We start from the raw sequence: 57,671 nt of genomic DNA, 5'->3' as shown, positions 1-57,671 counted from the left end.
GCGCATTTCGGCGGGTAAAGCCGGATAAAATGCCAGGTAGACACTGAAAAAGACCAGCAGACCACTTCCCCAGCCGATCAACAGCATACGCCGCATGCGCAATTCATGCCAAAACAGGCTGAGCATGGTTTTCTCCTTGTCCACCGTAGTAGGCCAGAAAGACCTCTTCCAGCGTAAGCGGGATCGTCTCCAGTTCGATCACTGCTTGTTCGGCGGCGATCCGTAGCACATCCGCCAACCCTGATCGTACTTCAATCGTGATGTCGTTGCCGCTGTGCGCCAGTACCGTGACACCGGGCAAGGAAAACACGGTAGATGGCAATTGATGGGCAAAGCGCAGCCGCATGCGATGCACCTGTTGCCGTTGCAGCAGCGTGTCAATGCGTTCTACCGTCACCAATCGACCCTCACAAATAATCCCTACCCGGTCACACACCGCCTGGACTTCAGGCAACACATGCGAAGAAAAGAAGACGGTGCGTCTCTCACTCCGTGCAACCTGTACCAGCTCAAGCACTGCCTGCTGCGCCAGCGGATCAAGGCCACCGGTTGGTTCATCGAGGATCAGTAAACGTGGACGGAACATAAAAGCGGCAATCAGCCCCACTTTCTGTTTATTTCCACGCGAATAGGTACGCAGCGGGCGATCCAGCTCTATTTCGAGTTGATCACACAGTTGTTTCAGATAGGCCGGTTCAACGACCCGTCCACGCACTTCATCGAGCATTGTCAGATACTGGCGAGCAGTCTGCTGAGGCGGCAGATTCAGCTCGCCAGGGAGATACCCCACCTGCCGGCGAATGGCCGGCCCGTGCCGCCGACAATCCTGACCAAAGATAAGCGCCCGACCGCGTACCGGTCTGATGAGATCGAGGAGCACCCGCAGAGTAGTCGTCTTACCGGCCCCATTCGGGCCAAGAAAGCCGAACACCTCACCTGCCTCAACAGCCAGATCAAGCCCTTCAATACCACGCCGCCGCCCATAGTAGACCGTAAGGTCATGGAGTTCAATAACCGGCACTGTCATGCATGTTCTCCTTGTTTTGTATCAGGGCAGTTTACAGCACCACAGTGAGGAAATAAGAGGGGGCAGCAAATGTTTACACCCCGACCACATAGTTACGCCCTTGCCGTTTCGCAGCGTACAATGCCTGATCGGCGCGATCAATCAATCGCTCAATCGTTGTATCAGTTGACTGGCGTTCAGCTACGCCAACACTGATCGTTGCGGTAACAATACCCCTATCGGTGTGAACCTGTAAATCGGCAATCGTTACCCGCAATCGTTCGGCCAGCGTAAGTGCAGAAGGGAGATTCGTGTTCGGCAATAACAGAATAAATTCCTCCCCCCAAAACGACCGATGCTATCGGCAGTGCGTATCTGATGCGCTACAGTTTGGGCAACCGCCCGTAAGACCTGATCACCAACCAGATGACCATAGCGATCATTAATCTGCTTAAAGTGATCAACATCGAACATACACATCGTCAGTGGTCGTTCATAACGGGTAGCAATCGCAAATTCGTGGCGGGCCAGCTCGTAGAAATGGCTCCGATTATACACACCGGTAAGCCAGTCAATCCGGGCCAGCTCAGCTTCACGGGCCAATGCTCGTTGGAGTTCGCGATTGGCAGCTTCGAGAGCTTTGCGCACCTGGGCCAGCGCCAGGTGGGTACGCACCCGTGCCAGTACTTCGAGAGGTTGAAACGGCTTCGCAATATAATCCACTCCGCCACACTCAAATGCCCGCACTTTATCTTCAACGTCATCCAGTGCGCTAATGAAGATCACCGGTATCTGTGCTGTTTCCTCATCGGCTTTCAATTTCTGGCAAACCTCGTAACCATCCATATCCGGCATCCGAATATCAAGCAAGACAAGGTCAGGGCGAATGGTACGAATAGCCGTTAAGGCCGCTGTCCCCTGAGTAACCGGGCGCACATCGTAGGACTGTGCACTCAGAACCTGGGTGAGCAACAGCAGATTTGCCGGAGTGTCGTCAACGACGAGAATGACAGGTGAACGGTTTGTGGTCATGGATAACAGAGTATATACATTTTTAACCTGCATACACTATACAATACGATTCTCGGTTTGAGAAGGAACCAACTGATCAAGCCACTGTATCATGGCCTCATAGTTAAATGTCTCAATCCAGTGCCGAAGCTGCCGTGCATCATCAGGGCGTTCGACCTCAATCATCGCCACTAATTCCTGCAAGCGTTGAAAATGTGCGACCTGGGCAGCCTGACGCAACGCCTGACACCACCCCAGGTGATACCCCTGTTCTGCCGTTTCCGGCACCTCAAGTATCGCTGCACTGGCGTACTCAAACTGCACATGCAGATGTTGTTCGATCAGTCGAACAACCTCGTGCTCAGGAAACGGCTTCGCCAGAAATCCATCACAACCGGCAGCCAGCACACTCGCTGCCATGTCACCCATCACATGAGCCGACAGTGCAATAATTACCGGCTGCAATAATCCTGGTTCAGTCGCACAGATTGCGCGAATCTGCCGCGCCACCGTCAATCCATCCACCCGCGGCATCCGTAGATCAAGCCAGATCATATGTGGTTGCCACTCACGCCAGACTGCCAGCGTCTGCTCACCATCGGTGACCGATTGCACAGCAAAACCCAGTCGCCGTAATAACGAAATTAACAGTAAGGCATGAGCTGGTTGATCATCAGCTACCAGCATGCGGTACACTGGCTGGTCGGTACGAACCTGAATTACTCGCTGCTTTATCGGTTCTGCAGGCAAGGCAAATGATGAGGTGATTGGGGTACGCAATGGCAATGTGAGCGTAAATCGAGCACCATGCCCCTCACCTGCACTGTACACCGAGAGATCACCGCCGATCAAGCGGGCAAACTCATAACTGATACTCAACCCCAAACCAACCCCGGTATCTGAGACCGCATCGACCGTCTGTTTTCCTTGAAAGAATGGCCGGAAGAGGTACGGTTGCTCAAGGGGGGAAATGCCAACACCGGTATCTTCGACAACAAAGTACATCTGTTGTTTGTCGGTATCAGCTCGTAGACGAACACTGCCACAATGAGTAAATTTGATCGCATTTCCCAGTAAATTGATCAAAATATGGCGAATCTTGGCTTCGTCGCTCACGATCATCGGCGGAACCTGCTCTTCACAGGTAACGATGAGTTGCAGTTGTTTCGCTTCGGCTTGTGGCCCAAACAACGCCTGAAGATCGGCAAGTAATCGACGGACATCGAGCGGATTTGGCGTATAGGTGTAGCGTCCTGATTCAATCTTCACCAGATCAAGCACCTCGTTGATCAGATGCAAGAGGTGCTCGCTGTTCCGATTGATAATCGCCAGATATTCATGCTGAGTCGCCGTTAAATTATCATCACGGCTCATCAACTGGGCAAAACCAAGCACAGCATGTAGTGGTGTTCGCAATTCATGACTGACATTCGCCAGAAATGCACTCTTGGCCCGATTGGCCGCTTCGGCCTGCTGGCGAGCCAGGCGCAACTCTATCTCAGTCTGCTTGCGTGCAGTTATATCCCGCGCTACACCCAGTACCATCAATTGACCTTCTTCATCGCGCACAAATGAGGTTACAATTTCGGCCTGTACTACCCGCCCATCACGGTGAATCAGCTCGATTTCGGCTGTCCAGGGTGGTGCGTTCATTAGCTCCCCTTCCCACTCGTGAAGCATGTAATCGAGCGCTGTCTTGACATGCTGTATCGAATCTGGCTTCAGAAAAGCTGACAATGGCAGATCAAGCGTTTCGGCTGCCGAATAGCCGATCAGTTTTTCTATCGATGGGCTGAAAAAGGTGAACTGCGATTTGAATGGATCGTACAACCAGATCACATCGGTTGTGTTCTCGGCAATCAGACGGTAGCGAGCATCACTCCGCCGCAATGCTTCCTCCATCTGCTTCCGTTCGCTGATGTCATGGACAATGCTTATCGCGTGCGGTACACCTCTGATCGTAACCACTTGTGATGAGAGAAGACAGGTGCGAAAGGTGCCGTCACGACGACGAAAATCAAATTCCAAACTGGTACAGGAGCCCTCACGACGCATGATCCCAGCCCATCGCTGACGATCCTCTGGTGAACGCCAGATATTGAGCGTGAGCGCATCTTTGCCGATTGCCTCATCCGCACTGTACCCACTAATCGTCGTAAAGCCGTGATTGACCTTCACAAATACGCCATCCGTCAACCGCGACAAGAGCACAGCATCGGGCTGCGCCGCAAAAATCTGCTCAAGTTGCTGTACTACTTCACGTTGTTTGTTAACCAGTTCCTGGTTGACCAGCAAAATCAGACCGAAGGTCCATAGTGTGGTCGTTGCGATTGAAACCAGATAGGTAGCAGTTTGCCATGGCGGTGAAACCGTTAACCAGTCTGCTTCCGTCACCGAGGCAACTGCACGTAATGCAAAAAAGGTACTGTTAACGAGAAAGACTATCGCCAGAAACAGTACGACCGGTTTTACATCGGTTTGTAATGCGCGCAGGAGACGCTGGGCAATCAGCATCGAGACCAGGGAAACCACAACTGAAAACAGGATGCGGCGGAGCGGCGGCGCATCATCGGTAAACACCAGCATCAGATTGGCGGTAACGATCAATCCACCGGCCAGCCAGAACCACTGCCGACCGCCACTATCACCGAAGAAGCGGCACACGCCGTAGTGGAGTAAGATCATGCCGATCCCTATCAACGCATTGCTGATCGCGTGCAGACCCAAAGGTAGCAAAGCCACATCACGCAACGTGGTTAGGATCAGACCTGCTGCCAGTACTCCCATACCGGCCGCCCACCAGACCGGCCCGACTCTGTCTCGGTTTGCCAGCGCCAGTCCGATAAGCGCAGCGCTTTGCAGAAGGTTGGCAAGATTCAGGGCAATGGATAAGGTAAGGAGGTCAACGGACATGCGCCACTCCACCCGATTAGCTAAGAGTTATTATTGCATTATGTCATTGTATGACAGAATCCAATCGGCTGCATGCCCTTTCCACTCTTATCCTCGCCCGCCCGCCAACCGCACCGCTGCTGGCGAACGCCGCAGCGTCGCCATTGCCCAAATCCCGATTGCCGGGCCAACTACCAGCCCGGCAAAGGCCCACCGCCAGCCAACCAGATTGACCAGTGGCGGGATGAACCAGATGGTGATCAGGGTCAGCAAAAACCCCAGACTGGTCTGCAACGTCAGCGCCGTACCGGTGCGGCCCGGCGGCGAGAGTTCACTCACTGCTGCCGAGAATTGGGCCGAGTCGGCAACAATCGTCAGGCCCCATACCATCGCCAGGACAGCAACCACCCATGGCTCACCACCAAAGGTGAAGCCGATCGCGAGTGCGCAACTGCCACTCACCGCCATTGCTACTATCGTGACGGTCGTTCGCCCGATCCGGTCGGCAAGCAGCCCGGCCAGTACACTCCCCAGCCCGCCCATTGCAATCGCGGCAAAGGCCACCAGACCCGCCCACGACGCCGTGATACCACGCTCCTCGAAACTGGCTAGCAGGAAAAGCGGTAACCATGCCCACGCTGCATACAGCTCCCACATATGACCAAGATACGCCAGATTCGCCAGCAACACCGGACGTTCACGCGCTACTTCCACCACCTGCGACCAACTGAAGCGTGGGGCCGTTGTGCGTAGCGGTCCTTCACGTACCATGAGCGCAACGATCAGGCCACCCACAACCGCTAAACCAGCAGCCATCAACAACGTCCGCCGCCAGTCATCAATACCACCCATGACATTCAGCAGGTGTGGCGAGGCTGAACCGACAGTCAGTGCTCCGACCAACACCCCGATTGCCAGTCCACGCCCCCGCTGTGTCCATGTTGCCATGATCTTCATCCCAACCGGATATACTCCAGCCAGTGCCACGCCCGTCAAAAAACGCAATGGTAACGCCAGCAGAGGGCCATTAGCCCACCACGCAATCAACGCCGTACACAATGCCGCCAGCAAGGCTGAACCGGCAAAAAACCAGTGGGTCGGCCAGCGATCAGCCAATCCCAGGACTGCTGAGATAAACGCGCCAAAGGCGAAGCCCAACTGCACCGACATCGTGAGCCAGGCCCGAACCGTATCGTTCAAGGCCCATTCGGCAGTCAATGCCGGAATGACTGCTGAAGCGGAAAACCACGTCCCTTTCGCCAGCAGCACTGCTACTGCCAGCACTATTACCACAAACCCTGCGCGACGAGGTGGAATGGGAATTGTTGTCATCTGTTCACTCCGTGAAGACAACGACAATGCACGGTTAGCAAAGAATGACCCTATCTTACCACTCGCAACAATTGCGAGTGCTATACTGACTTCTGTACATCCCCCACAACGCTCAACCCTGACACTGACGTTCACTCCCCGCATGGGCAATGCCGGGCGAGTGAAGCAATGAATACAAGGGAGGGTTGCGATGACTCAGCACGAGCCGACCCGACAAGCACCGCCAACGTTACGCGCTCGCATTGAAGCCCTGCGCCAGTATCGGCAGCGCCTGGAACAGGGCGGTGGCCCAGACCGTATCGCACGTCAGCATCAAGCCGGTAAACTGACCGCTCGCGAGCGTATCAACCTGTTGATTGAACCGGAAACGTTTCAGGAATTCTTCCTCTTTGCCCGTCACCGCTGTACGGCCTTCGGCATGGCCGATAAGGAGATGCCGGCTGAAGGTGTCATCACCGGTTGTGGCAGTGTTGATGGCCGTCAGGTCTTCGTTGCCGCTCAGGACTTCACCGTTGCCGGCGGCTCGGTCGGCGAGATGCACGCCGATAAGATCTGTCAGACGATGGATCTCGCTTTCAAATGCGGTTCACCGTTCATCACCATCAACGATAGCGGCGGGGCTCGCATCCAGGAGGGCATCGATGCCCTCAGTGGCTATGGTCGCATCTTCTACCGCAACGTCCTTCTCTCCGGAGTAGTGCCCCAAATTGCCATTATCGCCGGGCCATGTGCGGGTGGTGCCGCCTATTCGCCAGCCTTGATGGACTTCATCATCATGGTGCGGGGCAGCGAGATGTTCATCACCGGCCCGGAAGTACTCAAACAAGTGACCGGCGAACACGTCACCGGTGACGAACTCGGTGGCCCTGAAGCTCAAGTACGCAGCGGTGTTGCCCATTTCATTGCTGAAAACGATGTGGAAGCGATTGCGATCTGCAAGCGACTGCTGAGCTTCTTACCGGCGAACAACCTCGAAGACCCACCAGATCGTGGTGACGGCGAATTGCGCCTGTTCAACGATCCGGTACTCGACACCATTATCCCCGATGATCCGCGTGAACCATACGATGTCATTCCCATCATCAAGCGGATCGTTGATGATGGTGATTTCCTCGAAGTCCAGCGCGGCTTCGCCGATAACGCCGTGATCGGGTTTGCCCGCATCGACGGCAGTACCGTCGGGATTGTTGCCAATCAACCGATGGTGATGGCGGGAGTACTCGACATAGACGCTTCGGATAAGATAGCGCGCTTTGTCCGTTTTTGCAACGCCTTCAACATTCCGCTCATCACCTTTATTGATGTTCCAGGCTTCCTTCCCGGCGTTGCCCAGGAACGCGGCGGCATCATTCGACACGGGGCGAAGATGCTCTTTGCCTACTCCGCAGCAACCACACCGAAAATATCGATCATCCTGCGCAAAGCCTACGGCGGCGCCTACCTGGCCATGTGCGGCAAAGACCTGGGGGCGGATCGGGTAGCCGCCTGGCCGAGCGCCGAGATCGCGGTCATGGGGCCAGAGGGAGCAGTCAACATCATCTACCGCGACCAGATTAAGCAAGCGGATGATCCGGCTGCGGCACGCGCCGAATTTGTACGCCAGTACCGAGCTGAGTTTGCCTCACCCTACGTCGGTGCCGGTCGTAACCTGATCGATAGCATCATTGCCCCTAGCGAAACTCGCCGCTACCTTAGCCTGGCCCTGGCCTCACTGCGCACCAAACGCGAGTTCCGTCCGCAGAAGAAGCATGGCCTGGTTCCGCTGTAAATCCCAAAGGAGAGCCTATGATCGATCCTGGCACCAATCCCCTCCTGACCGGTTTGCAGATTGCGATTACCGGCATAAGCATCGTCTTCATTGTGTTGATAATTGTGGCTCTGGTCTTAGGCGCACTCAATGCCACGCAACGTCTCTTTCGCTCAACCACGCCAGATGCTATCACACCGCCATCCATATCCGAGAGGAATCCTGTCGCTGCCGATCAACTCGATCCCCAACTCATTGCCATCCTGACCGCAGCAGCGGTGACGGCACTTGACCGGCCGGTACGTATCTTGCGAGTACGCTACTACCGCCAGCTATCGGTGAACTGGGTACGACTGGGGCGCATCAGCGTGATGGCTAATCGCCAGTTACGCCGATAAGATCGCATCAGTCGTTGCAGGACTGTCGCTTATCGGTTGTTGAGATCAAGAAGTACGAACCTGCATTACGGAGAGCATATGAAGCGCTTACGCATCACTGTCAACGGTATCACCTACGAAGTCGAAGTCGAGGTATTGGCCGACGATGACGAGCCAGCGTTGCATGCTCCAACCAGTGTGAATGCCGTACCTCCGCCCAAATCGCCAATGCGCACTGACTCTGCACCGACTCCAACCGCACCAAACCCAACCGGTCCAGGCGTGCTGGTATCACCTATTGCCGGCATTGTGGCTGAAATCAAAGTGAGTGTTGGCGATCAGGTGAAGGAAAATGATCCACTGGTTGTGATCGAAGCAATGAAGATGAATTCTAACGTTAGCTCACCGATTGCCGGCACCATCCGTGCCATCAATGTGAAAGTCGGTGACTCGGTGCGTCAGGGTCAACCACTGCTGGAGTTTGCCTGATGGAATGGCTGATTGAATTTTTTGAAGCGAGCGGGATTGCCCATCTGGCGTGGGGCAATCTATTGATGATTGTCGTCGGCTGTGTATTCGTCTATCTGGCGATTGCCCGCAACTTCGAGCCACTCCTCCTGGTACCGATTGGATTCGGCATCATTCTCGGCAATATGCCATTTGAACCAGGCATGGGGCAGGGCGTCTACGACCAGGGCAGCGTCTTGAACTACATCTACTTTGGGGTCATCACTGGCCTCTTCCCACCCCTGATCTTTCTTGGCATCGGGGCAATGACCGACTTCTCGGCCCTGATTGCCCAGCCGCGCCTGATCTTGCTCGGTGCTGCTGCTCAGCTCGGCATCTTCTTCACGCTCTTAATGGCAATCTTCCTGGGACAGTATCTCCCGTTCCTCGATCTGGCCGATGCTACCGATCCTCTTCGTTTGCTGCGGTCTGCGGCGGCAATTGGGATCATCGGCGGGGCCGATGGGCCAACGGCTATTTTTATCGCCTCACGGCTTGCACCTGATCTCCTCGGCGCGATCGCTGTCTCTGCCTACTCATATATGGCCCTGGTGCCGGTCATTCAACCACCGATCATGCGCCTGCTCACCACCCGCGAAGAGCGCCTGATCCGCATGCCACCACCCGCCGAGGTTAGTCGCACACAGCGTATCCTGTTCCCGATCATTGGTCTGATCGTCTGCGTGCTCATCGTCCCGGATACATTACCGCTGCTTGGGATGCTCTTCTTCGGCAATCTCCTTAAAGAGAGTGGAGTCACTGAACGACTGGCCAAAACAGCGCGCAGCGCCCTGATCGATAGCGTGACTATCATGCTCGGCCTGACCGTCGGCGCCAGCACGCAGGCCAGCAACTTCCTCACCCCGCGATCTATCGCCATCTTTGCCCTTGGTGCCTGCGCATTTGCCATCTCGACCGCAGGTGGTGTCTTGTTCGCCAAATTTTACAATCTCTTTACCCGTAACAAGATCAATCCGCTCATCGGCGCGGCTGGTGTGTCAGCCGTTCCAATGTCGGCACGAGTTGCACATACCGTTGCACAGGCGGAGGATCGGCAAAACTTCTTGATCTGGCAGGCAATGTGTCCAAACGTCGCCGGCGTGATTGGTTCAGCAGTGGCCGCGGGAGTCATGCTGGTCATTTTACGCTGACCGTTCCCAGCATCCGGCGTGCCAGTTGCGGCCATTCAGGCAAGAGCCGCAGGGCGGTACACAGCATGACCAAATCAACACTTCCGTCCTGAATGGCCGCATCGGCCAGCCACGGATCACTCAATTGCCCTGAGCCAATGACAACCGCCTCACTGGCAATGCGATGAATACTCGCAACCAGAGGAATAGTCCAACCCGGAAAGCGCGCTACATCAGGCGAATAACGATTAATCGTCACGTCAAGAAATTGCGCACCGGCGGCCACAGCCCGCCGGGCAATCAGTCGGGCATCCTGATGGGTCAGGCCATCTGCCACCAGTTCCACCGCCGGCATACGCAAACCAACCCACATATGACGACCATAGTTTCGGCGAATCTGTTCAATGATTGTCAGTAACGGCAGAATACGTTCAGTGATCGGTATCTGCCTGCCGTTACTCGCTTGCTGATTTGCCGCAATGGTCATCGCTAACAATCCACCATCGGCAACAGAGATGAATACACCATCTGCACCGGCGGCTAATGCCCGCCATGCACCCTGTACATAGCTCTCAACGAGCCTGGGCGTTGCTATGTCGGCAAGCAGCACTTCCAGCAAAAAGACAATCCGGCTCCCAAACGCATGGGCTGCGGCTGAAAGGCGCCGGAGTGCAGGCACAAAACAATCGTGCCAGATGCCGAGATGCCGCGTCGGTATTGATGGCTCACAAACAAGCATCGGTTCAGGAACAATCAGACCTACATCAGCCTTTGCTCGTCGCTCGTAATAACTGACCAGAGCGCTATGGCAAAAACCATCAGAACCGGCCAGCCCGCTCGGTGCCGGCGCCATCACAATCCGATTGCGTAACTGCCGACCGGCAACCTGTAGCGGTGTAAAGAGATCGGCCATATATGACGCTCACTGCTCACATGTATGGGTACTTGAAGATGACGCCATACGTTTGCCACCAGACCCGAATTAGCGGCGCCCTACCATCATAATCGTTCGCATTGCGTGTAGTATAACGTGAGTTGAGGACGTTGAATGTGAACATTGTCAGGCACATAGCCTTGGGAAGATAGAACTTAAAAGCTGTGCTGTCGTGCTCCCAGACTGTCGCACAGGCGCCTGAACGCTTGCCAATCACCAATGACAGCGCCTACCCTGCTCCTGGCTCGTTGGCAGAGCGCAGCTCCGGTCTTGCCATCAAGCGCTGGATGGGTTGCCTTGCCCGCTCCTCATGCGCGTGTCGCGGCGTTTGGAGTGCGGCAGCATGGCTGCCGCAACAGCCGTGCTCACGATCTGGCACGTGTCATACCGTTAACCCTGCTGGTCACGTGGATACTGGATGTGCTCGCACCATTATAGAGTCGGTCAGGAATGTATTAGATAAACCCAAGTCGCCACCCAGGCAGTGATCATGCTACGTGAGGCTGACCGTCATAATGAACAGCACGACGCTGCGTACAACACCGTGCAACATAGCTGAACTGTATGAACCACGTGGATAGCAGCCAGCGTCTTCAGACGCGCTCCTTCACGCCTTACGGTAGCAAATCGGGTTATGACCATCCTCTGAGTCCTCTGTGGTGATAAAGGTAGCAACTTGGGTCAGATTACTTCTCGTAAGCGTTTTTTGAAATAGGTTCTAGAATTGGAGATAATTTCGCCCCCACACCCCATGTTCCATCCCATCACAAACGAAAACCATATTGAAAAAGTTTTAAGCAATTTTGAAGAGAATATCCCATTTTAACCTGATATAATATCTGCGTGATCGCCCGAAGTGAATAAGTATGCAAGCAACCATATAGCAAAGCTGCACATTGTGACGAGTCACAGTCTCGCCTGTATCACATCATTTCTCGAACGGATGACAAACCCAAAGACGGCAGTTTTTCCACGAACGAGCACCATTGTTCAGAGTTGCATATGCGGATTGGTCGCTACACATCACATACTCAACTAGTACTAACCAGTTTGATCGGATGTAGCCTGCTACTCTGGTTGTACTGGATCAACCCGGCTACGGCGGGATCAGCGGCCTGGTCAAAACAATTACCGGTCGTGCGCACCGTCTACTTTCCAGCTACCGGCCACCATCTCTCGAACCGGGTCGGCTTTCTCGATTTCTGGCGAGCCAATGGTCAGCTTCACACCTTCGGCATGCCAGTTAGCGAAGAACTGGTCATTGATGGTCGGATCGTCCAATACTTTGAACGTGCCCGGTTTGAGTACCACCCCGAATACGCCGGCACACCTCAACAGGTACAGCTTGGCCTGATCGGGCGTGAATGGTTGGCACACCAGCCCACAATCCCGCCACCCGCGACCGACACGACAATCGGTGCCTTCTTCCCGGAAACCGGCTACACCCTGCGCGGTGAATTTCTTGAGTTCTGGGAGCGCCATGGCGGCTTGCCAGTCTTCGGCTTTCCCCTTAGCGCAGAACGTGACGAGAACGGCACGCTTGTCCAATACTTCGAGCGTGCCCGTTTTCTCTACCGACCGGAAGCACTCTCACCTTTCTTCCGTCAACAGCAAGCCATCTACGGCATCGATCTTGATAGCCTCTTTGAAGTTCAAATCGATAATCTTGGTCTTCAGATCGCTACCTTGTACGGCATCAACACAGCACCAGTTACCCGTCTCCCCGGCGCCGTTGATTGGAGCCCCGGCTTATGGTCACGCCGCATTGAAGTCGATCTGGCGCGCCAATACCTTTTCGCCTACGAGGACAACCTGTTAGTCTTTTCAGCACCGGTTGCCACCGGACGTGACGGTTTTAATACCCCACGCGGCGATTTCACTATCTACTACCGCTTACCGCAACAAACAATGAGTGGTTGCCTCGGAGGCGAATGCTGGTATGTACCCAATGTTCCGTGGGTGCAGTATGTCGTCGGTGGGGTTGCTCTCCACGGAACCTACTGGCATAACGCCCACGGCAGTGGTGTGCGGATGTCACACGGTTGTATTAACTTGCGGATCGATGATGCCCAGTGGCTTTACGAATGGGCTGATCTCGGCGTACCGGTCAAGGTATACTGACGAGGCATACATCAGGTTATCTCACCAATGCTGTGAAAAGGCGTGATCGATAATTGCAGTAACGTAGTCCAGATGTTAGCCTGTAGGCAATCGTCGCACAAACGTCGTAAATAACACGATTCATGCATCTTCAGGAGCAAAAGGCTTGTCATCTGACAGCGTACTACTCGTGAATGCGTGAAACGAATGCTGATAGTAATCGCTGCGCCTTGCGTATCAGCACCGTGAACATGGTATAATTGCGCAGAGCTGACACCCCTGCACCACACATGGAAACACTATGCTGTACGTACCCGATGGTGTACCGCCGATTATCAAGAGCACAGTAGCTCGCCTTGATCGCACACTTTCCCAACCAGGGGAAATTCTGGTTAGACAGGGTGGTCGCGTCGAGCCTGATGACATTGTGGCTCGTGGTCAGAAGCACAATCCGCCGTACATGATCAACCTTGCGCAGGCACTGGGTTTACCCCCTGATCAGGCTGCTCGTGCCGTCGTTGCACCGATAGGTCAGCCGGTAAATGCCGGTGCTGTTCTGGCGCGCCGGCGTGGCCTGCTGAGTCGCCGTGTACTCAGCCCGATTAATGGTATCCTCTACACCGTCGATCCGGCGACCGGTTATGCAATTCTTCAGCCAGAACCACAGCAAATCACCGTAACCGCTGGCATTCGCGGTATTGTGATGGAAATCATCGATCAACAACGGGTAATCATCGAAACACCGGCAGCTCAAATCTTCGGGATCGCCAGCCTGGGAAATGATTGTTATGGCGTCACCCGCCTGCTTACCCTCGATCCAGGTGAGCCAATCACCGAAGCGATGATTGATGCGCAAAGTATGTATGCTGTGCTCATTGGGGGCAGCGGGATCAGTGCTGCTGCACTCCGCAAAGCCGTTGAGAATCAGGTTCGTGGCATCATTATCGGTAGTATCAGCGAAAGTGTCCTGCGTGAGTTTTTCCAATGGACAAAGCATCTGCCTTTTCTTCCCGGTCTGCGTAACTGGCAATGGGTTTCCCAGACCAACTCACCACTGACGATTGTGCTGACCGAAGGGATAGGTAGTGCACCGATGGCCACACCGTTGTTTGAATTACTCGCCGGCCATGATCGGCGCGAAGTCTACATCGAGAGTAATACCAGTCTGCGCCATCCCCACCGTCGGCCACGAGTCATCATCCCCCTGTCACGGAGCAGCAACGCATCGCTTGAACCCCCGCGACCACCTTTACGGATCGGGGCCACTGTGCGACTGCTCGACCACGATCACCTTGGACGTATCGGTCGCGTGCGTAGTCTGCCCGCTCTTCCACAACGCATCCCTGCCGGTATACGTACCGCAGCCGTTGAAGTGTTGCTAGACAGCGGTGAAGCCATCTGGCTACCCAGAAGTTGTGTCGAGGTGATCGCGTAAACAGTGGCAATCTTGCCTCCAAAATTTGCTTCAAGTTGTAGCTATTTCGAGTATACTAGTGAACAGTAGTAGATGGTTTCTACGTTGAGCGATAGTGTGAGAGAATTCAATGACGTATCGTATCGTCGTAGTCGCCCGCGCTAACTCAACGCTCCGCAGCTTACCAGAGGCGCTGGCTGGCGACGCTGAAGTACAAATGTTTACATCGGCAAACGATGCTCTGTGGTCGATCAGTACCGAACCGCCTGATCTGGTGCTGAGCGAGATTGATCTTGATGAGATGAGTGGTCTCGATTTGGCTGAAATTGTGCCAAATTTTGACCCGAACACCCGTGTCCTTCTCTGGGGAAACAACCTGAGTAGTACCGACCGCGAACGTGCGCAAATGGCTGGTGTTGCGAGAGTACTCACTGGCGATCTGAGCCTGGATATGGTACGTCACGTAATACACACAGCCCTTAACTCACCACGAACTGAGCCGCTGCCGGCAACTCCAGCACCTGCTCCAGCCGCTACCGAAGCAGTACGGGAAGTAGCCAAACCGGTAGAGAGCACACCGACACCATCTGCGAAGAACGAACCGGCACGTTCAACATCAAGTGAACCACCTACCGACTCACCGTCACGGCGGCAATTTACACCGGCACGAGTCGTCTTACCTTCCCGGGCTGAACGCGAAGCTGCTGAAAGAGCTGCTCGCGAAGCCGCCGAACGCGAGGCTGCTGAACGTGAAGCCGCTGAACGTGCGGCCCGTGAAACAGCATCGACACGTGGTGGGTTGGCAGCTCGCTCACGTGCAGCCGCTGAACGACGCACACAATCGCCAACCCCTTCATCTTCTCCTGGATCAACGCCAACCTCACCACCTGCACCGCCATCAACCTGGCACAGCGATGGCCGTAACCTGATCGTTACCGAACAGAACATTGCGGCTATCCGCAGTGTTATGAGCCAGTTGGGGCAAGACCTGGGCACTCAAAGTATTATGTTAACTGATCGAGCGGGCATGATCCTGGTCGAGACTGGCGACAAGGGCAATCTGCCGTTGATGATCGTCTTACCACTTCTCTCAACCGGCTTTTCAACCACCGGTGAAGTGGCCCGTCAGCTCCGCGAAGAAGATGCAACAAGCGTCTACATCCACGAAGGGGTAAACATCGATCTCTACTGCTTCGACGTAGCTCAGCGATTTCTGCTCGTGTTGGTTTTCAACAAGCGTGTCGCCAGCTCGAAGATCGGTGCCGTGTGGGTCAACGCCAAACGTGCCATCCGGGAATTACGCGACGTACTCGCCCGCTAAGACATTTTCCTTCCCTGACCCCTGCTTTGTGCGGGGTGTCAGGGTAATCCGCATATCTGTCATCGCCTGCATCACTTGAGTCACTTCCCATAACCTGACACAGCACGCTCTATCGGCATGATGACCATCGCCAGGTGTGAATGACGACACCGCTGACGGCATCGCCACATTCATCCGCTCACCCTGCGTCCATCCGGGTCGTAGCGGTAATCCCCACCGATTGTCATCACGGGGACAGATAATCACCGAATCACGGCATATTCGTTGTCAGGCAGTGATACACAGGAATTCGTGCACAATGGGCGATAACCGGCCATCGGTTTACCGTAGGGACGGGTTGAGAACCCGCCCCTACCTCCTCGTGCTCCACATCCTGCGTGATGACCATCACCAGGTGTGGATGGCATCATCGCTGAGGCATCGCTGCGTTCATCCGGGTGCACCACTTAAGGATCGTCGCTTTTAGGAACAGACAGAAAATGTAAGCACCATCTTCACTCATAGCGACAATGAATTACCCACCCCGCGAGTAGCACTGTGCCCCCGCACCCTGCCACAACATCAGTTGCCCATCCCGCGTAGCTATGGTATACTCGCGTCGGCCTCGTAGAACTGCAAGTGAACCGGCCATCAATGGAGCAGGCGAGTTGCGAAATTTTGCGAGGTGCGTTATACTGTTTGTGAAAGATCGAACAAGGAAGTTGTTGTTCGTCCATCGGGCAGCAGCGCACAGAGAGCAATACCCGGGCGCTGCGTAATTCCGACGTTGTCGAGCAGGAGGTAGGCGTTGTCAACGCGGACTCGAAACATTCTTATCATTGTAGGAGCGCTCATCATTTCGATTGTCAGTCGCTTCTTCCTCTACACCGGTCCACCGCACGTAGAAGTTGCCGCTGAGGTCATTTTCGACGGTATTCCCGGCTTTCCAATCACCAATTCATTCGTTGTTTCGATTATTATTGACATTTTTGTGATCGCTCTGGCTGTGGCTGCTACCCGCAACTTGCAAATGGTGCCACGCGGGTTGCAGAACGTCATGGAGTTCATCCTCGAGTCACTTTACAATCTCTTCCGCAACATTAACGCCAAATATGTTGCCACTGCTTTTCCGCTGGTAGCAACGATCTTCCTCTTCGTGCTCTTTGGCAACTGGTTCGGTTTGCTGCCCGGAGTAGGCTCAATTGGCGTGTGCCACGAGAAGAAAGAAGAGCATGCAGTTGTCGATGAACGTCTAGCACTGGCAGCGCCGGCAGCTCCGCTGAGCAGTGTGGTGGCCGCAGAGGGTGAGGAGATTCACGACACCTGTGCTGCTCAGGGGAAGAAGTTGGTTCCGCTCTTTCGGGCACCGGCGGCTGATCTCAACTTCACCTTCGCGATTGCCGTCATCTCGTTCGTCTTCATCGAGTACTGGGGCTTCCGGGCACTTGGCCCAGGGTATTTGAAGAAGTTTTTTAACACAAACGGTATCATGTCGTTCGTCGGGATCATTGAGTTTATCTCAGAGCTGGTCAAACCCTTCGCGCTGGCCTTCCGTCTTTTCGGCAATATCTTTGCCGGTGAAGTGTTGCTGGTCGTGATGGCATTCCTGGTGCCACTCCTGTTACCACTTCCCTTCTACGGCTTTGAAGTGTTTGTCGGCTTCATCCAGGCGCTGATCTTTTCGCTGTTGACCTACGCATTCTTGAATATTGCCGTCACTGGCCACGATGAGGAACACGCACATTGATGTTCGGGCGGAGTTATCCGCTAGAATGTTTGATATTGGGTTCGTCGCAGAGTCTGCTTTTAAGGAGGCATCTCAATCATGGAGGGTCTGAATCTCGTCGCTACCGCGCTCGCTGTGGGTTTGGGCGCAATTGGGCCAGGTGTCGGCATCGGTATCATTGTATCGGGTGCGGTGCAGGCGATTGGCCGCAATCCTGAGATCGAAAACCGTGTCGTAACGTACATGTTCATCGGTATCGCCTTTACTGAAGCACTGGCAGTCTTCGGTTTGGTGATTGCATTCTTGATCGGTTTCGGCGTGTTGCAGTAAGCGATTGCGCGTTACAGGAGGTTTGAAGGGTGGAAGCATTAGGTATTAATCCGACCCTGTTTATTGCGCAACTGATCAACTTCCTGTTGCTCATCTTCATTCTGCGCACGCTGCTATACCGGCCGGTGATGAACCTGCTGAATGAGCGCACCCGGCGGATTGAAGAGAGTGTACGGGATGCCGAGAAGGTGCGCGAACAATTGGCAAATGCCAGGCGTGACTACGAGGCAGAAATTGCTCGGGCACGCCAGGAGGCCGCTAAAATCGTGGCGCAGGCGCAGGAGCGAGCCAAGCAGCAGGAGGCAGAGATCATTGCCCAGGCGCGTCGCGAAGCAGAGCGCCTGAAGGAAGAGGCTCGTGCCCAGGCCGAGCAGGAGCGCATTCGGATGTTGAGCGAGGCCAAGAGCCAGATCGCCGATCTGGTCACCTTGACCGCCAGTCGTGTGCTTGGTGCAGAGCTGCAAGCGCGTGGTCACGATGCATTAATTGCTGAGTCGCTGGCAGCACTTGATCGCCGCAACTAACGTCGCAGACTGGCGGGTGCCTGGTTTGCGTGAGGGAACGAGAGTATGGCAACGACCATTGACGCACGAGCGCTGGCTGCGCCGCTGGTAGAGGCGCTCTTGACAACGGCCGCTGAACAGATACGCGCTGCGGCTCCACGGATTGCCGGTCTTTCAGCCAGCGAGGCAGCCGCCGTCTTGCCGGCTGACCTGCTACCACAGGTGCGCAATTTCTTGCTCACTATGGCTAAAGAGGGGCTGACCGGTGAACTCAATGCGGTGGCCGCTGCTCTGCCGGGGTATCTTGAAACCGGCAGCCGCGCAGTTGATGCCAGTGTCACCAGTGCGATTGAGCTGAGCGCCGAGCAGAGAGAGCGGATTACCCGTGAATTGCAGCAGCGCTACGGCGATGTCCATGTCACATATCATGTCGATCCAACGTTGATTGGTGGTTTGATTATTCGGGTTGGCGATCAGGTGCTTGACAATAGCCTGCGTGCCCGCCTGAGTGCCATTCAGCGTGTATTACAGGCAAGTTAGAGTCCAGCTCGCTGGCCCGGTACCGCCGGCTACCAGCGCGACGGAGTAGAGCATGACGACGATTACTGAGGAATTGATCGCCCGGCTGAAGCAGGGGATCACGAGCGGCGTCGACCTTCAGCCGCGCCAGGTCAATGTCGGTACGGTGATTGCCGTCGGAGACGGCGTCGCGCGGCTGTCCGGCCTTGATCAGGTCGTCGCCTCCGAGATTGTTGAATTTCCCCCAAAAGCCGGTCGTAATGAGTCGATTTACGGTATTGCCCTGAACCTCGAACAGGATAGCGTCGCCGCAATTATCCTTGGTGACGATGAGACGATTGAGGAAGGGGATATAGTTACCTCAACCGGCCGGGTGATTTCGGTGCCGGTTGGGCAGGGGTTGTTGGGACGAGTGGTGAATCCTCTTGGGCAACCAATCGATGGTAAGGGGCCAATCGTCTACGAGAAGACCCGCCCCATCGAGCGTATTGCCCCCGGTGTGATTACCCGTAAGTCGGTTGATACGCCGGTACAAACCGGTATCATCGCCATTGACGCGCTGATTCCAATTGGACGCGGTCAGCGTGAGCTGATTATCGGTGACCGCCAGACTGGTAAGACGGCGGTGGCCATTGATACCATCCTCAACCAGAAGGGCCAGGGGATGGTGTGTATCTACGTTGCAATTGGTCAGCGCCGGGCACAGGTTGCCCAGGTGGTCGGAACGCTCGAACGATTTGGGGCGATGGAGTACACCATCGTCGTATCGGCAACCGCCTCCGAGAGCGCTGCGTTGCAGTACATTGCCCCCTACGCCGGTTGTGCGATGGGCGAAGAGATTATGGAAAACGGTGTTATGCTCAACGGGCAACTGGTTAAGGATGCCCTGATCGTCTACGACGACCTGAGTAAGCACGCTGTTGCCTATCGCCAGGTATCTCTCTTGCTCCGTCGCCCACCCGGACGTGAAGCCTATCCCGGTGATGTCTTCTACCTGCACTCGCGTCTGCTTGAACGCGCCGCTCGTCTGAATGAAGAGTACGGCGGTGGTTCGCTGACCGCACTGCCGGTCATCGAGACACAGGCAAACGACGTGTCGGCCTACATTCCGACGAATGTCATCTCGATCACCGACGGCCAGATTTATCTGGAGTCCGACCTGTTCAATGCCGGTCAACGCCCGGCGCTCAACGTCGGTATCTCAGTGTCGCGTGTCGGTAGTGCTGCCCAGACTCGGGCAATGCGGGCAGTTGCCGGTAAGCTGAAAGGTGAGCTGGCTCAGTTCCGCGACTTGGCTGCATTCGCCCAGTTTGCCAGCGATCTCGATGCGACAACCAAAGCGCAAATTGAGCGCGGTCAGCGTCTGCAAGAATTGCTGAAGCAACCACAGTATCAACCGCTGCTGGTCGAAGATCAGGTGGCTGTGCTGTACGCAGCAACCAATAACTACCTCGACGATGTACCGGTGCCGTTGATCACGAAGTGGCGCGATGACTTTCTGGCCTTCCTGCGCACCGCTCACCCCGAGGTGCGGAAGCTGATCTACGACAATCGCCTTGATCGCAAGTTCCCGACGCCTGAAGTGAAAGAGGCGCTGGAAGCGGCGATTAAGGAATTTAAGGCAACCAGCAACTATAGCTAGCAGCAGGCTACTGGCGAGCGTATCTTCGAAGCGCTCGCCAAAATCCAAACTGCAAAGGGTTCGATATGCCGAGTAGTCGCGAGATTAAGCGCCGCATCCGCTCTGTAAAGAACGTCGCTCAGATTACGCGAGCGATGGAGATGGTGTCAGCATCAAAGATGCGGCGCGCACAACGGAATGTTTTAGCTACCCGGCCATATGCCGACCGTATGCGGGAGGTAATGGCCAATCTTACTGCTCGAGTCGTGGGAGCGGCACGTCGCGGTACGTTGCTTGAAAAGCGCGAGACGGTGAAGAGTGTTGCACTGCTGGTTGTAACGCCTGATCGGGGGCTTTGCGGGAGCCTGGTGGCGAACGTGCTGCGTCGCGCCGGTCGCTTTATCACCGAGCAACGCGCTATGGGCCGCACCGTTGATGTGTATACGTTCGGTCGTAAGGGACGCGATTTCTTCTTACGAACCGGTTTTGCCCCGGCAGGTGAAGCAACCCGTCTCGGTGATGCACCAAAGCTCGAAGCGATCCTGGGTGTCGCAATTAGCGCCATTAATGGGTTTCAGTCGGGCAAGTATGATGAACTCTACATTATTTACAGTGAGTTCATCAACACGTTGGTGCAACGTCCGGCTATCAAGCAATTGTTACCGGTAGAGAGTCCTGACATCTCGACTACGACGAATGTTGATTATACCTACGAGCCGGGCGAAGAAGAAGTTCTCAATAGCATTCTGCCGCGTTATGTCGAGACCCAGATTTATCAGGCAGTTCTTGAAAGCATTGCCAGCGAACACAGCGCACGAATGGTCGCGATGCGCAACGCCACAAACAACGCCAAGGATCTGGTCCGCGATTTAACGCTGTCGTTTAACAAAGCGCGGCAGGCCGCCATTACTAAAGAGGTCAGCGAAATCGCTTCGGGCGCCGCTGCTCTCACCAGTTAATGACAAGAGGAGGAGCCGATGCCGGCCAAGGGGGTTATTCAAGAGATTATCGGTGTGGTCATCCGGGCAAAATTCCCGGAAGATGAGGTACCGGAAATCTATAATGCAATCGAAATTCCATTAGGGAATGGCGACCGTCTCGTCTGCGAAGTGCAACAGCAGCTCGGCAATGGCGTGGTAAAAGCGGTTGCAATGGGTTCGACTGATGGTCTGCGTCGTGGTCTTGAGGTCATTGATACCGGTCGGCCTATCGCTGTACCGGTCGGCCCGGCTACACTTGGGCGCGTGTTCAATGTGTTGGGCGACCCAATCGATGGCATGGGACCTATCGGCCCGGAGGTTGAGCGCCGCCCAATTCACCGTGATCCACCCAGCTTTGAAGAGCAGAATACTCAGGCGCAGATTTTTGAAACCGGGATTAAAGTGATCGATCTGATTGCTCCGTTTACCCGTGGTGGCAAGACCGCTATCTTCGGTGGTGCCGGTGTGGGTAAGACGGTGGTGATCCAGGAGTTGATTGCCAATATCGCTAAAGAGCAGTCGGGTTTCTCAGTCTTCGCCGGTGTAGGTGAGCGATCCCGCGAGGGAAATGACCTCATCCACGAAATGAAGGAAGCCCGGATCGACGAAAACACCACCGTGTTCGACAAGACGGTGATGGTGTTCGGTCAGATGAATGAACCACCGGGCGCTCGCTTGCGGGTCGGTCTGACTGCCCTAACGATGGCTGAGTACTTCCGCGATGAGGGTCGCGATATTCTGCTCTTTATTGATAATATCTTCCGCTTCGTGCAGGCCGGTTCAGAGGTTTCATCACTCCTCGGTCGTATGCCGTCCCAGGTAGGTTATCAGCCAACGCTGGGCACCGAAATGGGTGAATTGCAGGAGCGGATTACGTCAACCAGGCGTGGTTCGATCACCTCGATGCAGGCGGTGTACGTGCCGGCCGACGACTACACAGACCCCGCACCGGCGACGGTGTTTAGTCACCTTGACGCAACGATCTCGCTCGAACGCAGCATTGCCGAGCGAGCAATCTTCCCGGCGGTCGATCCGTTGGCGTCAACGTCACGGATTCTCGATCCCAACATCGTCGGCGAGGAACATTACCGGGTGGCACAAGAGGTGAAGCGTGTTTTGCAGCGCTACAAAGACCTCAAGGACATCATTGCCATTCTCGGTATGGAAGAGCTGAGCGACGAAGACAAGCTGACGGTGCAGCGCGCACGTAAGATCGAGCTTTTCTTCTCACAACCGTTTACGGTGGCTCAGCAGTTTACCGGTCGCCCCGGTAAGTATGTGCCGGTGAAGAAGACAGTCGAGAGTTTTGCCCGACTCCTGAATGGCGAAGGCGATCATATTCCCGAGTCGTTCTTCTACATGCAGGGCGATTTCGATGACGTACTGGCTGCCTACGAGTCCAGCCAGAAGTAAGGTTAAACCGGCGATGGCCAGTGTGTGTTGTCGCCGGTTCACATCTACGGCAGGCAGAAGGAGCAGTCCATGCCCATCCATCTGGAGATTGTCACCGCCGAGCGCGTTATCCTCTCGGATGACGTTGATATGATCAGTGCACCGACGAAAGATGGCCGCGTTGGTATTCTGCCGCGCCACGCTCCGCTCATGACGATTCTCGAACCAGGCGAGCTAGACATTATTAAGAATGGCGAGCGCACTCCGTTTGCTGTATCCGGCGGCTTTATGGAGGTACTTCCCCATCGTGTTACTATCCTGGCCGATACGGTCGAGCGGGCCGATGAGATCGATGAAGCACGAGCTGAACAGGCGCGGGCTGAAGCTGAAGCCCGCCGGCGCGAAGCTCAGAGCGAACGCGATATGGCGCTGGCCGAAGCCAAGTTGCGCAAAGAGATGGTTCGCCTGCGGGTTGCGCAGCTCCATAAGATCAAGCGGCGACAGTCGTAGCAGATATCTACCACGCTTTTTTGGTCTGGTGCCCCTTCCCCGAAGATCGGGAAGGGGTTTTGTTGTACGACTGGAGCAGGAGTAATTCGCAGACACCAAACCGAAGTGGATACCGTTCCCGGTCAGAGGTGCCCGTGTCGCAGATTTGGTGTGCGGAAGGCAGATTTACATCAAATCTGGTGCCACAATCGGTGTCCAACATCGCCTGAGCGCACTGGGAGCGTGCGCCTCCAGTGCGCTGCTCGCTCACCACCTGCAACACACCGTAGAGACTTCATCCAACGGGGTATCGCAAGTCAGAACCAGCTCGCGCCAGCGGGAGTCACCCGGTACCGCTAGTTCCCGCCCCCAGCGGGGGCGGGTGAGGGTAGGGGCGTATCACAACACACTGCTGGAATCAGCCCCAATATCAATGCTTGCTATCCATACACGGTCGCCATCTGGCATCGCCTGGGAGCACTGGGAGCGTGCGCCTCCGGTGCGCCTACCACGGACGGTCACCGTCTGGCATCGCCTGGGAGCGCTAGGAGCGCACGCCTCCGACGCGCTCACCTCTGACGGTCACCGTCAGGCATCTCCTGGGAGCGCTGGAAGCGCACGCCTCCGACGCGCCTCATCACATGCAACACACCGTAGAGACTTCATCCAACGAGGTATCGCAAGTCAGAACCAGCTCGCGCCAGCGGGAGTCATCCGGTACCGCTAGTTCCCGCCCCCAGCGGGGGCGGGTGAGGGTGGGGGCGTATCGCAACACCCTGCTGGAATCAGCCTCTATATCAATGCTTGCTATTCATAATGCTGGCACTGCACCTGACCCCAACTACACAGGCACCAACCAGTTTGCCTGCGATAAACCACCGGCGGTCATGGTTGAGGTAGCACGTCTGACCGTGCACCAGCACGAGGCTGCCCACCCGAATAATGCACAGTATCACTCAAGATGTGATACAACCTGTGATCCGGCGATTACCCCGCTATCATCCCTGTGTGCGAAAGCATAAAAACCGTTGCTCCCACTCCGCACGTAGTGGGATTACGTTTCAGCGAGGATACCGTTTACAGACGGGGTCTGTTCGTTTGGAATGCGGCCTTTTTACCAACTGGCGACGAGCCAGTTAGCGGGGATCGATCACCTCTCACGTTGCTCTCAACACAAACTGACGTAAATTTGCTATAATACGGCGCGATTATATACGCCGCCTTATTCTATCGAGGTGTAGCGTCCGTAACCAAACACATCACAGCAGGAATACTACGTATGGCCCGCAAAATCGGGATTGATCTTGGCACTGCCAATGTCTTAGTCTATGTCAAAGGTAAAGGAATTGTTCTCTCGGAACCATCGGTGGTCGCACTGAGCACCCGCGATGGCCGGGTTCGCGCTGTTGGTGCAGAGGCGATGGCGATGTTAGGCCGTGAGCCGGAGAGTATCGAAGTAGTGCGTCCAATGCGCAACGGCGTGATCGCCGATTACGTTGTCACCGAAGAGATGTTACGTCACTTTATTGGCCGTGCCGCAGGGCGCTTCCGCTTCTCACGGCCTGAAGTGATGATCTGTATTCCCGCTGGCGTGACCAGCGTCGAGATGCGAGCAGTACGCTATGCTGCGCTCGAAGCAGGTGCTGGCAAGGCCTATCTCATCCGCGAACCACTGGCCGCCGCCATTGGCGCTAATATTCCCATCGCCCAGCCGTCAGGCAACCTGGTGATTGACATCGGCGGTGGCACTACCGAAGTGGCAGTGATTTCACTGAACGATATTGTGGTCAGTACCTCGGTGCGTGTTGGTGGCAACCGGTTCGATGAAGCGATTGCTGCGTATATCAAGCGCAAATATAATCTTTTGATCGGTGAGCGTACTGCGGAAGCGGTTAAAATTGAGATCGGCTCGGCGCTGCCACTTGATAAGCCGCTTGTGACTCAGGTGCGTGGTCGTGATCAGGTCACCGGTTTGCCACGCACAATCCAGGTTGATAGCAACGAGATTACTGAGGCTATTCAGGAACCATTGGAAGCTATCATTAACGCGGTGCGGGCAGTACTGGTCGAAACACCACCTGAATTAAGCTCGGACATTATCGATAAGGGCATGGTGATGACCGGCGGTGGATCGATGCTGCGGCGCATTAACGATCTCCTGACCGATGTTACCGGTGTTCCCTGCTATGTCGCCGATCAGCCGGCTTCGTGCGTTGCCATCGGTACCGGGCTGGCTCTGGAAAATCTTGATGTGCTCTACGATAGTCTGAGTGGGTTAGATTTAACGTAAGCGCAACTGAAACACTCTCATGAAAGACGGGGCGACTGGCCGGTCGCCCCGTTACTGCGCCTGACAGTTGCCGGTGCCGGCTATGGATGCAGCATCTCCTGCGCAATCTCGATCACCTGATTTCCTCCATGCAACAAATTGTGCCGCATTTGCGCCAGTTCAATCAGGTGTCCCTGTTCGTGCGTGACCACCCAGTTTCCTTGATGCAGCAGGGGAACCGGGCCGAATATCTCGTGGTAGCCGATGCGCTGCCAGGCAGCCTGGGTCAAGCCGCGAAGTAAGTTGAGCGTCTGTTGTCGGCTAGAGGTGTACTGTTCGAGGAGATCAGCAATCGGTACCGTGCGATACTTCACTGCGCGCTGTAACGTTGGCGGATGGGCTGAGGGCAGCCTGGGCTGGTTCGTCTCAAGAATCATCCACGTCCGCTCGCGAAAGACGATGTCCATGTCGGTCAGATGGCCGATCAGGTCTTTGCAGGCAGGAAAGCCATTTACCGGGGTTGAGAGCTGTTCTTCAGTCAGATCGGTGACCAGATTCTGCACGGTGCGGAGTCCCTGTTCGAGGCGACGCACAATCGTAGCGGGGCTTAATGTCCCCATACAATCGACAATCCGAAAATCCAGGAACCCCTCACGCACCGTGCCACAGATGGCGCAGAATGGTGGTGGATCACCTTCCATCAAGTGACCACAGGTACTGCATACAAAGAGATCACCCAGCTCGGTGTAGATCAGATCACGCCCCGCTGCCAGTGCCCGCGCTGCCCGCTCCAGCAACTCGCGTTGAAATGCGCTGGTACCGGTGACAGGGCCGGTGACAACGGCTTCTGGTTCGAGACCGGCAAGTGCCCGCTCAATATTGGTCGTCGTCTTCGCGACTTCACCCAGATGCCGCAACGCCTGCTCGGCTCGAACCCGTTTAACTGCTGCTGACGCATCAAGCAAACGGGCGATGTTAAACAGTCGTTCACGACGAGCCTGACGCGCCCAGGCAGTGTACGCCGTATACCCGATACTCGTGCTTACCAGCAAGCGACGGTGCTCTTCGTCATTCCAGGTCATACTGCTGCTCCAAACGTGTTTTTTGACTTACCTGTGATGCGGGGAACGATGCTGCACCAGCTCAACCAATACACCCTGTCCGCCAGCTTTCGGATGGACAAACGCAACCAGTGTGTTGTGGATACCAGGACGAGGTTCACGGTCAATCAATGGTAAACCACGCGCCTGCAATGTAGCTAACGCTGCATAAATATCATCGACCCGATAAGCAATATGATGCATACCCGGCCCTTTTTCGCGCAAGAAGCGGGCAAAGCTGGCCTGATCGCTGGTTGGGGCAATTAATTCGATCAAAACATCGCCAAAGCGAGCCACACCGATCAGCGCATGGCGTTCAGGGAGTTCAATCCGCTCCCATTCGGTCACATCATATGCAGTGCGATAAAAATCAATTGCAGCGTCGAGATCGGCTACTACCAACCCGATATGATCGATTGCCGTAAACATAGTTTACTCCTTGTATTCCACCGTAATACCGATGGATGTAGCATATCATAGCACATGGTTATTACGAGATAATTGACAGCTACTCACGGTTAGCTACAATACACGACAATGACACACGAATCAGAAGACATCACAACCGGCTACTTGAGTGTGCTGAGTGCGGCTTCCCGTTTGTTGCAAGAGGAATTGCCGCTGGTACAACGTATCCATCGGCTATTCGGGCTTTTGCGCCTCGCAGTACGCTACCGGGATGCACGCCTGACCTGCTGGTTACAATCCGCACGACCCGGTGCGCATCGCCAGCAGATTTTTTCACCAGAGTCGTGGGCTTATCCGTGGGACGATACCCTGACCCGTTCGGTAGCACTCGGCGGGAAGACGGTTATCAAGACGATTGCGCTTGGTAGCGCCGGTCAGCCAGATAAAAACTTACCCGTTATCCCTGCCGGTTATCTGGGAGCACCGATCTTTTGGGGCGGTAGATTATGGGGGGTTCTCGAACTGCGCAACGACGATCAGCGACGATTTACCGGCTGCATCAGCGAACTGATCGAGGCGCTGAAGCCGTTGCTGGCGGCTGCGATTGCACAAGAAGGTGCCCGTCTTCCCCAGTTACCGACACCACGCTTTGCCGGCGAAACACCCGTTGGCCTGACGCTCACCCCTTCGCTACGCCAAAAGATGATCGCCCTGAATGAACAGCTCGACCGTACTATCGACCTGCACGAGCTGACCGGAGTCATCTTGCGTCGGGCATTAGAGGGGAGCGGTGCTGAAGCAGGAGCAGTTGCCCTGGTTGATTATGACAAACGCGAACTGGTGCTGCACTTGTACGAAGGGTACGAAGCTGAGCGTTCCAGACGCGCACTGCCCACGCTACCGCGGCAGCGTTGGAGTTGGGAGACAGGTCTGGCCGGTCAGGCAGTCCAGATGCGGCGTCCTTTGCTGGTTCGTGATGCAGGACGCGAGCCGGGATTGCCGAACGCGATGCCATTTCTGGCCGAGCTGGCAGCCCCGATTATCGTCGATGATCGGGTATTGGCGGTGCTCATTCTGCATAGTCGTCGGTCGACGACCTTTACTGAAGAGGTGCTGGCGTTTGTTACCACCCTCTGCGAGCGTGCTGCCCGCCCACTGGCTCGGGCGATGTCTTATCAGGCCGCTTATGAAACATCGTACCACCTTGGTCAGGTCTTCAGCAGTCTACCGATAGGGCTGGCGCTCCTCGATTTGAATGGACGAGTTATCCGGGCCAATCCGGCCTGGAATCAGGTCTGGCGCTTAGAAGCACGATTACAACGGCCTTCATTTTACGTTGGGATTGATCTGGTTGAGCACCTGCTGACGCGGCTCAACGATCCATTCCGGCTCAGCGAATTTTGTGATCTCGGACAGCGAACCCCTGATCAGACGTTTGAAACCAGCCTTCAGCTCCGCAACCCATACCAGGAATTATACGTGCTCTCAGTGCCAACCCGCGATAGCCAGCAACAGCTTACCGGACGATTGTGGGTGGTCAGTGATCGCACACGCGAGCGCGAGTCTGATCGGCTCAAAGATGAGTTTATCGGTATTGTGTCGCACGAACTACGTACACCACTGACCTCAATCCTTGGGTATACCGAGATTCTGCTGAACCGGCAAGACCTTGACCACGAGAGCCAACGCGAGTTCTTGATTACGGTTTCTAACGAGGCCGAGCGACTGCATAAAATGGTCAAGGATTTACTGGATGTGTCACGGCTGGAGGCCGGGGTCGTGAAGTTGAACCGCTGGGCGGTTGGCCTCTGGCAGGTGATTGAAGAGCTGACACTCCAGTTGCATACTCAATTGATCCATCACAAACTCTTGATTGATGCTCGAACGCCGTTACCACCGGTCTTTGCCGACCGTGACAAGGTCAAACAGATTATCTTCAATCTGCTGAGCAACGCCATCAAGTATAGCCCGGAAGGGAGCGAAATTCAGCTCACCGTGCGCAGAGCCAATGCAGACGACTTGCCGGCGACCCATCCGCCCGGTCAGTGGATGTTAATCGTCGTGCGCGATGAAGGGATCGGTATCAAACCCGAAGATCAGGTCCGGTTGTTTGAGCGGTTTCAGCGCGTTGATAACAGCAATACCCGCCAGAAGAGTGGAGTGGGTTTGGGACTGTATATCACTCGTTTGCTGGTCGAACTCCACGGTGGTCGAATCTGGGTGAAGAGTGTTGAGGGGAGCGGCAGCAGCTTCTCGTTTACGCTGCCAATCTGGATAGCACCAACCCATGAACAGGGTCAGGAACCATGAGGGAGGGGCACCACGTAGGCTACCCCTCCTGGGTTGGCTCAAGCACGAATGGTAGAACGTCGATGTTTAGAACCCGGTTCAAAAACATTTACGAGAAGTTATCTCATTCATTCTTGACCGTCTCTATGATCGTAACGAGCACATTCAGTCCGTGACCAGTAAAGTCAACGACGTGCCACGCGCCGGATCGTGAGCACGGCTGCTGCGGCAGCCATGCTGCCGCACTCCAAACGCTGCGACACGGACATAACGAGCGGGTAAGGCAACCAATTCAGTGCGTGATGGTACGACCGGACCTTCGCTCTGCCAACAGGTCAGAAGCCGGGTTGACTGTTGTTGACGATTGGCAAGCATTCAGACGCCTGGGCGACTGCCTGGACGCACGACAGCACAGCTTTTTTGAAATGAGTTCTACACATGCGCCGGTGCCTGATTACCGGCTTCGGCAGCCGCCCGCCGTACATTCACGAACAAGAGCAGGATAAACCCACTGATGAAAAAGATAATCAGTGAGACAATGGCGATCCGGTAGCTACCGGTCATCTGGTAAGCAACCCCGAACAAGAGAGGCGCCAGCCAGCTCGTGCCACGCTCACCTACTTCGTACAGGCTAAAGTACTCTGCCTCCTGACCATCAGGGATCATGAGCGAAAACAGCGACCGACTGATTGCCTGACTACCTCCCAACACCAGCGCAATTGCCGCACCGAGCGCAAAGAATTGCACATCGTTGTTGGCCGGCATAATGTAGGCATAACTAACGACCAGCGTCCAAATGACCAGACTACCCAGCAACACTCGTTTTGAACCCAACCGTGTTGCCAGAGCACCAAAGATCAGGGCGCCGAAGAAAGCGACGAACTGTACCATCAAGATGGTGACAATCCGGGTTGACTCGCCGATACCCAGCTCTTCAGCCCCGAATTGCGCAGCCAGCGCAATCACTGCCTGAATACCGTCGTTGTAGAGCAGATACGCCGCCAGGAAGAGCAGGGTTTGTGGATAACCGCGCATCTGCCGAAATGTATGGGCTAACTGACGGAACCCGACCGTCAAGTAGTTCTCGCCAGGCGGTAAGCGCCGAACTGCACCACGGTTCCGTAGCGTCCACATTGGAATGAGCGTAAAAATGGCCCACCACATACCGGCAGACACCAGACTGATTCGCACCGCCATCCCACTCTCAACCCCAAACGACTCGGCATTCAGGAAGAAGACCAGGTTGGCCGCCAGTAATAAGCCGCCGCCCAGATAGCCAAGTGCCCATCCCTGTGAAGAAACGGCGTCTCGCCGATCAGGACTGGCAATGTCTGGCAAGAAAGCGTTGTAGAAGACTATCGAGGCGCCGAAGGTGAGGTTGGCGATCAGGAAGAGGATACCACCTAGCAGATAGTTGGTGCCTTCGAGAAAGTAGAGGCCCATAGTGGCAAATGCCCCTACATACGCAAAGATCGCCAGCATTTGCTTGCGAGCGTTGGAGTAATCGGCAATGGCACCAAGGATGGGTAAAAAGAAGACCTGTAACAAGACCGAGAGCGAAACCATGTAAGGAAAAAAAGAACCGGCTGCCACCGGTATCCCAAACGGATAGACAAATCCATTCGCATCAGCCGCATTACGGGCAATTGAGGTGAGGTATGGCCCTAAGAAGACGGTCACTACTGTGGTCGAAAATGCCGAATTGGCCCAGTCGTAGAAATACCAGCCAACCTGTTCGCGACGGTTATCGGTCGAGGCAGCAAGCGTGGTCATGCAAACTCCTTTGTAGTCAGCACTCACGTACCGATGGACAAAGCCAGTACCGGGAGAAGGGATTTAGATATAACCTGCACGGCGAGGCTATTGTACCACGTCTGTATTCACCACAGAGACACGGAAGGCACAAAGGTTTTAGAGGCATTTATGTCAACTTTACTTGATACCATTGTAGTTTGGCTATATGCACCACCGAGACACGGAGGGCACAGAGGTTTTCAGGAGGTATTTATGTCAACTTTGCTCGACACAATTGTGGTTTGGATATGTTCACCACAGCGACACAGAGGACACAGAGGGGTTTGTCCTTTCATCCTCTCTGTGCCTCGGTGGTGATAACAAACCAGACCTCGTTTGCCAGTGCTCATCGTTCCCGAACCACCCGTAAACCCGCTGCCAGCGCCACAATCATGGCCACCAGTACTGCCAGATGCGGAGCAATATCGTTCAGGGTGGCACCGCGCTGAACAATCGCAATCACCGGATCGACCATGTAGTACGTCGGGAAGATTTGGGCAATCCATTGTGGAATTACCGGAAAGAGTGCGATCAACGCCGGGGCGTAGAGCAATAGACCCAGCGCCTTCACGGTGGCAAAGAGCGAGTTGATATCTTTCACCAACACGCCTAACAGCACACCGAACTCTGCCGATAAGATTGCCCCCAGCAAAAGTACCAGCAACACCAACCCGATCTGATCACTCCAGGCACCATTCAGCGCCAATACCAGCAATGCCATCACCGTACTCAGAGCAACACCCAGCATACCCTTGGCAACATAGATTTCAGCGCGGGTCACCGGTGTTACCAGCAAGGCAGTCAGTGTGCGACGTTGCTTTTCGCTCACCAATGAGGAGGCCGGTAGCATTAACGCACCAAACACGACAGTCATGAGCACGAGTAGCGGTAACAAGCGCTGCTGCCAGGTCAGATCGCTGTTAGCGCCCAGGACGGAGGTGGTAATGACCACCGGCGGCTCGTGGCCGGCCAGCGCACGTAGCCAGTCGGCAAGCGCGGTACCGATCAAGACTCGGTCGCGTAACAAACTCTCGCCCCACACGTAGACGGTCAGGCTGCCCCGTTGGTCACTAAGGAGACGCTGATCAAATCCAGCCTGCAACACAATACCAACATCCACCGCACCTCTGGCAGTCGCTGTCCGCAGTTCGGCCTCGCTCGTATAGCGCTGAACTATCAATCCCGGCATGGTCTCGGCAAACTGCGTGATCTGCGATGATCCGCTGTCGAAGATGCCCAGTCGCGGTTTGCCGCTGAAGAAGGTGCCGAAGATCAGGCCCAGAGCGAGACTCAAGCCCAACGGAACCACAATCGTGAAAATGAAGATAAAGTTCTTTGGCCCCTGTACCGCTTCGCGGTAGAGGAGAGCCAGAATGCGGCGCAGACTCATGCGAACCTCCGTTGCAGAATGGCCATGCCCAGAGCCAGGAACAAGAGGGCGGAAACCGTCAGTGGTAGCAGGTTTCCGCCGACCTCACTCCAGCCGGCACCGAAGTTGAGTGAGCGGTAGATGGTGTCTACCAGATAGTGGGTGGGAATGAATTGCACCCAGTCCGCCGCTAAGCCGGGCAGGAGAACGGTAAAGGTCGGCAACGCCATGATCAACAGGGCCAGCATGCCCCAGCCCATCACCGACATCAGGTCACGGCCAAGCGAGGCGATGAGAAAGGCGGTGCCGGTCATCAGCACCGATCCGATGAGCAGTGCGGTCAGGTTGAGGAGCGGTTCGCGCACCAGGCCACCGGTAACCGCCAGTAACAAGACTGCCTGGACAAAGGCAAAGAGTGAACCAAAAATGGTCTTGGCAACGAAGAGGCCACGCAATGAGAGGGGAGTCACCAGCAGGGCGCGGATCGTGCCCTGTTCGACCTCGGCGGCGATCAGGCTGGCCAGGCCAAGGCATTCGACCATCAACACCAGCACCGCGAAGAGCGGCAACATCCGCTGCCGGGGAGCAATCTGCGCACCGGCCATATCGGGGCCGAGAATCTCCTCGCTGATGACGACCGGCAATTCTTGCCCGACCAGGTTGAAACTCAATTCGCGGGCCGCAGCCTCGTAGACGGACTCAAAATCGGTTGGCACTTCAGGCGCCAGGAATAGTTCAACCGTTGGTCGTGCTCCCTGGCGAAGCTGATCGAAGAGATCGGCGGGAAAGGCAATGCCGACGGTTACTTCACCGCTTGCCACAGCAGAACGTAAGGCCGCCGCATCGGTAAAGCGCTTGATCTGTACCGCATCATCAGTCAGAGCTTCCGCCAGGGCCGGTGGCAATTCGGGAATCACCAGACCCAGCCGTAGTGTCTCATCAACCGTTGCCGGTAATAGAAAATAGATCGCGATGTACGCTACCAGACCCAACACCGTCACCAGGGCGAAGAGCCGATTCGCAAAGTAGAGGCGGGCGTCCTTCGTTATCAACGCCCAAAGCGCAGCGATATTCATAGCGGGTATTCCTTCACTCGAACCGGACAACAGTCAGGCCAGGCCACGTCCAGTAAGCTGAATGAAAATATCTTCCAGCGTAGCCTCTTCGCTGTGCAACGTAATCACCTTTTCGTGCTGAAGCAGGTTCGCCATCTCGGCGGCAGTCTCCGGTCGGTCAAGAATAATCTCGTGGGTCAGCAGTGAACCATCGGGGCCAACCACTTCGGCCCGCACCATCCGCTTACCGTACTGCTGCTTGAGGTTGTGAGGCGTATCGAGGGCCACAATCCGTCCACTGTTGATAAAGGCAACCCGATGGCAGAGCCGATCGGCTTCATACATATCGTGGGTGGTGAGGAAGATTGTCGCGCCGCGCTCCTGTTCTTCGCGAATGACACGACGGATCGCTTCGGCAGATGTTGGATCGAGACCTTCGGTCGGTTCATCCAAAAAGAGAATATCAGGTCGATTGACCAGTGCACGAGCGATCATCAAGCGCTGTTTCATACCTTTGGAATAGTGACTGACCAGATCATTCCCACGTCCATCGAGCCCGACGCGCCGCAGCAAGGCCGTCAGATCAAGATCACGGACATTGAAGAGACGGGCAAAGAGGCGCAGATTATCGGCGGCGCTCAACTCCTCGTAGAGATTTGGTTGCTCGAAGCAGACGCCAATCCGGGCCTGGACCTGCTTGGGATGGCGGGACACGTCAATTCCCAACAAGAGGGCCCGCCCACCCAACGGGCGGAGCTGGCCGGTCAGCATCTTCACTGTGGTTGATTTACCGGCACCGTTTGGTCCCAGAAAGCCAAGGATTTCACCTCGTTCTACGGCGAAGCTGATGTGATCGACGGCGAGCAGATCACCGTAACGGTAGGTCAATGAATCGGCAACAATGGCAGGTTCAGACATCGCATCCTCGCGTAAGACAAAAACCGCCGACACAATGCCGGCGATTGGTGGTGACGCGAGTCATTATAATACCGTCTTCGCTGGCTGCAAGAGGATGTAAGGATATTTCTGCGAGAAATTATCTTAATCCATCGGTGAAGTGCAGCACAACACAAAACGTATCTCGATAATTGTCGGGGATTTGTCTACCACAGCGTTGACAAACCAGGCGACAATGATCAGCATTTTGGCATAGTGACGCACGGTCGGCGCAGAGTACAACTGGTGCAGAAGAGAGGCTTCCGCACGCTAAAGATGCAACCTGTATACTCCTGATCTGAAGGAGATTATTCAATCAAACGCTCACGAATTGATGAAACCGGTTTATCATCCCGCTCCCGACCACGTTCGAGGTCAAGCATCAGCAAAACCGCCGTTATCAGATACGGTGGCATACTGGCGTTAAAGTACGAACCAGCGCTGATATTCACCAGCAAAAAGAGGGCCAGCGCTGCACTTTGCCGCACCCCAATCCCGGTTAACATACTGAAAGCCACAATGATCTGGCCGATGGTCAGTACCCATGCAATCAGTCGGTAGAACGGAATGGCAAAAAAGCGCAGATAAGCGGCACTGAAACTGTGTGGATCAATCTCCGATAGCCGTTGTTCAAAATGTTCACGCAGAACCGAAGAGGTCATCCATCGGCGGGTAAGTTTGTGGTAGGCCCCATACGCAAAGGTTGCCCCGAACACATAACGTAATATCAGTAATGTGATACGTCCTAGCCGTTGCCATGGGATTGAGCGTCTCATTGTTCACCTCCGTGCGAAGAGCGTCACCCAGAAAGTATAACACTTTTTGACAAAATCGTGTTTATATGTCACAACATGAAAATTAAGTATTTGATGAGAAACCTGCCATTGCCATCGCTGATCCGGTATGATGATTGACAGAACACTATACAGACACTGAACTGTAAGAGGTAGATATCGTGATGTCTATTCAGCGCATTGCATTGATTGTCGGAGCCATTATTGTACTGATTGCCGGCGGCTTGATTGCGTATGTCTTTCGGCCGCCAGAGGCGGCAAGCGGGCCGCTGGAAGCGGTACCGCTGGCTCTGCCAACCACAGCTCCTACGTTAGCTGCTTCTACCGCGGTGCAGGATGCACCTACCGTCGCTCCGGCGGCTACAGAAACTGCGGCAGCGGACGCTCCTGCGCCGACACCCGCTGCAAGCAGCGAACCGGTACTCCAACTCTTCGCGATTGATCAGAATCGCTCAGAAGCACGTTTTCTGATCGATGAAGTATTGCGCGGTAGTCCGATAACTGTGGTCGGATTGACCAATCAGGTCGCTGGCCAGATTGCGCTCGATCCCAATTATCCGCAAGCGGCACAGGTTGGTGTGATCCAGATCAATGCCCGGACCCTGACCACTGATAATGAATTTCGTAACCGGGCGATCAAGAATGCCATCTTGCGTACCAATCAGTTTGAGCTGATCACATTTACGCCACGAGTAATTACCGATTTGCCCGACACGGTAACAATTGGCGTACCGTTCGAGTTTACCATCGAGGGTGAGCTTACGATTACCGACGTAACCCGTCCAGCGACATTTACCGTCACCGTGACCCCGGTGAGCCAGAGCGAGATCAGTGGGCTGGCGAAGACGACTATTCTCTACCGCGACTTCAATTTGACCATACCTGATTCCCCATCGGTAGATACTGTGGCCGATGAGGTACGGCTAGAGTTAGAATTTGTGGCAACTCTGATCGGGTAATTGACGAGTGATCAGGCAATCGCTATAATAACGCGAGTTTTATAAGGCATCAGATCAGGAGCCGACTATGAGCGTGCAGAGCACCCGCGGTCGTCGCGTGAAGACGGCAAAGCAGAACAACCTTCTCTACTTGTATATTGCAGTTGGCGTTGTTGCAGTGATCGCTATCACCGGTCTGGTCGTCCTGCTGACTCGCAACAACACCGAGGTGAAGGCGCCGACAGCACCGGTTGGACGGACGGAAGAGGGATTTTACTATAAAGGAGACCCAAACGCAGCGGTCAAGGTAATCGCTTTCGAGGATTACCAGTGTCCGGGATGTGCCTACTTCAGCCGTAATCTGGCCCCTATTCTTGAGCGCGACTACATCAATACCGGTCGGGTACAGTTCATCTATCACGAACTGCCGCTCACCAATATTCACCCCAACGCCGTTGCCGCAGCCGAAGCCGCTCGCTGTGCCGGCGATCAGGGTAAGTATTGGGAGATGCACGATCAGCTTTTTGCCAATCAGAGCCTATGGGCCCAGGTAAACTCGCCGCTGAATGTGTTTAGTGGCTACGCAGGACGTATCGGTATCGACCGGGCCGCATTTGACGCCTGTATGCAGGCCGGCACCCATCGTGAAGCAATTCTGGCCGCCGCCCAAGAGGCCGCAGCCCTCGGTGTGCAGGCTACGCCATCCTTCAGTGTCAATGGTCAGATTGTCGACTCGGGTCGCCTGTTTACCGCTATCGATGCGGCGTTACGGGCGGCAGGACGATAAATAACGCGCCGCTTTCCGCCAGAGATGAAGAGTTTATGACCCACCTCTGGCAGGAACGGAGCAATGCTCTTCCTGAAGGGCAGAGAGAAGGTGTATCTACCTGTGCGAGTGCCGTGCAGAGATAATCTTTGTCATTCTTTGCCGGGACTCTCTTGACGCGCTGTCGCTGTCGGCCTATAATGGGCCGGCTTTTTCGATACGAGTGAGGAGCACGCAACCGTGCAGAACCGTAACATTTTAGCGCTTATCATCACGATTCTTGCTACTGGTCTGGCACTGGCGATCAATTTCGCACCCAACAACATCTTCCTGGGCCGCGATGTCAGTGTGCGGCTGGGGCTTGACCTACAGGGTGGAATTCAGGTGCTGTTGCGCTCAGCCGATCCCGATGCCACTGCCGACGAGATTGCCACGGCAGCGCGTGTTATCGAGCAGCGGGTTAATGCTCTCGGTGTTGGCGAAACGGTTGTTCAGCAAGCGGGAAATAACCGCATTATTGTTGAGCTGCCAGGGGTAGCCAATCCCGAACAGGCCATCGAAACCCTGCGTGGCACCGGCCGGCTCGAGTTCATCGACTCGCAAGGGCAATTCCTGGCCGACGGTACCATTGTTCGGACATCGAGCAGCCCCATTCCGCCACCCCAGTTGACCGAAAGCAGAAACATTACCGATCCTACCACCCTTGGCCCTATCTACCAGAGCATCACTGATGGTGCCGATCTGGACACCAGTGCCGTACAACCGACCTTCTCGCAGGGTGGCACCCTCGGCAGCCGTCCGGCCGTCTCATTTGCCTTCCGGGGTGGATCAGCACAGCGGCTGGCATCCTTTACCGCAGCGAATGTTGGGCGGCCAATGTGTATTGTGCTCGACAACGTGGTGGTGAGTTGCCCGGTGATTAATGCTGCGCTGACGGATGGTTCTGGAATTATTGAAGTAAGCAGCGAGGATGATCGAAATCGCATCTTTAATCAGTTGAAGTACGGTGCTCTGCCGGTACCCCTGGTAGTCGAGACAAGTCGTACCGTAACGGCAACCCTCGGTCAGGAGAGTGTGCAGGCCAGCATCACCGCCGGGATCATCGGGCTGGCGGTAGTCGCTATCTTCATGATCTTGTTCTACCGCGGTCCAGGATTGATTGCAACGGTGGCGCTGCTGATTTACACGATTATCAGCTTCGCGATTTACCGTCTGATCCCAGTCACCCTGACCCTGCCGGGCATTGCCGGTTTCATTCTTTCGATTGGGCTGGCGGTTGATGCCAACGTCTTGATCTTTGCCCGTTTACGCGAAGAATACCGCCGCGGTCGTGACATTCGCAGTGCGCTCGAACTAGGGTTTGTCGAGTCGTGGCCGGCCATCCGGGACTCGAGTGTTTCAACGCTGATTACCAGCATTGTCCTGTTTATGTTTGGCAACAGCTTCGGCGTCAGCCTGATTAAGGGTTTTGCCCTTACCCTGGGACTTGGCATCGTCGTCAGTCTGTTTACGGCGCTTGTTGTGTCGCGAACCTTCCTGCGGCTGGTACTGCCTCTGTTCAGCGATGAACGAGCCTGGTGGTTTGGCGTAGATCGCCGCGAGTCATCACCAACGGTACAGACCGCCGCGTAACAGGAAACGAATTCGGTCGAGTACACGGACACCGCGCAATACTGGAGTAACGCCTGTATGGAACATCTCGTCCGCCGTCGTTATTGGTGGTTTGCCTTTTCACTGCTGATCATCTTGCCCGGCCTGTATATGCTCTTCCTGCACCCGTTGCTGACGACGGGGCGACCGGGAATTGGCTTACGATCGAGCATTGACTTCGCCGGTGGCGCATTGTGGGAATTGCGCTTTCCCGATGTTACGCCCGAGACATTAAGCACCGACCGGATTGCGCAGGCTTTTGCGGAGGCCGGCTTCGAGAGCGCACAGGTTCAGCTCAGCCCAACAGTGGTTGACGGCCAACCGGTAGCTGCTGCGCTGGTGCGAACACGACCATTGAGCGAGTCTGACCCAAATGCCGAAATCGATGCCGTTACGAAAGCCTTGACTGACGCTTTTGGTACAGTCAGTCGTGAGCGGCTGGAGAGCGTTGGGCCAACGGTCAGTGCCGAGTCAACACGCAGCGCAATCATTGCTGTGCTCGGTGCTTCATTGATTATCTTGCTCTACCTGACATGGGCGTTTCGCAAGGCACCGCATCCTTTTCGCTACGGTGTCTGTGCTCTGATTGCGATGCTGCACGATGTGTTAGTCGTGTTGGGGATTGCTGCCATCCTGGGAGCCACCATCGGGTTAGAGGTTGATGCTCTCTTCCTGACGGCCTTGCTCACCACACTGAGCTTCTCGGTACACGATACGATTGTGGTGTTTGATCGCATCCGTGAAAATCTCATCAATCGTCATCCTGCCGAAACGTTCGACGACATTGTGAACCACAGTCTGGTGCAAACCCTGCCACGGTCGATCAATACACAGTTGACGACCTTCTTCACCCTGACAGCGCTGCTGCTATTTGGCGGCGATACCATCCGCAATTTTGTCTTAATCCTGCTTATCGGGTTGGTCAGCGGAACATACTCGTCGATCTTCAACGCGGCGCAATTGCTGGTGGTGTGGGAGCATCGCGAGTGGCGCAACTGGTTTAAGCGTGGTCGTCAGGATGAAGTAGAGGTTCACTCAGGAGCGTAGAACAGAGGATAAAAGTTACCTTCAGTACGGGGCAGGTGCACAACCTGCCCCTTTTTCATCAATTGACAGCAACGATATACCAAAATAACTTAACACGAGCATTGCTGATACTTCGTACCAAGCACCGGATCGTGAGCACGGCTGCTGCGACAGTATGGCTATCGCACTTTACACGCCGCGACATGCGGATGACGAGCAGGCAAGGCAACCAATCCAGCGCGTGATAGCACCAAAGATGGTCGTCAGCCCTCCCCGCTGTCGTCCCGGTAGCCGGGAAACAGGACATGCTGTAGTTGGCGATTAGTCAGCATTCATGAACCTATGCGGTATTCTGGGAGTACGACAGCGCAGCTTTTATGAAATAAGTTCTCATGTGGAAGATGACGGCCACTTGCTGCAACGTAATAATCGTGCTATAATCGCAGACAACGTTCGCGTGCGGCGCCATGGTGCGTCGGCGAACTTCAGATGCTCATCAAGATGGGCTGAGGGACTGGCCCGATGACGCCCGGCAACCCCCGCCAGGGAAGGTGCCAAATCCAGCGGCAATGGACATCATTGACCGAAAGATGAGAGGAACGAAGTCTATCGGAGCCTCTCGCCGTGCGAGTGGCTCCATCTTATTGCGACGCCTATGGAACTCCGCACAGTCTGGTGGGAAGATGACGCAGTCTGCCTGATCGATCAGCGCAAGTTACCACACACGATGGAGGTCGTGCGCTGCACCGATCTGGCAGCAGTTGCACACGCGATTCGGAGTATGCAAGTACGTGGTGCGCCAGCCATTGGCTGCACTGCCGCATACGGTATGGCCCTTGTCGCGCAGCAAAGTGTTGCGCTTACCCCTTCAGCACTCCTAACCGAACTCGTCCAGGCTAAAGCAACGCTCGATTCGCAACGCCCAACCGCTGTCAATCTGGCGTGGGCTACCAGCCGAATGCTCCGCCGGGCGGAGGCGGTGGCAAGCGAAGGAGTGGAAGCGATCAAACACGCGCTGCACGCTGAGGCAGAAGCGATCTTTGCTGAAGACCTGGCAATGTGTCACGCCATTGGTGAGCATGGAGCGTCGTTGATCCCGCCCCGTGGTCATGTCCTCACCCACTGTAACGCCGGTGGGCTGGCAACAGCCGGTTATGGTACTGCTCTGGCCCCGATTCGCACCGCCTTTGCCCAGGGGCGTCCTGTCCATGTCTTTGTAGATGAGACACGGCCATTCCTGCAAGGTGCTCGATTGACGGCGTGGGAACTCTTGCAAGCCGGCATTCCGCAGACCTTGATCACAGATAATATGGCTGCCTATATGATGCAACGTGGGCAGATAGATTGCGTGATTGTCGGCGCGGATCGCATCGCAGCTAACGGGGATGTCGCAAACAAAATCGGCACGTATGGCCTGGCAGTACTCGCACACTATCACCATATTCCCTTCTACGTCGCTGCACCCTCTTCAACTATCGATCTCGCGACAGCAAGCGGTGCCGATATTCCGATTGAAGAGCGCGATCCTGCTGAAGTCACCCACATTGCCGGCGTGGCAATTGCCCCCCAGGGTGTACGAGCAGCGCATCCGGCTTTTGATGTGACACCAAACGAACTTGTGACAGCGATCATTACGGAACGGGGCATTGTGCGACCGCCATATCTGGCCGTATTGCGTCAGCTTGAGAGTGGGCAATGAGCAGGTTCGGAGCACTGTTACCGGCCTGTCAGCCACTCTTGCGCGGTGGTCTCCCTCACCAGAGCCTGGCGCAGGCTGCACAATTGATCTGTCGCTATCAACCGCAAACGCCGGCATGGCCACTCCCGCCTCCCCGGACACTGGCTGATACTCCATTCGCTCTGGCAGCGCAGGGCTTTCCGGGCATTCAGATTGATATTGAGCGTGACCGTTTGATGGTCGATCAGGCAATTCTGGAGCAGGAAGCAACAAAGGTGAGTCTGGCATACCTGCGCGGTGATACACAGCCGGCTGCCCTAACCGGTTCGGCCTACGCCGCGCTAGAAGAGATTCTGCACCGATTGAACGTAGAAGACCGCCAACCCCTACTGTTGAAATATGAGACCATTGGCCCGGTAAGCCTGAGTCTGGCTCTAACTGATGATCACGAACGACCAATGGCCTACGATCCGGGATGGCGCGAGATCATCCTCCAGTTCTGTAGCCTGCGTGTCATCTGGCAACACGAACAAATCCAGGGCTATGCAGCTCATCGTCTGGCGATGATTGAGGAGCCATTCCTTGATGCCCTCTCTTCACCGTTATGTCCATTGACCTGGGAAGATGGCCTGGACATGCTTAACCGCTTTCTGGCTGACTTGCCTTCCTGGCGTGGCATCTTTCTGAGCGGTCATGTGCGCTGGTCAGAGCTACTACATTTACCGGTTGATGTCATTGGTCTGCATGTAACAGAGCAGCTCGACTCATTCCTGAACGCTACGTCGGCGCTCACCGAATTCCTGACCGATGGAGGCTATCTGGCCTGGGGCATTATTCCAACTGAACATCGGCAGATCGACACCGCAACAGTAACTGATTTGCGCGATCAGGTATTAAAGGGAATGCAGCGAGTGGCAGAGACAACCGGTGTCGCCTTGCACATTGTGCAGCAACAATCACTGCTTTCCTTTACCGGTAGCTTGAGCTATATGAGTCCGGCCTATGCTGAGCAGGCGTTGCAGCTTTGTAGCGAAACAGCACACCTGATTCGGCAGGAAATAGATGTTAGCAATCCATAACATATCGAAATTCCGCCTGGTGCGGGATGAGCACGAGGAGCAGACGCTGTGAAAATTGTAGTCACCGGTTCCCTGGCCTTTGATTACATTATGGACTTTCCCGGTTATTTTAAAGATTTTATGCTAACCGATAAGGCACACATCATTTCGGTTAGTTTTCTCGTAGACTCGATGCGTAAATTGCGCGGTGGAGTAGCCGGAAATATCGCGTATAATTTAGCACTTCTCGGTGAACGCCCCCTCATCGTCGGTACCGCTGGTCATGATTTTGGTGCGTACCGCGAACTCTTGGAAGAACACGGTGTTGACACCAGCGGGATTACGATTATTGAACACGAGTTTACCTCCTCTTGTTTTATTAATACCGACCAGGCGAACAATCAGATTGTGGCATTTTATGCCGGCGCTATGGGGCACGATCACCATAACACCCTGCTCAATCGTGGCCTGACTGCCAGCGATCTGGTGCTCATCTCGCCGACCAGTCCTGACGCTATGCGTCGCTTTGCGCTCGAATGCCAGCAGATGGGGGTACCGTACATCTTCGATCCGGGCAAGCAAACACCCCGCCTCGATGCTGATTTGCTGACGGTGGGCCTGAAAGGGGCACGCGTCCTGATCAGCAACGACTATGAGTTTGGGATGATGGCAAAATGCCTCGGTATCAGTGAAGCGGAGTTGATCGATCAGGCACCAATCACTGTGGTCACTCGTGGTGTCGAAGGGTCGCACATCTACGTAGATGGACAACTGGCCGCCACTATTCCGGTGGCACCAGTCACTGAGGTTCGCGATCCAACCGGTGCCGGCGATGCTTACCTGGCCGGAATTGCCTTTGGGCTGGCCCGGCAATTGCCACTTGACATCACCGGACGGATCGCGGCCCTCTGTGCGGCATATGCGATTGAAGAGCGTGGCTGCCAGGAACATCGCTTTACCCCCACCCAATTCGCACATCGTTATCGAGAGGCATTTGGTTACGATCTGCCGCACGATCTCTTCTCATTGCGGGAGGCAGCATGAAGTGGGGGATATTGAGCGCCGGTCGGATTGCCCGTCGCTTTGCTTCCGCTGTGGCAGGATCAGCGACTGAGCAGGTCGTCGCCATTGCAGCCCGTGATGCTGAACGGGCTGCTACCTTTGCCGGCGAATTTGGGATCGCTCGCGCCTATAGCGACTATGAAGCTTTGCTGAACGATCCCGACGTGGAGGCAGTGTACAACGCGCTGCCCAACAGCCTGCATGCCCGCTGGTCGATTGCGGCGTTACAGGCCGGCAAACATGTGCTGTGTGAAAAGCCGCTGGCAACGACCCTGGCTGATGGCCTGGCGATGGCTGCCGCAGCGCAGACGCACCGACGTTTGTTGATGGAAGCCTTTATGTACCGTTTCCATCCGCAAACTATCACTGTTCAACGTCTGCTGGCCGATGGTGTTATTGGTGATGTGAAACAGGTGAGAGGCAATTTTGCCTTTCTGCTCGATGATACGACAAACATCCGGCTCAACCCTGAATTGGGCGGCGGTGCGCTGTACGACATCGGCTGCTACCCGCTGAGTTATGCCCGCATGGCTTTTGGCAGTGCCCCCCAAAAAGCCAGTGCTTTTGTTGCCGGGAAACCGGTTGATCTGAGCCTGAGTGGTCTGCTCTGGTTTGCTGAAGACAGAGTTGCCACCATCACTTGTAGCTTTCAGAGTGCCTGGAATCAGCGCATCGAAATCATCGGCAGTGCAGGATGGATTCATCTTGAACGACCGTTCAATCCGACGCCTGATCTGACAACCACTATCGCGGTTGCCCGTGGTGGTCGTCACGTGACGGTAGAGACATTGACGATCCCGGCTACCGATCACTTTCGGCTGGAAGCCGAGGGCTTCGCTGCACTGGCAACCGGTGGTGAACCGGTACCGACAATCGGTGCAATGCCCTTGACCGAGTCGCTCGACAACCTGGCCGCAATGGAAGCACTCTTGCGCAGTGCTGCTACTGCCACACATAGTGTTGTTCACCAGCCGACACTCACACCGGAATGGCCGGTCGGCACGTCGCCTGGTTATTAGTAAAGGAGAGTCTACCAGCTATGACCGTAAGCTACGACATCAAAGATATCAATCTGGCCGAGCAGGGCCGCAAGCGCATCGAGTGGGCCGAAAAAGAGATGCCCGTGCTACGCCTGATTCGCGAGCGCTTTGCCCGCGAGCGCCCACTGGCCGGCCTGCGCATCAGTGCCTGTCTGCACGTTACCACCGAGACTGCTAACCTCATGCGGACTCTGGCTGCCGGTGGTGCCGATGTGGTACTGGTTGCGTCCAACCCCCTGAGCACGCAGGATGATGTTGCTGCTGCTCTGGTGGCCTATGAAGAGATTCCAGTCTTCGCAATCAAAGGTGAAAGCAACGAGGTGTATTACAGTCACATCCGGGCCGCACTCGATCACAATCCGCAGTTAACGATGGATGATGGTGCCGATCTGGTGACCGGTGTGCTGAAGGATCGACCCGATCTGATCCCACACATGGTCGGTAGCACTGAAGAGACCACAACCGGCGTTATTCGCCTGAAGGCAATGGCTAAAGAGGGTGTCCTACCGTTCCCCGTCATCGCCGTGAACGACAGTGACACCAAGCACATGTTCGATAACCGGTACGGTACCGGACAGAGCACACTCGACGGGATTATTCGCGCTACCAATATTCTGCTGGCCGGCAAGACCTTTGTGGTCGCCGGTTATGGCTGGTGCTCACGCGGGATTGCCGAGCGCGCACGCGGTCTGGGGGCGAATGTGATTGTGACCGAGGTTGATCCCATCAAGGCGCTCGAAGCAGTGATGGACGGTTTCCGGGTGATGCCGATGGAAGAGGCTGCATCGCAGGCCGATTTCATCGTCACGGCAACCGGCAACAAGCACGTAATCGACAGCAATGCCTTTGCCGTGATGAAAGATGGCTGTGTGATTGCGAATAGCGGTCACTTCAACGTCGAGATTAATATTCCTGCGCTCGAGGCACTGAGTGTTGAGAAGCGACAGCCGCGAGCTTTTGTTGACCAGTACATTCTGCGCGATGGCCGAGCGATCAATCTGCTCGGTGAAGGACGACTGATCAACCTTGCCAGCGCAGAAGGCCATCCGAGCGCGGTAATGGACATGAGCTTCGCCAACCAGGCATTGGCCAGCGAGTTTTTGCTGCGCAACCGAGGCAAATTGCCGGTTGGCGTGCATGCCCTGCCCAAAGAGCTGGATCGCGAGATTGCAGCACTGAAGCTGGCAGCAATGGGCATCAAGATCGACACCCTCACTGCCGAGCAAGAAGCGTATCTCAATTCCTGGCAAGAGGGCACGTAATTTGTTGTTCACCCATGACGGCGTGACGGTGTGACTGGCACATCACATCGCCACGCCGCAAGGAACAATCATTGCCTCGTTGCAGCCTTCCATTAACAAGTAACCAGTGACGTACAGCGCAGCAGGGCGCTGAAGAAATAAGCTCCAGAACGACAACAGAGGTTACCTATGGCAAACACTTTTATGAACTCGCCTCGCTTCTACTTCACCAGTGAGAGTGTTAGCGAGGGCCATCCCGACAAAATGTGTGATCAGATCAGCGACGCTATTCTCGATGCGTTCCTGAGTCACGACCCGAAGGCGCGGGTAGCAGTGGAAACAGCGACAACCACCGGCCTGATCGTGGTGTTGGGTGAAGTGACCTATGAACGCGGCTACATCCCAATTGAAGAGATCGTCCGCCGCACCGTGAAAGAGATTGGCTACACCAGCGCCGAATATGGCTTCGACGCCGACACCTGTGGCGTGATGGTCGCCATTCACGGTCAATCGCCCGATATTGCGATGGGTGTTGACAAAGCGCTTGAAGCCAAGATCGGCGCTATGGCCGATGACGTAGAAGCGGTTGGAGCCGGCGATCAAGGGATGATGTTCGGGTTCGCCTGTGATGAGACGCCGGAGCTGATGCCGGCCAGCATCGCACTGGCCCATCGCCTGATCCGGCGGCTTGAGCGGGTACGCAAAGATGGCACACTGCCCTATCTGCGTCCCGACGCCAAATCGCAAGTGACAGTTGAGTACAGCTTTGGCAAACCGGTGCGGGTTGACACCGTGCTGATCAGCAGCCAGCATGCACCGGACGTCACTCAGGATCAAATCCGCACCGATCTGATCGAGCACGTCATTAAGACAGAAATTCCCGAAGCATGGCTGGATAGCCAGACCAAGATTTTCATTAATCCAACCGGTCGCTTTGTGATCGGTGGACCGATGGGTGACAGCGGTCTTACCGGGCGCAAGATCATTGTGGACACTTACGGTGGCGTTGCCCGCCATGGTGGTGGTGCCTTCAGCGGCAAAGACCCCTCAAAAGTTGATCGCAGTGCTGCCTACGCCTGCCGCTGGGTTGCGAAGAACATTGTCGCCGCTGGCCTGGCCCGCCGGGTCGAACTGCAAGTGAGCTACGCTATCGGCGTCGCCCGCCCACTCTCACTCAGCGTCGAAACCTTCGGTACCGGCACCGTTCCCGATGAAGTCATCCTCAAAGCGGTGAATGAGGTCTTTGATCTGCGGCCAGGCGCGATTATCCGCGATCTCGATCTGCGGCGTCCGATCTACCGCAAGACAGCGGCTGGTGGACATTTCGGGCGGACTGACATTGATCTGCCATGGGAGCGCACGAATCGGGTGGAAGAGTTGCGCCGCGCTGCCGGCTTGTAGGCTTCTACCCTACCCGGCAGGATGTTTCGGGTAGTTCCTGAAGAGGATGATGTAAACCGGAACGTACCCGGCACGCCGAAAGGTGTGATGTATCTGTCAGCCAGAGATGCATCACACCTTTTTCCTGTGTTATTCAGAGCAGTCCTGTAGTATTCTTGCGTATCATCCATGTGCCAGAAAGACTTCCCTCTGGAGCCAGATTATGACACCATCGCCACGCTGGCGACGTATCGCCCGTACCCTCACCGACTATGCCCTGCTCACGATTGGCGCTTTACTAAGTGCCACAGCAGTACGCTTTTTTCTGGTTCCTAATCAGGTAGTCACCGGTGGTCTGACCGGTGTCGCGCAACTGCTGAACACCTTTATTGGAACACCGGTTGGTGTGGTCGTTTTGATATTGAACATTCCGTTACTGATTGCCGGCTGGCGCTATCTGGGTGGAGCAGTATTTGGCGTCCGTACCTTCTACACCGTAGTTGTCATGTCGCTGGCAATCGACGGTCTGGCACCATTTGCGCGTCCGATCACAAATGACCCCCTGCTCTACAGTCTTTACGGCGGCGTGATCGACGGCATTGGCATTGGCCTGGTCTTGCGGGCGCGGGGCACCACCGGCGGCAGCGACATTCTAGCCCGGCTCATCGAGCGACGCTTTGGCGTGCAACCGGGGCGTAGCCTGCTCGGCTTCGACACCATGGTGTTCACGGCTGCACTGTTTAGTTACGGGCCGGAGAAGATTCTGTACGCCCTGCTGGTCGCGTTCACGGCCAGTCGCGCCATCGACACCGTACTGGCCGCAGGCAAAGGTGCCCGCCAGGCGCTCATCATTACCTCGGCACCTGAACCGATTCGCCAGGCGGTATTGCACCGACTCGGACGCGGAATCACGCAACTTGAAGCGATTGGTGGTTATACCGGCACAACCAGAGCGGTGTTGCTATGCGTGGTAGCACGCACAGAAATCGGTGCTTTGAAAAACATTGTGAGCAATGTAGACCCCGCCGCATTCGTCATTATCGGCGAAGTTGAAGAGGTGTTGGGAGAGGGATTTACGCCGGCGAGATGAGGCGCGTCCATCCGCGTACCCTGTTTATAGCACACGGATAGACGCGGGTTGACGCGGATGAACGCGGATAATCCGCGTTCATCCGCCCAATCCGCGCCGATGCGCGTTCCCTATTCAGATGCCCCTGCACGCTCGATCATTACTGCCATTGCTGCGGACAGGGCGTCGGGTGAGCCGCCACCGCCCTGGGCAAGGCGGGCATTGCCACCACCACGCCCACCGAGGACGGCCATCCCGGCGGCCAGAATTTGCCGGGCGTCGCTACCACTGTCTTCGGCGCAGGCAACGACGATCTGCGGTCGTTCGCTGCCGCCGGCAACAATGGCAATGCCACCCGGCAATTCAGCGATAAAGCCGGCAATGGTGCGTAGGCGCTCGGCATCGGCAGAGGGAAGAGTGGTGGTCACGATACGCCGCCCGTTGACGGGTGGGATCTGCGCATACCACTGCGTTGCCCGCAGTGCGTCAAGTTCGCGCTGGGTCTGGCGCAGTTCGCGTTGGAGCGATTGCTGGGTCTCTTGCAAACGATTGACGATCTGCGGAAGTTCTGTCCAGCCCACGCTTAACGCGGCGGCAGCCGTCCGCACGGCAGTATCCCGTTCGTGGAGAGCAGTAATGACGCGATTCCCACATACAAACTCGACCCGGATCAGGCCACGTTGTCGCCCCCATCCCAGGACGGCAATCGCACCAACTTCACCGCTGCGGGCCGGATGGGTGCCACCGCACGCCGAGTGATCGATGTCGCCAATGCTGACCACACGCACCGCGTCACTGACGGTCGGTGGTTTACGCAGCGGGATCTGAGCCAGTTCGGTCGGCGATACAAAGCGGGCCTGGATCGGTACGTTTGCCCATACAGCACGATTGGCCCAGGACTCGGCGGCCTGTACCTGATCCAGGCTGAGTTCGGCAATGCTGAGATCAATAGTGACACTGCGCTCGCTCAAATGGAAGGAGACGGTCGGCGCATTGCACGTCGCGATGAAGGCCGCAGTAAGGATGTGCTGACCACAGTGTTGTTGCATGTGGTCAAAGCGGCGTTCCCAGTTGATCTGACCGGTGACGATAGTTCCCGGTTCGGGAAGCTGAGCGCCGGTCGCCAGGATATGCCAGACAACGCCGTTATCACTCTGCACGTCAATCACCGGCCAGTGCCGGTCAGGATCGGCAACGGCGGATAGCCAGCCCTGATCGGCGGGTTGACCGCCACCCTCTGGGTAGAAGGCGCTCTGATCGAGGGCAACCGCAGGCTGACCGTGATGTTCGGTCGTCGCAATCACCTGCGCGTTGAACGTTGTCAGGTAGGAATCGTCGTAATAGAGGCGAGTAGTGGCGTTCATAGACTTTGGCTTGTATCAGTTGTATGTACCTTGCAGGATAGGCGTTCGCGCTGACAGAGTGTTCGGATATTCACCCCAACACCTTTACCGGTTGCCAGTTGTCACCATCGCGTTTGAGGAGCGCGATAAGCTTACCGGCTGGATCGTGTGCCCGTGCACGCGGTGCGTCGGGTTCGGTTGCCGTAATGGGCATTCCATGACGTAGCCGGTTGGCATCGTCGGTATCAACCTGGACGAGGGGCCAGTCTTGCAGAACCATTTCCGGCGGCAGGAGATGATTGAGTAAGCATGACTGATCGGTCAACATTGCCAGCGGTACCGCCTTTTCGAGACGAAAAGGGCCGACGAAGGTTCGTTGTAATGAGACCAGATGCCCACCGCAGCCAAGGGCAGCGCCGATGTCGCGGGCCAGTGCGCGAATGTAGACCCCTTTGCCGCATTCGACCTCGATGGTGAGATAGGGTAACGCCCAATCAAGCAGCTCCAGACGATCAATTCGCACCAGGCGCGGCGCTAACGTCACCTGATCACCGGCACGGGCCAGCGCATAGGCGCGCTGACCGGCAACATGCAAGGCCGAAAAGGCGGGAGGTTGTTGGAGAATGTCACCTCGAAACCGGGCCAGAACAGCCGAGATTTCCGTGATCGTGAATGCCGGTACCGGCAGGGTCGCTACCGGTTCACCCTCGGCATCATCGGTCGTTGTCTGCACACCAAGACGCACGACGCCACGGTAGCCCTTCCGGGCATCGACCAACTGATCGATCAGGCGCGTTGCACTGCCCAGGGCAACGGGTAAGACACCTGTTGCTGCCGGATCGAGGGTGCCGGCATGACCAACCTTTACCGTCCGACCCACCAGTCGGCGCACACGGGCCACTACATCGTGCGAGGTCAGACCAGCCGGTTTATCGACAACCAGAAATCCTGTTAATGCTGTCATTGCTTCCCATGCACAGCTTCGCGCAAGGCGGGCAGGACGGCCTCCACTGCCGCGGCGAGGCTCATGGTCAACGTTGCCCCCGCAGCCTGGCGGTGACCACCACCGCCCCAACGCTGAGCAACTGCCGCCACGTCAACACCCGGTACTGAACGCAAACTGATCTTTACCGTCCCATCGGGACGTTCGCGGAAGAGGGCACAGGCCCGCATGCCGGCCACCCGTTGGAGGCGGGAGACGGTATCATCGGTTGCCGATTCATCAGCATTCGCCGCCTGCAACATCGCCTGGGAAACCACAGTCCAGAAGATACCATCTTCCTGCTGGAGCTGTGCCATTGCCATGCCGGTCAAACGTAGAGTAGACGGTGGAATCGAAAAAAAGACAGCATCGATGACCAGTTGTTTGGCAGCACCGGCTTCCAGCAACATTGCGGCCCGACGCATCGTTGCCGGGGCAACATGTGGTGTTTGAAAGCTCTGCGTGTCGGTGAGCATGCCCAGGTAGAGGCATGTTGCTGCGTCAGCCGAGATCGGCCAGGCGAGTGCGGTAAACAGATCGAGTAAAACCTCAGCGCAGGAAGGGATCTGCGGCTGAATGACACTCACCGTGCCACCGCCGTCATTGGTAGCATGGTGATCAACAATGATGAGTGGACGATTGCTGAGCAGCGCCGCATGCTCATCGTAGATCAGACCGGCGCGTGAGAGATGGGCCACATCAACCATCCAGATCAGATCGCAGGCCGGTAGCGTGGTGCCGGATTGATACACGAGCAGATCAATGAAACCGGGTAAAACGGCACAGTAGTTAATCGGCGGAGAAGAAGCGACTGCAATCGCTTCTTTACCCAATGCACGCAAGACGTGCATGGTTGCCAACATTGACCCAATTGCATCACCATCAGGATTCACGTGGCTCAGCACCAGAATACGTTGAGCCTGATCCAGCAGTGACCGGATCGGTTCGACCGCTTGCCGGGGATCGGTGTAGATCATAAGCCTCCTGTTGGCATCGTAGCTGCTGGCGCGATAATGCGGTACACCGAATGACCAGCCCGCTTCTTGATCTCTTTGAGACGCAGATTGTGGCGCGGCCCAAGGCGGGGTATCAGATGGTTGAGACCGCTCACAACAACAAACCAGTACTCGCCGCCGGGACGTAAATGGCGCAACGGTTCCAGAATAAACTCATGCTCGATAGCGTAGTCACCAATCTTAGCCGGAATGTTCGAGACGATCAAATCGTATGGGCCGGGAGGAGCCTCACTCAAACCGACGCTGCCAAGGACGGTTACATTCGTTATGGCGTTCAGTTCGGCATTATGACGAGCATAGCGCACTGCAAGCAGGTCTTTATCGACCAGAGTCACATCAGCCTGCGGAAAACGGCGGGCAAGACAAATCCCGATAACCCCGCAACCGCAACCTACATCGAGAATACGCCGCGGTTCTGAGAATGCCGGTTCGATCAGACGCAAGAGTAAATCAGTCCCCTCATCGATCTGAAATGAAGAGAAGATCGTATGCGCCACATCGAATGCAAACTGCTGACCACGCCATACATACGTGATCCGCTTCTTGTAGTAGGGATCGAACGGAACGAGATTACTGTTCATCGTCAAGTTTGGGCGGATTGACTAACCGCTCGTGTTGAATAGCGCGAAATACTTCGTCCATATGCATGGTGTAATCGAGCGAGGTATCCTGAATCAGGTGTAATTCAGGAACAAAGCGCATATAACTCATCTCCTCGGCCACTCGTTTACGCAAAAAGCCTCGTGCGCGCTGTAACGCAGCCATTGCCGCTTCCCGCTCTTCTGGTGAACCCATGACCGAAATGCGCACCTTTGCATGTTGCAGATCGGCGCTGACCTCAACGCCGGTTACTGTTGCAAAACCGACCCGCGGATCTTTTAGCTCTTTCTGTATGACATCACCAAGCACACGTTGCATGGTATCGGCAACCTGTTGCAAGCGGTGTTTTGCCATATGATTCTTCTCTTTCTAGCTACCCTGGTGAGTCCGGGCATGCAGATCGCCAACCATTGCCTTGGGCTGGACAGATGCTCTTCTCAGGGTATCACGAATGATAGGAGATTGCCAGTCATGATTCTGTCGTTATGTGCAGCGAGTCACGCTGACGCACACCCCACGCGAGGTGTGCGTCAGAGTCGGGCAGACATCTTGCCAGTTATCGCACCTACAACGAGGCGGCAACCGTCTCCTGACGGTAGAACTCCAGGGCATCACCGACTTCAATATCGTTGAAGCCCTCGACAATGAGACCACACTCGTAGCCGGCAGTTACCTCGCGCACATCATCTTTAAAACGTTTGAGTGACGAGATTTTACCATCGTGGATCACCACGCCTCGCCGTAGCACGCGCACATTCTGACCGGTACGGGTAATCTTACCATCGGAAACGTAGACACCGGCAACAACCTCACGGGTTGGCAAGCGGAAGGTATTGCGCACCTCGGCATAGCCTTCGACCACCTCTTTGACGGTGAGGGCCAGCATACCGGCCATCGCCTTCTTCAGATCATCCTGCAACTGATAGATGATGTTATAGAAGCGAATATCGATCCCATGCTGCTCGGCGTGGCGACGCGCTGCCGGGTCGGGGCGCGCATTAAAGCCGATAATGATCGCATGACTGGCCAGGGCCAGGTTAACATCACCCTCAGTAATCGCCCCTACGCCGCGATGGATGATGCGGGTCTGTACGGCCTGCTGCGACTGGTTCAACTGCTCGATCAAATGGGCAATAGCATCGAGCGAACCCTGGACATCGGCTTTCAGGATCAGGTTCAGCTCTTTCACCTGGCCCTGCTTCACCTTTCCGAACAACTCTTCGAGGCTGGTACCGCGCACAGCAGCGGCCATAACCTCTGCCCGTTGCTGGCGTTGCCGTTGCAGAGCGATTTCACGGGCTACAACCAGGTCATCCATGACCTGCAAAATATCACCAGCCTGTGGTACGCCTTCCAGACCAACAATCTCTACCGGTGTTGACGGTTCGGCATGGCGCAGGCGTTTGCCACTATCGCTGAACATCGACTTGATCTTACCGGCCACACACCCAACCAGGACATTATCCTCCAGATGAAGCGTTCCATTCTGGATCAAGACAGTCGCCACCGGGCCACGACTCTTATCGAGTTTGGCCTCAATGATGGTACCCACGGCAGGAGCATTTGGATTGGCGCGCAGATCTTCGAGATCAGCAACCAGCAAGATCATCTCCAGCAAACCGTCAATATTGATTTTCTGGCGTGCCGAAACGTGAACACAAGGCACATTTCCGCCGTACTCTTCAACAATCACGCCAACGTTTGCCAACTGCTGCTTGATCCGATCGGGGTTTGCCGTGGGCAGATCAATCTTATTGATTGCCACAATCATCGGCACACCGGCAGCTTTCACGTGTGCAATCGCCTCTTCGGTTTGCGGTTTCACACCATCATCGGCAGCCACCACCAGCACCACAATATCCGTCACCTGAGCACCACGGGCACGCATTGCCGTAAATGCTTCGTGACCAGGCGTATCGAGGAAAGTAATCTTGCGGTGATTAACCTCAATCTGATACGCGCCGATATGTTGCGTAATGCCACCGGCCTCACCCTCGGCGACACGGGTTGAACGGATGGCATCGAGCAGCTTGGTTTTACCGTGGTCAACGTGACCCATAATGGTTACCACTGGTGGCCGTGGCCGCATCTCTTCCGGTGGTTGTGACCGCAAAACCTCTTTGACATCTTCGACGATACCGGCCATCTGCTCAGGCACATCTTCGGTCGTCTCAATGCCAAAGTCGGCCATAATCAGCGCAGCGGTTTCGTAATCGATCTGCTGATTAATATTGGCCAGCACACCCGCTTTCAGCATCACCTTGAGAATATCTGCCGCACCGATACCGGTCGCCTCCGAAAGTTCACGCACGGTCATTACGGGAGGCAAAGACACCGGGCCACGCGGGCGCACCACTGGGCGCGCTGCCGCTTGAGGTGGCGGACGGCGCAAGACGTGCTCGCGCTCGCGTTCTTCAGGTTGCTGGCGGCTGCGTGGCTGATTACGTGCTGCACGCGGATTATTCCCGCCGCGTCCGGCTGGCGGCGTTACCCCGCCACCACCACCACGCGCAACCGATGGTGTACCGGTACGCGCATTGGCAGCACCACCCTGCCGGGCGCCAGCCGAAGGTGTATTTCGATTAGGAGTCGGTGTAGTCGCCTGATTACGTCCAGCGGAAGCCGGACGCCCACTATTGCCGGTTTGATTACCAGTCGCCCGATTCCCACCAGTTGAAGCATTTGGACTACGTCCTGTACCAGCGTTAGGCGCACCAACGGCTCGATTACTGCCAGACTGGCCTGTGCTGCGTCCACTGCCTGTGCCCGTACTGCCTGTATCACGTCGTGGTTTATCGCTCATCATCAACTTCCTTTCTGAGGAGAGCAATGGTAAACCGCCATTTCTCTCCTGCACTGTTCAGGCACGTGTACGTCAACGGCGCTTAGAGCAGTTGTCCACTTGCAGACTAGCCAATCACACGCAGACGAGCCTCTGCATTCTTCGATGCGTGGATAAGCGTTTACACAGACGCCGTTGACTCCGTTTCCTGAAACAACTGTTGCCCCATTGCTTCGATGACTGCCCGATCATCTGGATGCAGTGTCGCAACCTTCAATGCCCGTTCAATTGCATTGCGACGCAATGCCTGCGTCCAACATACCGGATTACGACACAGATACGCACCCCGTCCGGGTTGCTTCCCGGTCGGATCGATCACCACGCGCCCATCAGCATTGCGTACCAGCCGAAGCAATGCACGTTTGGCATCACTCTGGCGACAAACAATGCACATACGCTTCGGTACGTGCCGTGGACGTGGTGGAGCGGTCTTAGGGTTGGCCGCCATGACCTTACTCCTCATCGGGCACTACCTGTCCACCTTCCAGCAAAATATAGGAAGCGAACAGGCGGTCATTGTAATAGATAAAAATCTTCTGCGATGTCGCTCGCACCTGTACCGTCTTCCCGACCAGATCGGAACCAAGAGGACCATAGCGATGGCCCCGGTAGCGAATGGTACCGTCTGGTTGCACCACTCGCGTCTCTATCGGAGCCATCGCCAGCTCAGCCTCAATCGCCATTTGTTCAGCTTCTGCTTCCGCACGCGCCTCAGCCGCTGCTCGTTCTTCTTCAAGCAACACCGAGGCACTCTTGATATCGATCCGCCAGCCGGTCAGCTTCGCAGCCAGACGGACATTTTGTCCTTCTTTACCGATTGCCAGTGACAATTGTTTATCGGGCACAATCACCAGGGCGGTGTGTTCGTGGTCATTGAGATGAACTTCGACCACCTGAGCTGGCGAAAGTGCGTTGGCAATGTACTCGCGAGGGTCAGACGACCACTGCACAACATCGATCTTCTCGCCGTTCAGCTCGTTCACGATATTCTGAATGCGGATACCGCGCATACCAACACACGAACCAACCGGATCGATCCCCTCTTGACGAGCGGCGACGGCGACCTTCGTGCGCAGACCTGGCTCGCGAGCGATAGACTTAATCTCAACGGCACCATTGTAGATTTCAGGCACCTCCATCTCGAAGAGACGGAGGATCAAATTCTTATGCGCACGAGAGGCAATCAGGCGCGGCCCTCGCTCTTCCTTCTTCACTTCCAACAAATAGACTTTTAGCCGCTGCCCATGGTAGTAGCGATCATTCGCTACCTGCTCTTTCGGTGGAATGATGGCTTCAGCTTTCCCCAATTCAAGAATCACGTTACCGCGCGGGCCGTTATTGCGCTGAACGGTTGCCGTCAGCAATTCCCCTTCGCGATCCTCAAACTCGCTGTAGATATAATTGCGCTCTATATCCTTGATGCCCTGCAAGACAACCTGCTTGGCGGTTTGAGCAGCAATCCGCCCGAAATCACGCGGGGTACTCTCGACCAGGACTGCCTCGCCGATCTGCGCATCAGGTTTAATGCGGCGAGCCGCTTCGAGATCGATCTCAAAACGCTCATCGTACACTTCATCAACAACCTGTTTTTCAGCGTACACCCGCGCCACACCACTCACCGGATCGAGCTTGACGACCACATCAATAGCCGGTGGATTCGGGCCTAGTAAACGCCGATAGGCACTCACCAGCGCCCGTTCCATCACATCGATGATGGCCTCTTTTGGAATCCCACGCTCGGATGCAATCTGAGTAATTGCCGCGTAAAAATCGCTTTTCATCGCTGTAACTCGCCTGATAATAAGAAAAGTGGGTTCAACCCACTTTCCACCCGAACAACGCAGACTGCTGCGATAAGCCACTACACAGAGGCAGCGGAAGCGGCTTATGAATTGCCCTCACAGACGATTCATATTACAACCTTGAACAGCCCAATAAGCTTACCGCCCATACCAACTGCCTGCCAGGCTACAGACCATACGACGGGTGTCTCTGCCTGTAATGGTTTGATAGACCTGTCTTTCAACCGAGCATTGACAACGCACTACCTGTCGGGTTGCGGGCTAAGAGTGTAGTACACACTAATACCCTGTGGCTGTACCCTAGCCGTAAACAGTATACAACAGTATCGGCAATTCCGCAAACCTGAATCTGGCCTAAGATGGGGTGTGATGGAAGGGAGGAGATAGGAGATTGGGGGAAAAGGGAGAAGGGAGGAGATAGGGGAAAAGAGGGAGAATAGAACCTATTTCGTAAAAGCTGTGCTGTCGTGCTACCCGACCACCGTGCAGGCGCATGAACGCTTGCCAATCACCAACGATAGAACTTATTTCATAAAAGCTGTGCCATCGTGCTGCACGACCGTCGTGCTGGTGCATGAACGCTTGCCAATCACCAACGATAGCCGACCCGGCTCCTGGCCCGTTGGCAGAGCACAGCTCAGGCCAGTGCCATCACGCGCTGGATGGGGTGCCTTATCCGCCTGGCATGCGCGTGGCGCAGGGTTTGGCGTGCGGCAGCCATGCTGCCGCGCCAGCCATGCTCACGAGATGGTGCGGGTCACGTCGTTGATCCGGCTGGTCACGCGGATGCCGGGCGCGATCGTCGCAACCATAGGAATCGGGTGGCAATGAATGAGATACCTTCATAGTAGATG

49 protein-coding genes, 1 pseudogene and 1 riboswitch (1 of these 51 running past the window's edge) are annotated in these 57,671 nt (G+C 55.5%); of the genes and pseudogenes, 28 read left to right on the top strand and 22 right to left on the bottom strand.

All coding sequences use genetic code 11. The annotated features are described in order from the left end of the window. From VAE57_RS00640 to VAE57_RS00620, 5 genes and pseudogenes are all read right to left on the bottom strand, one after another. Nucleotides 1-126 carry the 5' portion of an ABC transporter permease gene (locus VAE57_RS00640; protein ID WP_322819985.1) on the bottom strand. 711 nt of this gene lie to the left of the window's left edge, so 126 of the gene's 837 nt are visible here — the first part of the coding sequence; the start codon lies at nt 124-126; the stop codon falls past the left edge of the window. Further along, nucleotides 104-1,027: an ABC transporter ATP-binding protein gene (locus tag VAE57_RS00635; RefSeq protein ID WP_322819984.1), complete on the bottom strand. Its 924-nt coding sequence runs from the start codon at nt 1,025-1,027 to the stop codon at nt 104-106. Before VAE57_RS00635 ends, VAE57_RS00640 begins: the two co-directional genes overlap by 23 nt. A gap of 73 nt (nt 1,028-1,100) precedes the next feature. Next, a pseudogene (locus tag VAE57_RS00630) lies at nt 1,101-2,038 on the bottom strand (diguanylate cyclase). A 36-nt stretch (nt 2,039-2,074) separates the two neighbouring features. Continuing rightward, nucleotides 2,075-4,930, bottom strand: coding sequence for a PAS domain S-box protein (locus tag VAE57_RS00625; RefSeq protein ID WP_322819983.1), 2,856 nt, complete (start codon nt 4,928-4,930; stop codon nt 2,075-2,077). 87 nt (nt 4,931-5,017) lie between these two features. Next, nucleotides 5,018-6,241 carry an MFS transporter gene (locus VAE57_RS00620; RefSeq protein WP_322819982.1) on the bottom strand — a complete coding sequence of 408 codons (1,224 nt, stop codon included), beginning with the start codon at nt 6,239-6,241 and terminating at the stop codon, nt 5,018-5,020. A 190-nt stretch (nt 6,242-6,431) separates the two neighbouring features. Between VAE57_RS00620 and VAE57_RS00615 the strand changes: the two genes are divergently transcribed. From VAE57_RS00615 to VAE57_RS00600, 4 genes are all read left to right on the top strand, one after another. Next, nucleotides 6,432-8,009 carry an acyl-CoA carboxylase subunit beta gene (locus VAE57_RS00615; RefSeq protein WP_322819981.1) on the top strand — a complete coding sequence of 526 codons (1,578 nt, stop codon included), beginning with the start codon at nt 6,432-6,434 and terminating at the stop codon, nt 8,007-8,009. Nucleotides 8,010-8,026: 17 nt separating this feature from the next. Beyond that, the gene (locus tag VAE57_RS00610) at nt 8,027-8,386 is read left to right on the top strand and encodes an OadG family protein (RefSeq protein WP_322819980.1); all 360 of its coding nucleotides are present in this window, start codon (nt 8,027-8,029) and stop codon (nt 8,384-8,386) included. 78 nt (nt 8,387-8,464) lie between these two features. Beyond that, a complete protein-coding gene (locus VAE57_RS00605; protein WP_322819979.1) occupies nt 8,465-8,854 on the top strand; it encodes a biotin/lipoyl-containing protein in 390 nt (129 codons plus the stop codon). Next, on the top strand, nt 8,854-10,023 hold the full coding sequence (locus VAE57_RS00600; protein WP_322819978.1) for a sodium ion-translocating decarboxylase subunit beta: 1,170 nt from the start codon (nt 8,854-8,856) through the stop codon (nt 10,021-10,023). Before VAE57_RS00605 ends, VAE57_RS00600 begins: the two co-directional genes overlap by 1 nt. On the opposite strand, the gene VAE57_RS00595 is transcribed toward VAE57_RS00600, so the two are convergent. Further along, entirely contained in the window at nt 10,010-10,915 is a 906-nt protein-coding gene (locus VAE57_RS00595) for an NADH:flavin oxidoreductase (protein ID WP_322819977.1), read from the bottom strand. The genes VAE57_RS00600 and VAE57_RS00595 overlap by 14 nt on opposite strands. Nucleotides 10,916-11,938: 1,023 nt before the next feature. Here VAE57_RS00595 and VAE57_RS00590 point away from each other — a divergent pair. The 12 genes from VAE57_RS00590 (at nt 11,939) to VAE57_RS00535 (ending at nt 25,600) form a co-directional block, all read left to right on the top strand. Further along, nucleotides 11,939-13,057, top strand: a complete 1,119-nt coding sequence (locus VAE57_RS00590) for a L,D-transpeptidase (protein ID WP_322819976.1) — start codon at nt 11,939-11,941, stop codon at nt 13,055-13,057. A gap of 280 nt (nt 13,058-13,337) precedes the next feature. Next, complete coding sequence (locus VAE57_RS00585; RefSeq protein WP_322819975.1) at nt 13,338-14,471, top strand: hypothetical protein; 1,134 nt, start codon at nt 13,338-13,340, stop codon at nt 14,469-14,471. A 109-nt stretch (nt 14,472-14,580) separates the two neighbouring features. After that, nucleotides 14,581-15,771, top strand: coding sequence for a response regulator (locus tag VAE57_RS00580; RefSeq protein ID WP_322819974.1), 1,191 nt, complete (start codon nt 14,581-14,583; stop codon nt 15,769-15,771). 787 nt (nt 15,772-16,558) lie between these two features. Beyond that, complete coding sequence (atpB, locus tag VAE57_RS00575; protein WP_322819973.1) at nt 16,559-17,497, top strand: F0F1 ATP synthase subunit A; 939 nt, start codon at nt 16,559-16,561, stop codon at nt 17,495-17,497. A 78-nt stretch (nt 17,498-17,575) separates the two neighbouring features. Then, the gene (gene atpE, locus VAE57_RS00570; protein ID WP_322819972.1) at nt 17,576-17,806 is read left to right on the top strand and encodes an ATP synthase F0 subunit C; all 231 of its coding nucleotides are present in this window, start codon (nt 17,576-17,578) and stop codon (nt 17,804-17,806) included. Nucleotides 17,807-17,835: 29 nt separating this feature from the next. Next, nucleotides 17,836-18,330, top strand: a complete 495-nt coding sequence (locus VAE57_RS00565; protein ID WP_322819971.1) for a F0F1 ATP synthase subunit B — start codon at nt 17,836-17,838, stop codon at nt 18,328-18,330. 45 nt (nt 18,331-18,375) lie between these two features. Further along, the gene (gene atpH, locus VAE57_RS00560; protein ID WP_322819970.1) at nt 18,376-18,849 is read left to right on the top strand and encodes an ATP synthase F1 subunit delta; all 474 of its coding nucleotides are present in this window, start codon (nt 18,376-18,378) and stop codon (nt 18,847-18,849) included. Between the two features lie 52 nt (nt 18,850-18,901). Then, entirely contained in the window at nt 18,902-20,470 is a 1,569-nt protein-coding gene (gene atpA / locus VAE57_RS00555) for a F0F1 ATP synthase subunit alpha (RefSeq protein ID WP_322819969.1), read from the top strand. A 65-nt stretch (nt 20,471-20,535) separates the two neighbouring features. Continuing rightward, nucleotides 20,536-21,408, top strand: a complete 873-nt coding sequence (locus VAE57_RS00550) for a F0F1 ATP synthase subunit gamma (protein WP_012258894.1) — start codon at nt 20,536-20,538, stop codon at nt 21,406-21,408. Between the two features lie 18 nt (nt 21,409-21,426). After that, nucleotides 21,427-22,842 (top strand): F0F1 ATP synthase subunit beta, encoded by a 1,416-nt coding sequence (atpD, locus tag VAE57_RS00545; protein WP_322819968.1) that lies wholly within the window; start codon nt 21,427-21,429, stop codon nt 22,840-22,842. A 69-nt stretch (nt 22,843-22,911) separates the two neighbouring features. Continuing rightward, entirely contained in the window at nt 22,912-23,331 is a 420-nt protein-coding gene (locus tag VAE57_RS00540; RefSeq protein ID WP_012258892.1) for a F0F1 ATP synthase subunit epsilon, read from the top strand. Nucleotides 23,332-24,589: 1,258 nt separating this feature from the next. After that, complete coding sequence (locus tag VAE57_RS00535) at nt 24,590-25,600, top strand: rod shape-determining protein (protein ID WP_012258891.1); 1,011 nt, start codon at nt 24,590-24,592, stop codon at nt 25,598-25,600. Between the two features lie 80 nt (nt 25,601-25,680). Here the strand turns inward: VAE57_RS00535 and VAE57_RS00530 are convergent, their stop codons facing one another. Continuing rightward, complete coding sequence (locus tag VAE57_RS00530) at nt 25,681-26,661, bottom strand: DinB family protein (RefSeq protein WP_322819967.1); 981 nt, start codon at nt 26,659-26,661, stop codon at nt 25,681-25,683. 27 nt (nt 26,662-26,688) lie between these two features. Beyond that, on the bottom strand, nt 26,689-27,108 hold the full coding sequence (locus tag VAE57_RS00525) for a VOC family protein (protein ID WP_322819966.1): 420 nt from the start codon (nt 27,106-27,108) through the stop codon (nt 26,689-26,691). Between the two features lie 108 nt (nt 27,109-27,216). Here VAE57_RS00525 and VAE57_RS00520 point away from each other — a divergent pair, with 108 nt between their 5' ends. Further along, nucleotides 27,217-29,397 (top strand): ATP-binding protein, encoded by a 2,181-nt coding sequence (locus VAE57_RS00520; RefSeq protein WP_322819965.1) that lies wholly within the window; start codon nt 27,217-27,219, stop codon nt 29,395-29,397. Between the two features lie 144 nt (nt 29,398-29,541). Here VAE57_RS00520 and VAE57_RS00515 read toward each other — a convergent pair whose 3' ends face one another. From VAE57_RS00515 to VAE57_RS00490, 6 genes are all read right to left on the bottom strand, one after another. After that, nucleotides 29,542-29,751 carry a hypothetical protein gene (locus VAE57_RS00515; RefSeq protein ID WP_322819964.1) on the bottom strand — a complete coding sequence of 70 codons (210 nt, stop codon included), beginning with the start codon at nt 29,749-29,751 and terminating at the stop codon, nt 29,542-29,544. Nucleotides 29,752-29,808: 57 nt separating this feature from the next. Then, entirely contained in the window at nt 29,809-31,149 is a 1,341-nt protein-coding gene (locus VAE57_RS00510) for an MFS transporter (RefSeq protein WP_322819963.1), read from the bottom strand. A 367-nt stretch (nt 31,150-31,516) separates the two neighbouring features. Next, complete coding sequence (locus tag VAE57_RS00505) at nt 31,517-32,560, bottom strand: ABC transporter permease (protein ID WP_322819962.1); 1,044 nt, start codon at nt 32,558-32,560, stop codon at nt 31,517-31,519. Next, nucleotides 32,557-33,615: an ABC transporter permease gene (locus VAE57_RS00500; protein WP_322819961.1), complete on the bottom strand. Its 1,059-nt coding sequence runs from the start codon at nt 33,613-33,615 to the stop codon at nt 32,557-32,559. Before VAE57_RS00500 ends, VAE57_RS00505 begins: the two co-directional genes overlap by 4 nt. A gap of 33 nt (nt 33,616-33,648) precedes the next feature. Beyond that, the gene (locus VAE57_RS00495) at nt 33,649-34,512 is read right to left on the bottom strand and encodes an ABC transporter ATP-binding protein (protein WP_322819960.1); all 864 of its coding nucleotides are present in this window, start codon (nt 34,510-34,512) and stop codon (nt 33,649-33,651) included. Between the two features lie 326 nt (nt 34,513-34,838). Beyond that, nucleotides 34,839-35,306 carry a DoxX family membrane protein gene (locus tag VAE57_RS00490; protein WP_322819959.1) on the bottom strand — a complete coding sequence of 156 codons (468 nt, stop codon included), beginning with the start codon at nt 35,304-35,306 and terminating at the stop codon, nt 34,839-34,841. A gap of 182 nt (nt 35,307-35,488) precedes the next feature. Between VAE57_RS00490 and VAE57_RS00485 the strand changes: the two genes are divergently transcribed. The 11 genes from VAE57_RS00485 (at nt 35,489) to VAE57_RS00435 (ending at nt 48,253) form a co-directional block, all read left to right on the top strand. Further along, nucleotides 35,489-36,283, top strand: coding sequence for a YceI family protein (locus tag VAE57_RS00485; protein ID WP_322819958.1), 795 nt, complete (start codon nt 35,489-35,491; stop codon nt 36,281-36,283). Nucleotides 36,284-36,350: 67 nt separating this feature from the next. Then, nucleotides 36,351-37,049 (top strand): DsbA family protein, encoded by a 699-nt coding sequence (locus tag VAE57_RS00480; RefSeq protein WP_322819957.1) that lies wholly within the window; start codon nt 36,351-36,353, stop codon nt 37,047-37,049. A 219-nt stretch (nt 37,050-37,268) separates the two neighbouring features. After that, on the top strand, nt 37,269-38,660 hold the full coding sequence (secD, locus tag VAE57_RS00475; RefSeq protein WP_322819956.1) for a protein translocase subunit SecD: 1,392 nt from the start codon (nt 37,269-37,271) through the stop codon (nt 38,658-38,660). Between the two features lie 57 nt (nt 38,661-38,717). Continuing rightward, entirely contained in the window at nt 38,718-39,725 is a 1,008-nt protein-coding gene (gene secF / locus VAE57_RS00470; RefSeq protein ID WP_322819955.1) for a protein translocase subunit SecF, read from the top strand. A gap of 469 nt (nt 39,726-40,194) precedes the next feature. Then, a riboswitch (SAM riboswitch) is annotated at nt 40,195-40,301 on the top strand. A 58-nt stretch (nt 40,302-40,359) separates the two neighbouring features. Next, on the top strand, nt 40,360-41,403 hold the full coding sequence (gene mtnA / locus VAE57_RS00465) for an S-methyl-5-thioribose-1-phosphate isomerase (protein WP_322819954.1): 1,044 nt from the start codon (nt 40,360-40,362) through the stop codon (nt 41,401-41,403). Further along, the gene (locus VAE57_RS00460; protein ID WP_322819953.1) at nt 41,400-42,461 is read left to right on the top strand and encodes a hypothetical protein; all 1,062 of its coding nucleotides are present in this window, start codon (nt 41,400-41,402) and stop codon (nt 42,459-42,461) included. Before mtnA ends, VAE57_RS00460 begins: the two co-directional genes overlap by 4 nt. A gap of 48 nt (nt 42,462-42,509) precedes the next feature. Further along, complete coding sequence (locus tag VAE57_RS00455) at nt 42,510-43,484, top strand: carbohydrate kinase family protein (protein WP_322819952.1); 975 nt, start codon at nt 42,510-42,512, stop codon at nt 43,482-43,484. Continuing rightward, nucleotides 43,481-44,521: a Gfo/Idh/MocA family oxidoreductase gene (locus VAE57_RS00450; RefSeq protein WP_322819951.1), complete on the top strand. Its 1,041-nt coding sequence runs from the start codon at nt 43,481-43,483 to the stop codon at nt 44,519-44,521. The genes VAE57_RS00455 and VAE57_RS00450 overlap by 4 nt, the downstream gene beginning before the upstream one ends. A gap of 20 nt (nt 44,522-44,541) precedes the next feature. Beyond that, complete coding sequence (ahcY, locus tag VAE57_RS00445) at nt 44,542-45,804, top strand: adenosylhomocysteinase (RefSeq protein ID WP_322819950.1); 1,263 nt, start codon at nt 44,542-44,544, stop codon at nt 45,802-45,804. Nucleotides 45,805-45,972: 168 nt separating this feature from the next. After that, on the top strand, nt 45,973-47,184 hold the full coding sequence (metK, locus tag VAE57_RS00440) for a methionine adenosyltransferase (protein ID WP_322819949.1): 1,212 nt from the start codon (nt 45,973-45,975) through the stop codon (nt 47,182-47,184). Nucleotides 47,185-47,386: 202 nt separating this feature from the next. Further along, nucleotides 47,387-48,253 (top strand): YitT family protein, encoded by an 867-nt coding sequence (locus tag VAE57_RS00435; RefSeq protein ID WP_322819948.1) that lies wholly within the window; start codon nt 47,387-47,389, stop codon nt 48,251-48,253. A gap of 110 nt (nt 48,254-48,363) precedes the next feature. Here VAE57_RS00435 and VAE57_RS00430 read toward each other — a convergent pair whose 3' ends face one another. From VAE57_RS00430 to nusA, 8 genes are all read right to left on the bottom strand, one after another. Beyond that, complete coding sequence (locus tag VAE57_RS00430; RefSeq protein WP_322819947.1) at nt 48,364-49,596, bottom strand: alanyl-tRNA editing protein; 1,233 nt, start codon at nt 49,594-49,596, stop codon at nt 48,364-48,366. A gap of 70 nt (nt 49,597-49,666) precedes the next feature. Beyond that, nucleotides 49,667-50,539, bottom strand: a complete 873-nt coding sequence (truB, locus tag VAE57_RS00425; RefSeq protein ID WP_322819946.1) for a tRNA pseudouridine(55) synthase TruB — start codon at nt 50,537-50,539, stop codon at nt 49,667-49,669. Next, nucleotides 50,536-51,534, bottom strand: coding sequence for a bifunctional oligoribonuclease/PAP phosphatase NrnA (locus VAE57_RS00420; protein ID WP_322819945.1), 999 nt, complete (start codon nt 51,532-51,534; stop codon nt 50,536-50,538). The genes truB and VAE57_RS00420 overlap by 4 nt, the downstream gene beginning before the upstream one ends. Further along, on the bottom strand, nt 51,531-52,154 hold the full coding sequence (locus VAE57_RS00415) for a class I SAM-dependent methyltransferase (RefSeq protein ID WP_322819944.1): 624 nt from the start codon (nt 52,152-52,154) through the stop codon (nt 51,531-51,533). Before VAE57_RS00415 ends, VAE57_RS00420 begins: the two co-directional genes overlap by 4 nt. Then, nucleotides 52,144-52,527 (bottom strand): 30S ribosome-binding factor RbfA, encoded by a 384-nt coding sequence (gene rbfA / locus VAE57_RS00410; protein WP_012258866.1) that lies wholly within the window; start codon nt 52,525-52,527, stop codon nt 52,144-52,146. Before rbfA ends, VAE57_RS00415 begins: the two co-directional genes overlap by 11 nt. A gap of 211 nt (nt 52,528-52,738) precedes the next feature. Beyond that, nucleotides 52,739-54,976, bottom strand: coding sequence for a translation initiation factor IF-2 (gene infB, locus VAE57_RS00405; protein WP_322819943.1), 2,238 nt, complete (start codon nt 54,974-54,976; stop codon nt 52,739-52,741). Between the two features lie 160 nt (nt 54,977-55,136). Next, nucleotides 55,137-55,463, bottom strand: a complete 327-nt coding sequence (rnpM, locus tag VAE57_RS00400; protein WP_322819942.1) for an RNase P modulator RnpM — start codon at nt 55,461-55,463, stop codon at nt 55,137-55,139. A 4-nt stretch (nt 55,464-55,467) separates the two neighbouring features. Beyond that, nucleotides 55,468-56,796, bottom strand: a complete 1,329-nt coding sequence (nusA, locus tag VAE57_RS00395) for a transcription termination factor NusA (RefSeq protein ID WP_322819941.1) — start codon at nt 56,794-56,796, stop codon at nt 55,468-55,470. Nucleotides 56,797-57,671: the final 875 nt, after the last annotated feature.

The organism is Chloroflexus sp., from assembly GCF_034434295.1.
GTDB lineage: Bacteria > Chloroflexota > Chloroflexia > Chloroflexales > Chloroflexaceae > Chloroflexus.
This window is presented reverse-complemented; position numbering and strand designations above follow the sequence as displayed.

Bases quoted from the DNA above. Each gene is read 5' to 3' on its own strand.
- truB (WP_322819946.1), bottom strand. From the start codon at position 50,539: ATGACAGCATTAACAGGATTTCTGGTTGTCGATAAACCGGCTGGTCTG.
- VAE57_RS00615 (WP_322819981.1), top strand. From the start codon at position 6,432: ATGACTCAGCACGAGCCGACCCGACAAGCACCGCCAACGTTACGCGCT.
- VAE57_RS00530 (WP_322819967.1), bottom strand. From the start codon at position 26,661: ATGACCTGGAATGACGAAGAGCACCGTCGCTTGCTGGTAAGCACGAGT.
- secF (WP_322819955.1), top strand. From the start codon at position 38,718: ATGGAACATCTCGTCCGCCGTCGTTATTGGTGGTTTGCCTTTTCACTG.
- VAE57_RS00625 (WP_322819983.1), bottom strand. From the start codon at position 4,930: ATGTCCGTTGACCTCCTTACCTTATCCATTGCCCTGAATCTTGCCAAC.
- VAE57_RS00590 (WP_322819976.1), top strand. From the start codon at position 11,939: ATGCGGATTGGTCGCTACACATCACATACTCAACTAGTACTAACCAGT.
- atpH (WP_322819970.1), top strand. From the start codon at position 18,376: ATGGCAACGACCATTGACGCACGAGCGCTGGCTGCGCCGCTGGTAGAG.
- VAE57_RS00605 (WP_322819979.1), top strand. From the start codon at position 8,465: ATGAAGCGCTTACGCATCACTGTCAACGGTATCACCTACGAAGTCGAA.
- VAE57_RS00495 (WP_322819960.1), bottom strand. From the start codon at position 34,512: ATGTCTGAACCTGCCATTGTTGCCGATTCATTGACCTACCGTTACGGT.
- VAE57_RS00520 (WP_322819965.1), top strand. From the start codon at position 27,217: ATGACACACGAATCAGAAGACATCACAACCGGCTACTTGAGTGTGCTG.
- mtnA (WP_322819954.1), top strand. From the start codon at position 40,360: ATGGAACTCCGCACAGTCTGGTGGGAAGATGACGCAGTCTGCCTGATC.
- VAE57_RS00620 (WP_322819982.1), bottom strand. From the start codon at position 6,241: ATGACAACAATTCCCATTCCACCTCGTCGCGCAGGGTTTGTGGTAATA.
- VAE57_RS00460 (WP_322819953.1), top strand. From the start codon at position 41,400: ATGAGCAGGTTCGGAGCACTGTTACCGGCCTGTCAGCCACTCTTGCGC.
- atpA (WP_322819969.1), top strand. From the start codon at position 18,902: ATGACGACGATTACTGAGGAATTGATCGCCCGGCTGAAGCAGGGGATC.
- VAE57_RS00510 (WP_322819963.1), bottom strand. From the start codon at position 31,149: ATGACCACGCTTGCTGCCTCGACCGATAACCGTCGCGAACAGGTTGGC.
- VAE57_RS00595 (WP_322819977.1), bottom strand. From the start codon at position 10,915: ATGGCCGATCTCTTTACACCGCTACAGGTTGCCGGTCGGCAGTTACGC.
- VAE57_RS00430 (WP_322819947.1), bottom strand. From the start codon at position 49,596: ATGAACGCCACTACTCGCCTCTATTACGACGATTCCTACCTGACAACG.
- VAE57_RS00550 (WP_012258894.1), top strand. From the start codon at position 20,536: ATGCCGAGTAGTCGCGAGATTAAGCGCCGCATCCGCTCTGTAAAGAAC.
- VAE57_RS00480 (WP_322819957.1), top strand. From the start codon at position 36,351: ATGAGCGTGCAGAGCACCCGCGGTCGTCGCGTGAAGACGGCAAAGCAG.
- VAE57_RS00635 (WP_322819984.1), bottom strand. From the start codon at position 1,027: ATGACAGTGCCGGTTATTGAACTCCATGACCTTACGGTCTACTATGGG.
- atpD (WP_322819968.1), top strand. From the start codon at position 21,427: ATGCCGGCCAAGGGGGTTATTCAAGAGATTATCGGTGTGGTCATCCGG.
- VAE57_RS00450 (WP_322819951.1), top strand. From the start codon at position 43,481: ATGAAGTGGGGGATATTGAGCGCCGGTCGGATTGCCCGTCGCTTTGCT.
- atpE (WP_322819972.1), top strand. From the start codon at position 17,576: ATGGAGGGTCTGAATCTCGTCGCTACCGCGCTCGCTGTGGGTTTGGGC.
- VAE57_RS00505 (WP_322819962.1), bottom strand. From the start codon at position 32,560: ATGAGTCTGCGCCGCATTCTGGCTCTCCTCTACCGCGAAGCGGTACAG.
- infB (WP_322819943.1), bottom strand. From the start codon at position 54,976: ATGAGCGATAAACCACGACGTGATACAGGCAGTACGGGCACAGGCAGT.
- VAE57_RS00610 (WP_322819980.1), top strand. From the start codon at position 8,027: ATGATCGATCCTGGCACCAATCCCCTCCTGACCGGTTTGCAGATTGCG.
- metK (WP_322819949.1), top strand. From the start codon at position 45,973: ATGGCAAACACTTTTATGAACTCGCCTCGCTTCTACTTCACCAGTGAG.
- nusA (WP_322819941.1), bottom strand. From the start codon at position 56,796: ATGAAAAGCGATTTTTACGCGGCAATTACTCAGATTGCATCCGAGCGT.
- ahcY (WP_322819950.1), top strand. From the start codon at position 44,542: ATGACCGTAAGCTACGACATCAAAGATATCAATCTGGCCGAGCAGGGC.
- VAE57_RS00585 (WP_322819975.1), top strand. From the start codon at position 13,338: ATGCTGTACGTACCCGATGGTGTACCGCCGATTATCAAGAGCACAGTA.
- VAE57_RS00600 (WP_322819978.1), top strand. From the start codon at position 8,854: ATGGAATGGCTGATTGAATTTTTTGAAGCGAGCGGGATTGCCCATCTG.
- VAE57_RS00580 (WP_322819974.1), top strand. From the start codon at position 14,581: ATGACGTATCGTATCGTCGTAGTCGCCCGCGCTAACTCAACGCTCCGC.
- rbfA (WP_012258866.1), bottom strand. From the start codon at position 52,527: ATGGCAAAACACCGCTTGCAACAGGTTGCCGATACCATGCAACGTGTG.
- VAE57_RS00535 (WP_012258891.1), top strand. From the start codon at position 24,590: ATGGCCCGCAAAATCGGGATTGATCTTGGCACTGCCAATGTCTTAGTC.
- VAE57_RS00515 (WP_322819964.1), bottom strand. From the start codon at position 29,751: ATGCTTGCCAATCGTCAACAACAGTCAACCCGGCTTCTGACCTGTTGG.
- VAE57_RS00490 (WP_322819959.1), bottom strand. From the start codon at position 35,306: ATGAGACGCTCAATCCCATGGCAACGGCTAGGACGTATCACATTACTG.
- rnpM (WP_322819942.1), bottom strand. From the start codon at position 55,463: ATGGCGGCCAACCCTAAGACCGCTCCACCACGTCCACGGCACGTACCG.
- VAE57_RS00415 (WP_322819944.1), bottom strand. From the start codon at position 52,154: ATGAACAGTAATCTCGTTCCGTTCGATCCCTACTACAAGAAGCGGATC.
- VAE57_RS00500 (WP_322819961.1), bottom strand. From the start codon at position 33,615: ATGAATATCGCTGCGCTTTGGGCGTTGATAACGAAGGACGCCCGCCTC.
- VAE57_RS00485 (WP_322819958.1), top strand. From the start codon at position 35,489: ATGTCTATTCAGCGCATTGCATTGATTGTCGGAGCCATTATTGTACTG.
- VAE57_RS00525 (WP_322819966.1), bottom strand. From the start codon at position 27,108: ATGTTTACGGCAATCGATCATATCGGGTTGGTAGTAGCCGATCTCGAC.
- VAE57_RS00435 (WP_322819948.1), top strand. From the start codon at position 47,387: ATGACACCATCGCCACGCTGGCGACGTATCGCCCGTACCCTCACCGAC.
- VAE57_RS00540 (WP_012258892.1), top strand. From the start codon at position 22,912: ATGCCCATCCATCTGGAGATTGTCACCGCCGAGCGCGTTATCCTCTCG.
- VAE57_RS00420 (WP_322819945.1), bottom strand. From the start codon at position 51,534: ATGATCTACACCGATCCCCGGCAAGCGGTCGAACCGATCCGGTCACTG.